This is a genomic window from Fibrella arboris (assembly GCF_041321095.1).
Classification (GTDB): Bacteria; Bacteroidota; Bacteroidia; order Cytophagales; family Spirosomataceae; genus Fibrella; species Fibrella arboris.
The window spans coordinates 1-57,094 of the sequence record NZ_JBGGWE010000013.1; the positions used below are offsets into that span (position 1 = coordinate 1).

The 57,094-nt window shown below is 54.4% G+C and carries 57 protein-coding genes (1 of these 57 cut by a window edge); 35 read left to right on the top strand and 22 right to left on the bottom strand.

Annotation, left to right across the window (positions count from 1 at the left end):
* Positions 1-127: 127 nt before the first annotated feature.
* Complete coding sequence (locus tag ACAW75_RS20410) at positions 128-1,306, bottom strand: helix-turn-helix transcriptional regulator (RefSeq protein ID WP_370730604.1); 1,179 nt, start codon at positions 1,304-1,306, stop codon at positions 128-130.
* A 237-nt stretch (positions 1,307-1,543) separates the two neighbouring features.
* Between ACAW75_RS20410 and ACAW75_RS20415 the strand changes: the two genes are divergently transcribed.
* The 10 genes from ACAW75_RS20415 to ACAW75_RS20460 all read left to right on the top strand — a co-directional run bounded on the left by ACAW75_RS20415 (position 1,544) and on the right by ACAW75_RS20460 (position 12,959).
* A complete protein-coding gene (locus ACAW75_RS20415) occupies positions 1,544-2,707 on the top strand; it encodes a PAAR domain-containing protein (RefSeq protein WP_370730605.1) in 1,164 nt (387 codons plus the stop codon).
* 54 nt (positions 2,708-2,761) lie between these two features.
* Complete coding sequence (locus ACAW75_RS20420) at positions 2,762-3,193, top strand: hypothetical protein (protein WP_370730606.1); 432 nt, start codon at positions 2,762-2,764, stop codon at positions 3,191-3,193.
* Between the two features lie 11 nt (positions 3,194-3,204).
* A complete protein-coding gene (locus ACAW75_RS20425; RefSeq protein WP_370730607.1) occupies positions 3,205-4,245 on the top strand; it encodes a hypothetical protein in 1,041 nt (346 codons plus the stop codon).
* 113 nt (positions 4,246-4,358) lie between these two features.
* Positions 4,359-5,081, top strand: coding sequence for a hypothetical protein (locus ACAW75_RS20430; protein WP_370730608.1), 723 nt, complete (start codon positions 4,359-4,361; stop codon positions 5,079-5,081).
* Entirely contained in the window at positions 5,078-7,846 is a 2,769-nt protein-coding gene (locus ACAW75_RS20435; protein WP_370730609.1) for a TonB-dependent receptor, read from the top strand. The genes ACAW75_RS20430 and ACAW75_RS20435 overlap by 4 nt, the downstream gene beginning before the upstream one ends.
* A 3-nt stretch (positions 7,847-7,849) precedes the next feature.
* On the top strand, positions 7,850-9,010 hold the full coding sequence (locus tag ACAW75_RS20440) for a DUF4249 domain-containing protein (RefSeq protein ID WP_370730610.1): 1,161 nt from the start codon (positions 7,850-7,852) through the stop codon (positions 9,008-9,010).
* 2 nt (positions 9,011-9,012) lie between these two features.
* A complete protein-coding gene (locus ACAW75_RS20445; RefSeq protein ID WP_370730611.1) occupies positions 9,013-11,400 on the top strand; it encodes a hypothetical protein in 2,388 nt (795 codons plus the stop codon).
* Positions 11,401-11,501: 101 nt separating this feature from the next.
* Positions 11,502-12,014 (top strand): hypothetical protein, encoded by a 513-nt coding sequence (locus ACAW75_RS20450; protein WP_370730612.1) that lies wholly within the window; start codon positions 11,502-11,504, stop codon positions 12,012-12,014.
* A 374-nt stretch (positions 12,015-12,388) separates the two neighbouring features.
* Positions 12,389-12,745 carry a membrane protein insertion efficiency factor YidD gene (gene yidD / locus ACAW75_RS20455; RefSeq protein ID WP_370730613.1) on the top strand — a complete coding sequence of 119 codons (357 nt, stop codon included), beginning with the start codon at positions 12,389-12,391 and terminating at the stop codon, positions 12,743-12,745.
* A 19-nt stretch (positions 12,746-12,764) separates the two neighbouring features.
* The gene (locus ACAW75_RS20460) at positions 12,765-12,959 is read left to right on the top strand and encodes a hypothetical protein (protein WP_370730614.1); all 195 of its coding nucleotides are present in this window, start codon (positions 12,765-12,767) and stop codon (positions 12,957-12,959) included.
* 166 nt (positions 12,960-13,125) lie between these two features.
* Here ACAW75_RS20460 and fumC read toward each other — a convergent pair whose 3' ends face one another.
* On the bottom strand, positions 13,126-14,526 hold the full coding sequence (fumC, locus tag ACAW75_RS20465) for a class II fumarate hydratase (RefSeq protein WP_370730615.1): 1,401 nt from the start codon (positions 14,524-14,526) through the stop codon (positions 13,126-13,128).
* Between the two features lie 187 nt (positions 14,527-14,713).
* Here fumC and ACAW75_RS20470 point away from each other — a divergent pair, with 187 nt between their 5' ends.
* Both ACAW75_RS20470 and ACAW75_RS20475 read left to right on the top strand, forming a co-directional pair.
* A complete protein-coding gene (locus ACAW75_RS20470) occupies positions 14,714-15,154 on the top strand; it encodes an Xre family toxin-antitoxin system antitoxin (RefSeq protein ID WP_370730616.1) in 441 nt (146 codons plus the stop codon).
* Between the two features lie 36 nt (positions 15,155-15,190).
* Entirely contained in the window at positions 15,191-15,679 is a 489-nt protein-coding gene (locus tag ACAW75_RS20475; RefSeq protein WP_370730617.1) for an RES family NAD+ phosphorylase, read from the top strand.
* Between the two features lie 2 nt (positions 15,680-15,681).
* Here the strand turns inward: ACAW75_RS20475 and ACAW75_RS20480 are convergent, their stop codons facing one another.
* The gene (locus ACAW75_RS20480) at positions 15,682-17,076 is read right to left on the bottom strand and encodes a M24 family metallopeptidase (protein WP_370730618.1); all 1,395 of its coding nucleotides are present in this window, start codon (positions 17,074-17,076) and stop codon (positions 15,682-15,684) included.
* Between the two features lie 236 nt (positions 17,077-17,312).
* Between ACAW75_RS20480 and ACAW75_RS20485 the strand changes: the two genes are divergently transcribed.
* A complete protein-coding gene (locus ACAW75_RS20485) occupies positions 17,313-17,939 on the top strand; it encodes a CAP domain-containing protein (protein WP_370730619.1) in 627 nt (208 codons plus the stop codon).
* A gap of 507 nt (positions 17,940-18,446) precedes the next feature.
* On the opposite strand, the gene pgl is transcribed toward ACAW75_RS20485, so the two are convergent.
* Positions 18,447-19,166: a 6-phosphogluconolactonase gene (gene pgl, locus ACAW75_RS20490; RefSeq protein WP_370730620.1), complete on the bottom strand. Its 720-nt coding sequence runs from the start codon at positions 19,164-19,166 to the stop codon at positions 18,447-18,449.
* 118 nt (positions 19,167-19,284) lie between these two features.
* On the bottom strand, positions 19,285-20,808 hold the full coding sequence (gene zwf / locus ACAW75_RS20495) for a glucose-6-phosphate dehydrogenase (protein ID WP_370730621.1): 1,524 nt from the start codon (positions 20,806-20,808) through the stop codon (positions 19,285-19,287).
* Between the two features lie 217 nt (positions 20,809-21,025).
* On the opposite strand from zwf, the gene ACAW75_RS20500 reads away from it, so the two are divergent.
* From ACAW75_RS20500 to ACAW75_RS20535, 8 genes are all read left to right on the top strand, one after another.
* A complete protein-coding gene (locus tag ACAW75_RS20500; RefSeq protein ID WP_370730622.1) occupies positions 21,026-21,976 on the top strand; it encodes a threonine ammonia-lyase in 951 nt (316 codons plus the stop codon).
* 9 nt (positions 21,977-21,985) lie between these two features.
* Positions 21,986-22,576: an RNA polymerase sigma factor gene (locus ACAW75_RS20505; RefSeq protein ID WP_370730623.1), complete on the top strand. Its 591-nt coding sequence runs from the start codon at positions 21,986-21,988 to the stop codon at positions 22,574-22,576.
* Positions 22,577-22,607: 31 nt separating this feature from the next.
* Positions 22,608-22,931: a hypothetical protein gene (locus ACAW75_RS20510; RefSeq protein ID WP_370730624.1), complete on the top strand. Its 324-nt coding sequence runs from the start codon at positions 22,608-22,610 to the stop codon at positions 22,929-22,931.
* Complete coding sequence (locus ACAW75_RS20515) at positions 22,910-23,458, top strand: periplasmic heavy metal sensor (protein ID WP_370730625.1); 549 nt, start codon at positions 22,910-22,912, stop codon at positions 23,456-23,458. Before ACAW75_RS20510 ends, ACAW75_RS20515 begins: the two co-directional genes overlap by 22 nt.
* A gap of 44 nt (positions 23,459-23,502) precedes the next feature.
* Complete coding sequence (locus tag ACAW75_RS20520) at positions 23,503-24,297, top strand: YHYH protein (RefSeq protein WP_370730626.1); 795 nt, start codon at positions 23,503-23,505, stop codon at positions 24,295-24,297.
* A complete protein-coding gene (locus ACAW75_RS20525; protein WP_370730627.1) occupies positions 24,269-24,868 on the top strand; it encodes a toxin-antitoxin system YwqK family antitoxin in 600 nt (199 codons plus the stop codon). The genes ACAW75_RS20520 and ACAW75_RS20525 overlap by 29 nt, the downstream gene beginning before the upstream one ends.
* Positions 24,837-25,508, top strand: coding sequence for an SCO family protein (locus ACAW75_RS20530; protein ID WP_370730628.1), 672 nt, complete (start codon positions 24,837-24,839; stop codon positions 25,506-25,508). The genes ACAW75_RS20525 and ACAW75_RS20530 overlap by 32 nt, the downstream gene beginning before the upstream one ends.
* A gap of 382 nt (positions 25,509-25,890) precedes the next feature.
* Positions 25,891-30,045, top strand: a complete 4,155-nt coding sequence (locus ACAW75_RS20535) for a cellulose binding domain-containing protein (protein WP_370730629.1) — start codon at positions 25,891-25,893, stop codon at positions 30,043-30,045.
* Positions 30,046-30,288: 243 nt separating this feature from the next.
* Here the strand turns inward: ACAW75_RS20535 and ACAW75_RS20540 are convergent, their stop codons facing one another.
* From ACAW75_RS20540 to ACAW75_RS20550, 3 genes are all read right to left on the bottom strand, one after another.
* On the bottom strand, positions 30,289-30,993 hold the full coding sequence (locus tag ACAW75_RS20540) for an SDR family NAD(P)-dependent oxidoreductase (protein ID WP_370730630.1): 705 nt from the start codon (positions 30,991-30,993) through the stop codon (positions 30,289-30,291).
* A 111-nt stretch (positions 30,994-31,104) separates the two neighbouring features.
* Positions 31,105-31,848 carry a GTP cyclohydrolase I FolE gene (gene folE, locus ACAW75_RS20545; protein WP_370730631.1) on the bottom strand — a complete coding sequence of 248 codons (744 nt, stop codon included), beginning with the start codon at positions 31,846-31,848 and terminating at the stop codon, positions 31,105-31,107.
* On the bottom strand, positions 31,808-32,245 hold the full coding sequence (locus ACAW75_RS20550) for a 6-pyruvoyl trahydropterin synthase family protein (RefSeq protein ID WP_370730632.1): 438 nt from the start codon (positions 32,243-32,245) through the stop codon (positions 31,808-31,810). Before ACAW75_RS20550 ends, folE begins: the two co-directional genes overlap by 41 nt.
* 473 nt (positions 32,246-32,718) lie before the next feature.
* Here ACAW75_RS20550 and ACAW75_RS20555 point away from each other — a divergent pair, with 473 nt between their 5' ends.
* From ACAW75_RS20555 to ACAW75_RS20575, 5 genes are all read left to right on the top strand, one after another.
* On the top strand, positions 32,719-33,261 hold the full coding sequence (locus ACAW75_RS20555) for a nitrogen regulation protein NR(II) (protein ID WP_370730633.1): 543 nt from the start codon (positions 32,719-32,721) through the stop codon (positions 33,259-33,261).
* A gap of 147 nt (positions 33,262-33,408) precedes the next feature.
* A complete protein-coding gene (locus ACAW75_RS20560; protein ID WP_370730634.1) occupies positions 33,409-34,320 on the top strand; it encodes a sensor histidine kinase in 912 nt (303 codons plus the stop codon).
* The gene (locus ACAW75_RS20565; protein WP_370730635.1) at positions 34,317-35,387 is read left to right on the top strand and encodes a response regulator; all 1,071 of its coding nucleotides are present in this window, start codon (positions 34,317-34,319) and stop codon (positions 35,385-35,387) included. The genes ACAW75_RS20560 and ACAW75_RS20565 overlap by 4 nt, the downstream gene beginning before the upstream one ends.
* A gap of 116 nt (positions 35,388-35,503) precedes the next feature.
* Positions 35,504-36,619, top strand: coding sequence for a fatty acid desaturase family protein (locus tag ACAW75_RS20570; protein ID WP_370730636.1), 1,116 nt, complete (start codon positions 35,504-35,506; stop codon positions 36,617-36,619).
* Between the two features lie 169 nt (positions 36,620-36,788).
* Positions 36,789-37,406 carry an SAM-dependent methyltransferase gene (locus tag ACAW75_RS20575; protein ID WP_370730637.1) on the top strand — a complete coding sequence of 206 codons (618 nt, stop codon included), beginning with the start codon at positions 36,789-36,791 and terminating at the stop codon, positions 37,404-37,406.
* A 302-nt stretch (positions 37,407-37,708) separates the two neighbouring features.
* On the opposite strand, the gene ACAW75_RS20580 is transcribed toward ACAW75_RS20575, so the two are convergent.
* From ACAW75_RS20580 to ACAW75_RS20610, 7 genes are all read right to left on the bottom strand, one after another.
* Positions 37,709-38,389, bottom strand: a complete 681-nt coding sequence (locus tag ACAW75_RS20580; RefSeq protein ID WP_370730638.1) for a cell division ATP-binding protein FtsE — start codon at positions 38,387-38,389, stop codon at positions 37,709-37,711.
* 112 nt (positions 38,390-38,501) lie between these two features.
* A complete protein-coding gene (gene fsa / locus ACAW75_RS20585) occupies positions 38,502-39,164 on the bottom strand; it encodes a fructose-6-phosphate aldolase (RefSeq protein ID WP_370730639.1) in 663 nt (220 codons plus the stop codon).
* A gap of 115 nt (positions 39,165-39,279) precedes the next feature.
* Positions 39,280-40,437 carry a galactokinase gene (gene galK, locus ACAW75_RS20590; protein WP_370730724.1) on the bottom strand — a complete coding sequence of 386 codons (1,158 nt, stop codon included), beginning with the start codon at positions 40,435-40,437 and terminating at the stop codon, positions 39,280-39,282.
* 362 nt (positions 40,438-40,799) lie between these two features.
* The gene (locus tag ACAW75_RS20595) at positions 40,800-41,435 is read right to left on the bottom strand and encodes a ribonuclease H1 domain-containing protein (RefSeq protein WP_370730640.1); all 636 of its coding nucleotides are present in this window, start codon (positions 41,433-41,435) and stop codon (positions 40,800-40,802) included.
* A gap of 11 nt (positions 41,436-41,446) precedes the next feature.
* The gene (locus ACAW75_RS20600) at positions 41,447-42,349 is read right to left on the bottom strand and encodes an SDR family oxidoreductase (protein WP_370730641.1); all 903 of its coding nucleotides are present in this window, start codon (positions 42,347-42,349) and stop codon (positions 41,447-41,449) included.
* Between the two features lie 54 nt (positions 42,350-42,403).
* Positions 42,404-43,141 carry a peptidylprolyl isomerase gene (locus ACAW75_RS20605; protein ID WP_370730642.1) on the bottom strand — a complete coding sequence of 246 codons (738 nt, stop codon included), beginning with the start codon at positions 43,139-43,141 and terminating at the stop codon, positions 42,404-42,406.
* Positions 43,138-43,764: an ATP-binding cassette domain-containing protein gene (locus tag ACAW75_RS20610; protein WP_370730643.1), complete on the bottom strand. Its 627-nt coding sequence runs from the start codon at positions 43,762-43,764 to the stop codon at positions 43,138-43,140. The genes ACAW75_RS20605 and ACAW75_RS20610 overlap by 4 nt, the downstream gene beginning before the upstream one ends.
* A 187-nt stretch (positions 43,765-43,951) precedes the next feature.
* On the opposite strand from ACAW75_RS20610, the gene purN reads away from it, so the two are divergent.
* On the top strand, positions 43,952-44,545 hold the full coding sequence (gene purN / locus ACAW75_RS20615; protein WP_370730644.1) for a phosphoribosylglycinamide formyltransferase: 594 nt from the start codon (positions 43,952-43,954) through the stop codon (positions 44,543-44,545).
* A 34-nt stretch (positions 44,546-44,579) separates the two neighbouring features.
* Positions 44,580-44,984, top strand: a complete 405-nt coding sequence (locus ACAW75_RS20620) for a hypothetical protein (protein ID WP_370730645.1) — start codon at positions 44,580-44,582, stop codon at positions 44,982-44,984.
* A gap of 96 nt (positions 44,985-45,080) precedes the next feature.
* On the opposite strand, the gene ACAW75_RS20625 is transcribed toward ACAW75_RS20620, so the two are convergent.
* The 4 genes from ACAW75_RS20625 to ACAW75_RS20640 form a co-directional block, all read right to left on the bottom strand.
* On the bottom strand, positions 45,081-46,685 hold the full coding sequence (locus tag ACAW75_RS20625; RefSeq protein WP_370730646.1) for an alpha/beta fold hydrolase: 1,605 nt from the start codon (positions 46,683-46,685) through the stop codon (positions 45,081-45,083).
* Positions 46,686-46,720: 35 nt separating this feature from the next.
* Positions 46,721-47,035, bottom strand: coding sequence for an autorepressor SdpR family transcription factor (locus ACAW75_RS20630; RefSeq protein ID WP_370730647.1), 315 nt, complete (start codon positions 47,033-47,035; stop codon positions 46,721-46,723).
* Between the two features lie 424 nt (positions 47,036-47,459).
* The gene (locus tag ACAW75_RS20635; RefSeq protein WP_370730648.1) at positions 47,460-48,542 is read right to left on the bottom strand and encodes a M20 family metallo-hydrolase; all 1,083 of its coding nucleotides are present in this window, start codon (positions 48,540-48,542) and stop codon (positions 47,460-47,462) included.
* 124 nt (positions 48,543-48,666) lie between these two features.
* The gene (locus tag ACAW75_RS20640) at positions 48,667-49,152 is read right to left on the bottom strand and encodes a Dps family protein (protein WP_207327739.1); all 486 of its coding nucleotides are present in this window, start codon (positions 49,150-49,152) and stop codon (positions 48,667-48,669) included.
* A gap of 183 nt (positions 49,153-49,335) precedes the next feature.
* Here ACAW75_RS20640 and ACAW75_RS20645 point away from each other — a divergent pair, with 183 nt between their 5' ends.
* From ACAW75_RS20645 to ACAW75_RS20660, 4 genes are all read left to right on the top strand, one after another.
* On the top strand, positions 49,336-50,799 hold the full coding sequence (locus tag ACAW75_RS20645) for an arginine deiminase family protein (RefSeq protein WP_370730649.1): 1,464 nt from the start codon (positions 49,336-49,338) through the stop codon (positions 50,797-50,799).
* Between the two features lie 73 nt (positions 50,800-50,872).
* Positions 50,873-51,232, top strand: coding sequence for a four helix bundle protein (locus tag ACAW75_RS20650; protein ID WP_370730650.1), 360 nt, complete (start codon positions 50,873-50,875; stop codon positions 51,230-51,232).
* A gap of 95 nt (positions 51,233-51,327) precedes the next feature.
* The gene (ctlX, locus tag ACAW75_RS20655) at positions 51,328-52,257 is read left to right on the top strand and encodes a citrulline utilization hydrolase CtlX (RefSeq protein ID WP_370730651.1); all 930 of its coding nucleotides are present in this window, start codon (positions 51,328-51,330) and stop codon (positions 52,255-52,257) included.
* A 38-nt stretch (positions 52,258-52,295) separates the two neighbouring features.
* On the top strand, positions 52,296-52,793 hold the full coding sequence (locus ACAW75_RS20660; protein ID WP_370730652.1) for a MarR family winged helix-turn-helix transcriptional regulator: 498 nt from the start codon (positions 52,296-52,298) through the stop codon (positions 52,791-52,793).
* 1 nt (position 52,794) lies between these two features.
* On the opposite strand, the gene ACAW75_RS20665 is transcribed toward ACAW75_RS20660, so the two are convergent.
* On the bottom strand, positions 52,795-53,337 hold the full coding sequence (locus ACAW75_RS20665; protein WP_370730653.1) for a hypothetical protein: 543 nt from the start codon (positions 53,335-53,337) through the stop codon (positions 52,795-52,797).
* Between the two features lie 95 nt (positions 53,338-53,432).
* Between ACAW75_RS20665 and ACAW75_RS20670 the strand changes: the two genes are divergently transcribed.
* Together ACAW75_RS20670 and ACAW75_RS20675 are read left to right on the top strand one after the other, a co-directional pair.
* The gene (locus ACAW75_RS20670) at positions 53,433-53,900 is read left to right on the top strand and encodes a hypothetical protein (protein ID WP_370730654.1); all 468 of its coding nucleotides are present in this window, start codon (positions 53,433-53,435) and stop codon (positions 53,898-53,900) included.
* Positions 53,901-53,914: 14 nt separating this feature from the next.
* Positions 53,915-54,400 carry an MOSC domain-containing protein gene (locus ACAW75_RS20675; RefSeq protein WP_370730655.1) on the top strand — a complete coding sequence of 162 codons (486 nt, stop codon included), beginning with the start codon at positions 53,915-53,917 and terminating at the stop codon, positions 54,398-54,400.
* A 68-nt stretch (positions 54,401-54,468) separates the two neighbouring features.
* On the opposite strand, the gene ACAW75_RS20680 is transcribed toward ACAW75_RS20675, so the two are convergent.
* Entirely contained in the window at positions 54,469-55,119 is a 651-nt protein-coding gene (locus ACAW75_RS20680; RefSeq protein WP_370730656.1) for an HAD family hydrolase, read from the bottom strand.
* Between the two features lie 87 nt (positions 55,120-55,206).
* The gene (locus tag ACAW75_RS20685; RefSeq protein WP_370730657.1) at positions 55,207-56,388 is read right to left on the bottom strand and encodes an MFS transporter; all 1,182 of its coding nucleotides are present in this window, start codon (positions 56,386-56,388) and stop codon (positions 55,207-55,209) included.
* Between the two features lie 519 nt (positions 56,389-56,907).
* Here ACAW75_RS20685 and ACAW75_RS20690 point away from each other — a divergent pair.
* Positions 56,908-57,094, top strand: the 5' portion of a protein-coding gene (locus tag ACAW75_RS20690; RefSeq protein WP_370730658.1) for an AraC family transcriptional regulator. It continues 662 nt past the right edge of the window; only the first 187 of its 849 coding nucleotides appear in the window; its start codon is at positions 56,908-56,910; its stop codon lies beyond the right edge, outside the window.

Below are 57,094 nucleotides of genomic sequence, written 5' to 3' on the forward strand. Positions count from 1 at the left end.
TTCCTCCCTTCCTCCCTTTCCTCCCTTCCTCCCTTTCCTCCTTTCCTCCCTTCCTCCCTTTCCTCCTTTCCTCCCTTCCTCCCTTCCTCCCTTCCTCCCTTCCTCCCTTCCTCCCTTCCTCCCCCCCTCACTTCAACCGTTCCACTTCGTAACGGAGCTCGTCGGCTAATTGGCGGATGCGGTCGTAGCGGGGGGCTGGCGGCGGTAACTGCTGGCTGACAAAGGCTTTCACGTCCCACACTTCCAGCACGTCTTTTAGCGCTACTTCGCGGTTGGGTACGTTCGGCTTGTCGGCGGTGAGCAGCAGCGTGCCTTTGTCTTTTATCTGGCTAAATACCCGCCGGGCCAGAATGCCCTGGTGCTGCACCAGCAACACATAGAACTGCCCGTCGGTAATCTCGAACCAGTTGCGCACAAACTGTCCGATCAGCCAGGCGCCGGGGAAGGTAAAATCACTGTCGGCTTCGAAGGCACGGTATTGCCCGACCGGTAGCATCGGCAGACGCATGGTTGGCAACCGACTCAGGTAGTCGGGCTGCTGAAAACGCTGCTGGTAATCGCCAAACTGAGCCTGATACACATAATGAATCACCTGCGCCTGATCGCTGGCGTGTGCCCGTTCGGGCATAGGAGCGGCCGGGGCCGGGGCTTTTTCAAAATGATTGTTGAAGGTCGGTAAGGGTTCGGCCCCGGCCGCAAACCCATCGGCACCGCGACTGACGGTGAACGCCGGGGTTTGAACGGGTTGCCCCGACCGGGCCCGTATTTCCTCGTACAACGGACCTGGCTGGGGCACGCTCCGCTCGGTTTCGCCCCGTTCCAGCGGGTTCGGACGCACCGGCGTGGGCGACGGCCGATCGGCGGCCGGGCGTTCCGACGGGGCTTTGTAATATTTTTCCAGCACGTTAACCAGCGGCTGGGGCTCGGGGCCGATCAGCTCCCGATCGACGGGTAATTTGGGGTCGCTGATTTGGGGGGGAGAGGTAATAAAGTCATCTTCCTCATCGTCGGTATCGCTGAAGATGGGCGGTGGAGAGGCTGCTCTGACCCCGCTACCAGGCTGACCAATCGGCAGGCTTAGGTCTGGCGTTTCACGGATCTTGCGTAAGTCCTGCTTCAGTAGCTGATCAACGGAGGTATTGAACAGTTTAGCAATCGTGATGAGGGTGTTCCAGTTCGGGTTGGCCCGCGCTTCCTCATACGCCCCCAACAGCGACCTTTTTATGCCGATACGCTGCGAAAACTGCTCCTGCGTTAAGCCATTCAACTTTCGTAAGTATTTGATGTTGTTGCTGACGAGCGTCATGGACGGAACGGGTTTGGTAAAATTTTTAGTAAAGAACGTTTTTTTTCCAGTTCATCCCTATGCCTCTACCGGTCGACTGCCTGAAAAAAGGCGTAGGCCAACGTACCTGCCCAATGCCTGGACGCTACCGGTTGGCCGCTTAAGCGAACGGCACCCTGCTTTTTGGGGGCAACATCGAATCGTTCGTGCTTATTAAGTACCTTGAAGACGGTTTTTATAGCTAACCTACCTGTAACGATGGGCAAACCAGCAGCCCGCATGCTTGATGTAGCGGGCCACGGTGGCAGCCTGGTGCTTGGCTCCACGAACGTTTTTATTGGCGGGATGCCCGCCGCCCGCAAGGGTGACCCCCTGGTTTGCCCGTTTCACGGTGTCGGCGTTATCACGCAGGGGTCGATCACCGTGCTCATCAATGGCATGCCCGCCGCCCGGATGACCGACTTGACCGGTTGCCTGACCGTCGGTATGTCGGCGATCAGTGTGCCGCTGGTGTTGGGGCCTCCGCCGGCCCCGCCCGAAGGAGCCCCACCGCTGAAAGGCGTTGCCAATGGGTCGCCGCAGTTTCAGGGCAAATCGCACGAGGATACTGACAACAAGGGTCCCGGTGTCATGGCGATCCACGCGGAAGGTCAGGTGACAGATACCGACAAAGATGGCTCGTATGATACGGTAGAAGGAGCAACCGAGGCCGTTCGGATGCGTAACCAGGCCTACGGGGATCTGGGGCCGATCGAGGGCGGGGTTACCCACAACATGGATGTATTCTACGCCAACGGCAAAGCTACTTCACGGGCTGGATATGGCTACGGTGTGGGCGGAACCGCCGAAACAGGGATGATGAAATGGGGAGCGGGCGGGTCAATTGCGCCCGCCAATTCCAGTGGCCGCAACGCCTACGCGGCTGTGGGCGGCGAAGCCAATATGTTTCGGGCCAAGGCAGAGGGTGATCTGCTGCTTGGCAACGATGGCGTGCGTTCGGGTTTGATCGTTAAAGGCGAAGCAGGTGCCGATGTGTTGCAGGGCGAAGGAGTAGGCACCGCTACAACGCCCACTATCTTTGGCATTAACATGCAGGCGAAAGGCAAAGCCAGTGCCGCGGCAGGCACTGCGGCTATTGGCGGCGGCGGGTGGCTCTACTACGATCACGCTGAGGGTCGGCTGAATATTGGTGTCAGTGGTAAGCTGGGAGCCCTTCTGCTGGGAGCCGGGCTGGAAGCCAGCCTCTCGATCGGCCGGGAATACAAAGACCCGCCCCCCCCACCACCTGCTGCCCCTGCCCCTGCTCCACCCCCGCTGTTGGCACCGCCCCAAATCGATTTCCTGAACACGCCGGGGTTTGGCGCTGCGGGTATTCCGGGAACCGTTGTTTCGGGCTGCATAAACGTATTGATTGGCGGATAGCCCAACCGGGCCGGTAACTGGCCTGGGGCTGAACCCTATAGTTAGACTGATCCTATGGAGACTTTCGGTAAACTTATTGGCTTTGCCATTTTCAGTATTGGTGTACTTGGTATCTACTTCCTGATGAGCGGACGTGGCCGCCTCGATAAGTTGGGTACGTGGTCGGCCCTGGAAAAAAGCTTTCGTATCGACGCCATGCCGGCCAGCCATACGTACACGTCTGGACTAATCGGTTTTTTTACGTTTACAGACACGCTGAAGATTGCCTTCGATGCAACGGGTATCTTCCTCGACGTACCTGATTTCTTTCGATTTGGCAGCAAACCGCTTCATATTCCCTATAGCGCCCTGACGGTCTCCACCAAAAACCCCACGCTGACATTCGGCTTTCGCACCTACACTCAATTTATCGTGGCCAACCAGAGCGTGTGCATAGAACAGGCAGAAGCACAGAAAATTCTGGCGCGGCAGGCTGTTCACCCTTAATTGTCTTTCCCATGGCGTACCCCTTTCCCATTCAATCGCCCTTCAGCGACGCACAGCTACAGCAGCAGTTTGGTATTGTCACCGATGAGCTCGACCCCGACCCGGCCCTTCACTTTAAACTGATGGTGCCCCTGAATTGGGGACAGGTCAAATTCAGCCGTCGGCAGGTGACGCCTCAGCAGCCCTTTCAACTTAGGGGCCATTTGACCTCGATGGCCGGTCCGTTGGCCGAAGCAAAAGTGTATATCGTTTATACCCCCGAAGAGCTTTCGCCCTGCGACTGGCTATCCATCTACCTGGAACACCAGCAGGAAACCGTTCTCCATGAACGCCATACAAAACAGGAAGGCGGCGCTATACCCGACGTTTTGTCAGAGGCAAACGGGCTCATTTCCCGGTGGCTGGTGCTGAAAGACTGGGCAAGATCGGGCGGGGCGCACCTGTTCGTGCTTCAACTCAGCACCGCCGCAGCGGCATACACGGCTCACCTGGCAGACGTGTTCGTTGCCTGTCTGTCGCACTTCGACCTGCTCCACAGCACGGGCTGGGCCTACGCCGAGCCGCTTCGAACGTTGGTACGGCCAGCGCCGATACCCCTCCAGACAGCCTTCCCGATCTCCTGGCAACAACTCGAGAATCCACTGGGCAACGAGCTTTTTTACCAGGTTCAGCTGACAAAGCAACTTCATGACCAGCGCATTGGCCGGATATACATTGCCACCGTTTCGCAACAGGCCGAACCAGATATGACCCGGCTACCCAGCCTCTTCAACGAACAGTATCACCGTGATGGAATCGCGTTTGACTCCCCTCACTTCAAGGCACTTCCCCCATTTGGCGGGTTGCAACGCGCCTGGTATGGGCACGTGGCACAACACCCTGCTGCCGGGAACGTACCTGCGTATGAACGGGAGATCGTGGTGGGGCAGGTGGGGCAGACCTGGTTTTATACCGAACAGCTGTCGTTTACCCGGGCCGTGTCGGCCGAGAGTTGGGCCATTGGCAAGCGGGCATTCGAAATCATCCTCGACCGGCTCGTGGTTCAGCGCTAATCCACTTCACGACGTACCGCCAACGCGATATGTCGCATTAAATAGATTATTGAATCAACGTAAGTTCATAAACTTATTTGAGCTGGATATAGATTGCAGCTTCTTTTCATGCTATGATGCGTTTCCTCTTTACACTGGTCTGGGGTAGTCTACTGTTGGTGCCCGCCCATGGGCAATCGACCAGCCGCGACAGCACCGGTCTTACCCGATCGGCCCTTGCCGTTGCACTGGCCCGGCATGATCAGGTCAGCACCACGCCCGAACACCTCTACGATGGCCCCGAATACATCAGCTACGACCGGCGACTGACCGGCCACGCCTACTACCCGAATGACACGATGCAGCAGGGGCAGATCACCTATAAAGGCACCCGCTTCGACGTACCGATGCTCTACGATATTGTGAAGGATGTGCTGATTGTGGTGCATTATAGTGGCTATCGGTTAGCGTTGCACTCAGACCAGGTGCAGACGTTTACGTATACGGGCCACACCTTTATCCGGCTCGACAGCGCCGCGCAGGGTATGCCGAGTGGGTTCTATGATGTATTGTACAATGGACCCACCCAGTTACTGGCCCGTTACAAAAAGGAGGTGCTGGTGAACCCCACCTCCTTTGGCTATGGCATCTTCAATCCGAAAACAACGTACTATCTCCGCAAAAACGGCCAGTACGTGCAGATCAGGACAAAGCGGGCCATACTCGCCCTGCTGGAAGACCGGCGGAAGCAACTGGCCACCTATAGCCGTCAACAAAAGCTCAAGTTCCGCCCCTCGCCCGTTGCGGCTTTTTTGAAACTTGCTCAACAGTATGACGCCCTGACCAACTCATTATGACCAACTTGTACCGTCTGTTTTTACTAGCTTTAGTGCTGGGTACGTTAGCGCAACGGGGCTTTGGCCAGACACCCCAGTCGATTACGATCAACAGTGTCAACTCGCTATCGTTCAGGCAGTTTGTTGAGGCTGTGGAAGCCCGCACCGCCTACCGGTTTTATTACAACCCTGCCGACGTAGACAGTGTGTCGGTACAAGGGCAGATTTCCGACAGGTCACTGATTTCGGTCTTGACCAGCGTGTTCGACGGCACACCACTACGCTTTGCCATCGATGCGCGTAACCGGGTGCTCATCACGGCCAATCAGGCCATTCGTACCACGTTACCCGCCGGTTTTTTCGACCGGGGACCAGCCAATCCGGCCGATGATACCACAAACGTTGAGTATGGAGCCGCCCGCGAAAAGGCCCGGCTGTCGCTGGAAACAAAACTATTCGAGATTGGCTCCAGAGGCAGCGGAAGCCGCACTGGCAATGCCACACTCGCCGGACGGATCCGCAGCACCACCACGGGCGAACCAGCCATCGGTGTCTACGTGCTGATCGACAAGCCGCGGATTGGCGTCACCACCGATCAGTACGGCACCTACTCGATCAGTCTGCCCCGCGGTCGGCACGAGCTGAAGATCAGGAGCATCGGCATGAAAGACACCAAACGTCAAATCCTGCTTTACGGCGACGGCAAGCTCGATATCGACATGGATGAAGAAGTTGTGCCACTGCGGGAAGTCATTGTTGGTGCTAAAAAAGACCTGAACGTGGCTGGCCTGCAGATGGGAGCCGAACGCCTCGACATCCGCACGATCAAGCAGGTACCCACGGTGCTGGGCGAAGCCGACCTGATCCGGGTGGTGTTGACGTTACCGGGGGTCAAATCGGTGGGCGAAGGAACGGTTGGCTTTAACGTACGCGGCGGTTCGGCCGGGCAAAACCTGATCCTGTTCAACGACGCCGTGATCTACAACCCATCCCATCTTTTTGGTTTCTTCTCGGCCTTCAACCCCGATGTCATTAAGTCGGTGGAGCTGTACAAAAGCGCCATTCCAGCCCGCTTTGGTGGTCGGCTCTCCTCGGTGCTGGATGTCAGTACCCGCGACGGGAACAAGAAAAAGCTCGTTGGATCGGGAGGGATCGGTCCGCTTACCGGCCGACTCACGCTGGAAGGGCCACTTCTTTCCGAAAAAACGTCATTCCTGATCGGGGTGCGCTCCACCTATTCCGACTGGCTCCTGAAACAACTGGCCAATGCCGCCTACCAGAATAGTAAGGCCTCTTTTTATGACCTGAACCTGCACCTGACCCACGAAGCCAACGAGAAAAATACCTTCTACCTGACGGCCTATACCAGCCGCGACCAGTTCAAGCTGAATAGCGATAGTCTGTATACATACCAGAATCAGGTGGCCTCACTCAAATGGAAGCATATCTTCAGCAGTAAACTTTACGGGGTCCTGACGGGTACGTACAGCCGGTATCAGTACGACGTGTCGAGCGATAAGAACCCGACCAATGCCTTCAAATTTGGCTTCGATATTAAGCAGAGCGCGCTGAAAGCCGATGTCAACTATTACCCGAACGCGCAGCACACCATCGATTTCGGGATCGGTAGCACCCTCTACAAACTCCAGCCCGGCAACCTGCAACCCAGCGGGGCCGCCTCGCTCATCGCCCCCAACGTGGTGCCCGGCGAACAGGGCGTCGAATCGGCCCTTTACATCGGCGACCGATTCGACCTGAGCCAGCGGCTGTCGCTCAATGTGGGGCTGCGTTATTCGCTCTTTATGAACCTGGGGCCCAGCCAGGTGTATGGGTACGTACCTGGCGTGACGCGCACAGAGGCCAACATCATCGACACCGTTTCCTATGGTGGCGGGCGTGTCGTGAAAACCTATCAGGGGCCCGAATACCGCGTTGGACTGCGCTACGCCATCACCGACGATCTGTCCGTAAAAGCCAGCTACAACCGGATGCGGCAGTACCTGAATATGTTATCGAACACGGTGGCCGTTTCACCGCTCGACATCTATAAGCTGAGCGACGCCTACATTCAGCCGCAGCTTGGGGATCAGTATTCGCTGGGTTTCTATAAAAATCTGCGCGCCAACACCATCGAGGTATCACTGGAAGGCTACTACCGCACGTTGACCAACCAGCTCGACTATAAAAGTGGGGCGACCCTGCTGCTCAATCATCACCTCGAAACCGACGTGGTGCGGGCTGAGGGCGTAGCCTATGGCGTTGAGCTGATGGTGAAGAAACTGACCGGCAAGCTGAACGGGTGGGTCAGCTACACGTTTGCCCGCTCCCTGCTGCGAACCGTTGATATGTATGCATCAGACGTGGTGAATAACGGTAACTGGTACCCCAGTAGTTACGACAAACCCCATGACATTACGCTGATCGGTAACTATAAGATCAACCGCCGGTTCAGCATCTCGTTCAACGCCACCTACAGCACTGGCCGCCCCATTACCCTACCCCTGGCCAAATACGTGCTGGGTGGAGCCGAACGGGTGTTTTATTCAGACCGCAACCAGTACCGTATACCCGATTATTTCCGCACCGACCTCTCGATCAACATTGAGGGGAATCATAAGGTCAAGAAGCTGGCGCACAGCTCCTGGACAGCGGGTCTGTATAACCTGACGGGCCGACACAATCCTTATTCCGTGTATTTCAATTCAGGCAATGGCGCCATCCGGGGTTACCAGCTCTCCATCTTTGGCAACCCGATACCAACACTCACGTACAATTTCAGATTCTGACGAATGACTACTTTCACCTATAAACGATGGGCCCTCTACGGGATCTTACTCCTGCTGATTGGCAGTTGCATTGACCCCTATCGGCCACCACAGATAACAGCGCCCAACCAGTACCTCGTTGTCGACGGGTTTTTGAATGGTGGACTGGGCAACAGCGTCATTAAACTCTCGCGCACCCAGAACCTGAGCGCGACGACCAAACCGGTTGTAGAAACAAAGGCGGTCATCAAAGCCGAGGGCGTTTCTGGCGAAACCTTTTCCTTCGTGGAGGGCGCTACAGGTACGTATACGCTGGCTAACACGAACCTGCCCATTGGAAAATCGTACCGGGTACGCATCAAAACAGCGGGCGGCAGCGAGTACCTCACCGACCCGATCACGATCAAGCAAACCCCCAAAATCGATAGCCTTTCCTGGGCTATCGAGAACGATGGACTCCAGATCTACGTCAACGCCCACGACGCCACGAACAAGACACGCTACTACCGTTGGGAATACGAAGACACGTACGAGATTCGCACACCCTACGAGTCGCCCTTCGATTATGTCAATAACCGGGTTGTGATGCGTACCAGTCCGCCCGTCAATCATTGCTGGAAAACGCAGGTATCAACGGCCATTCTCCTGGGCAATACGTCCCGGCTGACGCAGGATGTGCTGAATAAGGCGCCACTCTTGTTTATCCCCGGCAGTTCACCCAAGCTCTGGATCAAGTACAGCCTGATGGTGAAGCAGTATGCCCAGTCGCCGGAGGGCTACGCCTATTGGGAGAATCTGCAAAAAACGACCGAACAGCTCGGCGGCCTGTTCGACCCGCTCCCCTCCCAGATAAGCAGCAATGTTCATAGCCTGACCAACCCGACCGAACCCGTAATCGGCTTTTTGGACGGCTATACTACCGAGCAGGTACGTGTGTTTCTGACGCGCCCCCTCGATCTACCGTACAATTTGCTGCGCACAGGATACGAGCAGTGTAAACTGGATACTATTCCCATCCCGGGAGAGGCACCTCCAGTGCCACTTAGTTCCTTATTAAGCCCGGGAGGTGGCTACATTGCCATTAAAGAACTGACGCCCAACGTGCAATACCTGGCCACTGGTACGCATTGCGCCGACTGCCGGGATATCGGCACCACGACAAGACCCTCTTTCTGGCCCCAATAAGGATGAAAAACGTATTGACAGCGAGCGGTCTGCTACTGGCGGCTCACCTTACGCTGGCCCAGCAGCCGGTGCTTCCCCGGCTTCAGCAGCAACTCGACCTATACCGGAGTCAGTCGCTTCAGGAAAAGCTGTTCGTGCATACCGACCGGTCTTTCTACCTGGCTGGCGAACGGCTCTGGTTTAGTTTGTTCTGTGTCGACGGCACCACCCATCAGCCGCTCGATCTGAGCCGGATAGCCTACCTGGAAGTGCTGGATCGGGACCAGAAAGCGGTAGCGCAGGCGAAAGTAAGCCTCGACAGCAGCCGGGGAAATGGCTCGTTGTATCTGCCTACAGCCCTGGCATCCGGGCAGTATGTGGTACGGGCCTATACGCAGTGGATGAAGACCACGAATCGGGAGTTCCTTTTCGAGAAACCCATTACCATCGTCAATTCATTCCGCAGGCTGGGGATGCCGACGCCAACCGATTCGCTGACCTACGACGCCGAGTTTTTCCCCGAGGGCGGCCACCTGGTCAACGGGCTGCCTGCCCGGGTAGCCTTCAAACTGACGGACAAAAAAACGGGCCGGGGCGTCGATTGTCGGGGGGCACTCGTGGGCGCGGCCAATGATACGATTGCGCGCTTTTCGTCGCTGAAGTTCGGGCTGGGTACGTTCACGTTCACGCCCGTTCCCGCTGCCCGCTACCGGGTTGTGCTAACCGCCCGGAATGGTCGTTCGCTGAGCCGACCGCTCCCCGCCATCGACGAAGCGGGCTACACCATGCAGGCGATCAGTCAGGGCGATGGTCAGCTACGCATCATGGTGGCCTCCAATCTGCCCAATGCCACGACCGTATACCTGATTGGCCATACCCGGCAGCAGGTGAACGTAGCCAGAGCACTGCCTCTGGTCAGTGGGCAGGCGCAGTTCTCCTTGCCGGTCACTAGTTTGGGAGAAGGCATTTCACACCTCACCCTCTTCGATGCGACTGGTCAGCCTGTTTGCGAACGACTGGTTGGCCGGCGGCCGCAAACGGGCCTTTCCCTCCAGCTAACGCCTAACAAAGCCAGTTTTGCCCCCCGCGATCAGGTGCAGGTCAGCCTCACCGCGGCTACGCTGGCTGGCGCACCGGTGGCTTCAAGTGGTTCCATCTCGGTTTACCGGCTCGACTCGCTGCAAACAGACGAAGGACTAACCCTGCCGGATTACGTCTGGCTGACGTCTGATCTGCGCGGCAACGTGGAGTCGCCCAGCTTCTACCTGCGCCAAACCGGTCCCCAGGCAGACGAGGCCCTCGACAACCTGCTGCTGACCCACGGGTGGCGACGGTTCAGCTGGAACAACGTGATTCAGCCCAAACCGCTCTCATCCGATCAGGTCCCGGAACACCGTGGGCATGTTATTCTGGGTCGTGTAACCGACTCCCGAACGGGTATGCCCGCGGGCGATATCCAGACGTACCTGGCCATACCGGGTAAATCCATCCAGCTCTACAATTCGCGCAGTGATGCCAAAGGACTGGTGCGGTATGAGCTGACCGGCGTATACGGCCCCAACGACATCGTGGTACAAACCGCCAGGAACGACAGTCTGTACCGGGTTGAATTGATCAATCCGTATACGGAAACCGGCACCATGCTTCCCTTTCCTTCGGTAGAGCTGCAACCGGCGGTGAGCGAGTCATTGCAGACACGAAGCCTGGCCATGCAGGTGCAGAACAGCTATTTTACTGCGTTTGCCGCCACCGCCCTACCACCAGCTATTGACAGTACCACCTTCTACGAAAACCCCGATGAGCGGTACTACCTGGATACGTACACCCGCTTTACGGTGTTGGAAGAAGTCTTGAGCGAATACGTACCTGGCGTGCACGTGCGGCGACAGAACGGCCATTTTGAACTGCGCGTCACGAACCTGCCCTACCGGCTACCGTTCGAGGAAGATCCACTGATGCTGCTCGATGGCGTACCCATCTACGACACCGACCGGCTGATGGCATTTAGTCCGCTGAAAATCAAATCTATGGATGTCGTTACACGCCGGTACATGCTGGGCTATGCTAATTTTCCGGGGATCATCAGCTTTAAAACGTATAAAGGTGATCTGGGAGGTTTTCAGCTCGACCCGCACGCGGTTGTACTCGAATACGACGGATTACAGACACGCCGGGAGTTTAGCGCGCCAGCCTACACGACACCAACGCAGCTGGCCAGCCGCCTGCCCGATTTCCGTAATCTGCTCTATTGGAATCCGGCGGTTACCACTGGCCTACAAGGCAAAACCAACCTGACTTTCTACACCTCTGACCAGGAAGGCCGTTATCTGCTTGTTGTGCACGCCATGACGCCCGATGGTCAGTTCGCCACTACGCAGCAGACCATTTCGGTGCAGGGCGCGCTGAAATAACAGCTGCTCTCTGTAGTGTACTGCACTTGCTTTGCTTGTCAACGGTGTACGCCTAACAAACCAGCACATAGCTTCCTGTCCTGGGCTTCCTTTTATCGTCTATGCAATTGTCACTTTGGCTGGTTGGCTTTCTTTACACCCTACACTGTTCCTCGGCTAGTGCTGGTCTGGGCCAGCCCAAAAACGGATCAGCACCGGTTGGCTGGCAGTACCAGCAAACGACTGATCGGGCGACGGGGACAACTCACAAGGCCACCCTGGAGGCAACGAATCTGTTGCAACTCCCCTATCCGTATGCTGGCGGCTCGGTGGTTACCTTAACGATTCGTCATCGGGCAGGTAACACAACGGCCTATTTATCTGTCTCAAAAGGCTTGCTGGCCCCCAGTTATCAGGGTGGGAAAGCGCTCATCCGGTTCGGTACTGGTCAGGCCGTGACCTACACACTCACCGCAGCAGCCAATGGCCGGGGCAATCTGCTTTTCTTCGACGATAATCAGCGGCTCATCCGGCAACTTCGCACCGCCAAAGCAATGGCCATTCAGCTAAAAGTAGCCGGCCAAAATCTGAACGAAATCAACTTCACATCAGCCGGCTTTCGCTGGACTCATTGAGATTTCTAAAAGCCTTAGAGGCTGTTTGAGGTAGCCAACTCGTCGCGTAGCGACTTAATGTCGGTAGAAAATTGAGTTGATTGAATCTCCTTCCGTCGCATAGCGACCTGACAAAAGCAGATCAGTCAGGTCGCTATGCGACGGAAAAGCTTATAGAAAGACACATAACTACAGACATTAAGTCGCTACGCGACGAGTTGACTAACTCAAATAGCTTCTTAATCTTTTAAAAAATGTGGGTTTATCATCTATAAGGCTACGTTTAATAAAGTTGGGACTTCATAATGGTCAACCTACTAACAAGAGCTATATATTTAGCGGTGTTCTCGATTGCAGTATGATCAGAATGTAAACCCTTGTCAAAGGAGTAGACTTTGGTACATAAGCCGCATAGTATAGTCATTGAAGGACAAGAAGTCGAACTTCTTGCTGATCCTTCGCTCACACCTGGCATTCTACGTGCATTAACCGGCACAACGCCACTCGATGACCAGGTTGACAACCTCTTACCGGTCATAAGACCGCTCTGGCTCGCAGTCATTACTAAAACTCTTCGCTGGTATCGGTTTCAAATCTCACCCAAATTGGGGCAACGATGCGTTTATGAGCCAAGTTGCTCACGTTACTCAGAGTTAGCTTTTCGTAAATATGGCCTCTTTAAAGGATTCAGCCTCACGGTAAAACGGCTTAAACGTTGCAAACCAGGTATGGGTGGCACCGATATGCCTTGAACTTCAAACTATATATACTATGCAATATTTCATTGAACCAATCGGCGCCCAATTTGCGAATAAGGCTTTACCTGACCTGGCAAATAGATTTACAGCTCGCTCCAAAGAAGGCTTTGAGCTTCATTCTGTGTTTCAAGTGAGTCAGCCCGGATGTTTAGGCATTGGACAACCAACTATCACGTATTTAGCAATTTATGCCAAAAAAGCGGATTAGTATGTGGAGCCTTCTCTGGACTCCTCAATATAAACAGGACATAACCCCTTAAAACGCACAGTTGATTCGACCATGCGCTTTAAGCTCTATCATTTTTCCGGTTGTGAGCATGAATGAAAATCTTAAAACGCACAGTTGATTCGACCATGCGCTTTAAGGGGTTCTCTTACTTCACATCACCGACCATGTCGCCGGGCACGACCCACTGGTCGAACTCGTCGGGGGTGAGGTAGCCGAGCGATACGGCGGTTTCTTTCAGGGTCGAGCCATTTTTGTGGGCGGTCTGGGCAATTTCGGCGGCCTTGTAGTAGCCGATTTTTGTGTTGAGCGCCGTTACCAGCATCAGCGAATTCTGCACGTGCTTCTCGATGTTCGCTTCGATGGGACGAATGCCTTCGGCGCACTTGTCGTTGAACGACACACACACATCGCCGATCAGGCGGGCCGAGTGCAGGAAATTGAAGATCATCACCGGCTTGAACACGTTCAATTCAAAGTGGCCATTCATGCCGCCGATGTTAATCGCTACGTCGTTGCCCATCACCTGCGCCGCCACCATCGTCATGGCTTCGCACTGCGTGGGGTTCACCTTACCCGGCATGATGCTGCTGCCCGGTTCGTTGTCGGGGATAAACAGCTCGCCAATGCCCGCCCGCGGACCACTCGACAGCATGCGCACGTCGTTGCCAATCTTCATCAGGCTGGCGGCAACGGTTTTCAAGGCACCGTGGGCTTCCACAATGGCATCATGCGCGGCCAGGGCCTCAAATTTATTCTCGGCCGTCACGAAGGGCAAACCCGTCAGATTGGCAATGTGCCTGGCTACATTTTCCGAGTAGTTCGGGGGCGTGTTGATGCCGGTTCCCACGGCCGTTCCGCCCAGGGCCAGTTCGCTCAGGTGCGCCAATGAATTATTGATCGCCCGGAGGCCGTGGTCGAGTTGCGACACGTACCCGGAGAACTCCTGCCCTACTGTCAGCGGGGTAGCGTCCATGAAGTGGGTACGTCCGATCTTCACTACGTGCATAAACTCCTTCGCCTTGGCGTCGAGCGTATCACGCAGCTTTTTAATACCCGGGATCGTCACCTCGACCAGCGCCTGATAGGCCGCAATGTGCATGGCCGTCGGGAAGGTGTCGTTACTGCTTTGCGACTTGTTGACGTCGTCGTTCGGGTGAATGGCTTTCTTCTCGTCGAGCAGTGAACCGCCGTTGAGCACGTGGGCGCGGTAAGCCACCACTTCGTTGACGTTCATGTTGCTCTGCGTACCTGAACCCGTTTGCCACACCACCAGCGGAAACTGATCGGCCAGTTCACCCGCCAGGATTTCGTCGCAGACACGGGCAATCAGCTCACATTTTTCCTGTGACAATACACCGGCGTCGAGGTTCGTCAGGGCGGCGGCTTTCTTCAGCACGGCAAATGCCCGAATGATCTCGCGCGGCATGCGGTTGATGTCCTGCGCAATTTTGAAGTTTTCAATCGAGCGCTGCGTCTGCGCGCCCCAGTACACGTTGGCTGGTACCTGCACCTGGCCCATCGTGTCTTTTTCTATCCGGAACTCCATTGATTAAAGAGTGAAAGAGTGAATGAGTGAAAGAGCGGCCAGGACGATGCATTAGGATGCTGGAAGCCTTGTCAGTCTTTCACGTGTTGTACGCCGCAAAGGTACTACGCAGGCAAAAAGCGTTATAAAGAATTATTACCTTTGTCGAGGTGTTATCAAATGACAGTAGTAAAACTATCAAACTCCCATGCAGGTATCGATTCGTAAGATCATTGAAGGATTGGGTGGTGACCAGCTTATCAAACGGGCAGTTCGACATGATTTTGACCTCATGGAAATTGTGAAAGAAGGTATTCCAATGGAGTCTGCCGCTTTTTTGCAAAGTAGTTTTGGCTTTACCAATAAGCAGATGAGCCATATTCTGGCCATTTCTGAAAGTACCTACCAGCGCCGGATCCGAGCAAAAGCAAGATTGACATCGGACGAGACGGAAAAAGCAATTTCGTTATCCGAGTTGTACGCCAAAGGTGTCGACGTGTTCAGAAACCAGCCTGATTTCGAGCGTTGGCTTCAAACCAAAATACCCGCAATGAACAATCAGCGGCCTACCGACATGCTCCACTCGATGATTGGTCGCCAATACGTAATGGACGAGTTGAACCGAATTCTTCATGGCGTTTTTTCTTGATAGACCAGAAAAAGAACGAAGGCCCAAACTCTCCTTATGCTTCACAAACGCGTTATGGGGGAGGTGCTTTACTCTATGATACTGTACCGGATGGCTGATGACCGTTACGCGTCTGATTTGACTGGCACAGGTGGGTTATTTACTCCGGGGCGTTGGAATCGGCGCGGAACACCACTTGTCTATCTGGCGGATCATGTTTCACTAGCCATGATTGAAGTACTGGCTCATTCCCCCGGTTTGCCAATTGGCCGGATGCTGGCCACAGTCGAGGTGCCTGCTAAAGCGACAATAAAGCCGGTTGACGCCGCCGACTTGCCGACCGATTGGCGGAGTTGGCCTTACCTGGACCAGTTGGCCGACCTAACGGAACAGTGGCTTGCCGAACGAACACATTGGATCATGCGCGTTCCTTCGGCCATAGCGCCCAGTGAGTTTATCTACCTGCTCAATCCACTACACCCTGACCATCAGACGCTCAAGCTGGTCAGCATTGAACCCCATTTGTTCGATCCCCGATTGAAATAAGCCTACCGAACGTACCCAAGGGTTCGGGGGATGGTATAGATCTCGGTCTGGCGGCCGTCGATGTAGCGGAATTTTTGCCCGTCGAAAAAGCCGTCTTCTTCCAGCATGATACGCACTATTTTCTTCCATTCCGGGATCTCAACGGCGGCGTTCAGTTCGATAGAATAGGCGGTGTTGGCCTGCAACGGGTAATCGCCGGGACCGGGAACGCCTTTCTGCTGATCCCAGAGACCGATGGTGGGTCCGGCGGCGTGGCCGTGCACACCAATCGGGTGTGAATAAATGGTGCCTTTGATGCCTTCCTTCGCTGCCTGGTCCAGCGCCGACAGCAACAGTTGATTGCCCGTTTTACCCGCCACAAACTGCTCAGTCAGAATATCCTGTAGCCGATTCCCTTTCTGAAAGGCCGTTCGGATGCTTTCCGGCACGCTGGTTTCGCCGGGGCGCAGTACGTACGCGTGCTGCTGCTGATCAGTGTTGAGCCGCAGGTACGTTATGCCAAAGTCGACATGCAGCAGATCGCCCGCCTGAATCACTTCTTTGTCCGGGCGTTTCGAGAAGGTCCGCAGGTGATTGAACTCATTCGAGTCGGCGCGCTGCACATCAACGGTCGGATGAAACCAGGTAGCCAGGCCCAGGTTGGTAATGCGCTGACGGAACCACCACACCACATCGTCGGTCGTGGTCACACCCGGCTGAATCACCTGCTCCGATAGCCCTTCCTGAATAATCTGGTGCGACAGTCGGCAGATCATCGGGTAGAGCGCCATCTCTTTCCGGGTACGCGTCTCCAGCCAGCCAACGGCCAGTTTCTCGGCCGAAACAATGCGTTTCTGGTACTCAGCGGGCAATTTCTCCAGGAATTCCGTCTGCTCAGTGGCTGTCAACCCATCAGCGTGGGCGTAGTTGGTCGAGCGGTTCAGCCCAATCTTCTTTGGTTTGCGTTCGGCAATAATGGCCGCCAGCGCATCCCACTGATTGGGCCGCACATCGATATCCCACGCTCCTTTCAGTAACGTACCTACGTCGTAGCGGGCAATGGCCAGTTTCTCAACCGCATCGGCGGGGGTACGGCCATCCGACCGTCCCTCTTTCTCGCCCCGATCGAAAAATACCATGATCGTTCGCCGCCGGGCTGAGAGCCAGGTCGAAGGTAGCATCGTTTTCAGCACGGGATCTTCGTTGTATTCGCGCGAGATGATCACCCACATGTCGATGCCTTCACGCCGCATCAGTTGGGGCAGCAGGTTCGTAAATCGATCTTCCAGTACATCGTCGATCTGTTTGGCCCGGTCGCGCTCCGACAAAACCAGCGACGGGGCCGTTGTACCGACTGATTGTGCGTACAGCGACGGAAGGGTGAACAGGGCAATGAGAAGCAGTACAGTGGAGCGCATACGAGTGGGGAAAATACGGGAGGCAATATAACGATGGGCCGCGGCTCCACCATACCGTAAGGAGGTCCACTTAGCTAGAACCTGAAACTTCCCTCTGAAATTTAATACGCCTGTAGCTAACTCGTAACCAGAGCGATACCGGTCCAATCGGATAACCTACTCCAGCGACCAGTATTCAGCCAGATACCAGCCATCCTTGTTGACCGTTCTACAATCGAACACATAAACATCTATACATGAAAAAGTCGTATGGTTTAGGGGTATTGATCGCCCTGTTCGGCATGGCCGCCTGCCAATCAGATAACGTGCCGGATCCTGCTCAGCATCAGGTTCCGGTGGCTACGTCATCGACGAGTATTGCCAGCGAAGGGGCATCGGCCAGCTCATCGGGCCTAGTAACGGGGTCGATCGAGGTAAAGCCGTCTGGCGCCCGCGCAGCATCGGCGGCCATGCAACAGGAAATTCTAACGTACCTGAACGCCGCCCGCTCCAGGTCGTGTCTGTGCGGAAGTACCACCTACGCGCCCGCCCCGGCGCTGGCCCTGAACACGAAGCTGAATACGGCCTCTGATAAGTTTGCGCTCGATCTGGCTACCTACAATTACTTCAGCCACACCGGCCGCGACGGGTCACAGCCCTGGGACCGGATGACGCGCGAAGGGTACAGCTGGCGTACAGCCGGTGAAAACATCGCCGCCGGTTACACCACCGCCCGCACCGTAGTAGATGGCTGGCTGAAATCGCCCGGCCACTGCGCCAACATCATGAATCCGGCGTTTAAAGAAGTGGGCGTTGGTTACGCCTACAGCGCCACGAGTACGTACAAATATTACTGGGTCAACGACTTCGGCACCCAGCGGTAGGAAGGATTTCATCACAGAGCAGTACGACGTCTCGGCATGGAGGGTCACAGAGAACACAGAGGTCAAGAGCTAGAGCAGGCCAACAGGTACAACCCCGTCAGGAGTGATGTGTTAATAACGTGAGTTATGGATGGGGTCTGGATAGTATCGCTTCGCGAGTCGTGCCCTTTGACTCGAGAAGCAACTACTTAACTACCGGATAGTTAACGATGGCCTTATCCATAACTCACGTTAATAGAAAAATTGCTTTCTCATCAACGATCTAGCCCCGTCAGGGGCGACATGTTTAAGGAGTCTTTGCCACATGTCGCCCCTGACGGGGCTAGATCTGTATCGGGTCTGCTTAGCGCTATGGACATGACACCCCTGCCGGGGTTGCGAGGCATAAAATTATAGGTAGAGCAATAACTTCTTACGGGCCAACTAATGCCAACTAAATGGCAAAGCACCGCTGCGCACTCCGTGGCCATTACCGCCGAAACGTCGGACCGGTCTGTGGTAAAATCCTTACAGTTTCGCGGCAGCGGCTTTATCTATAAACCAGATCAGCTCACCGTTTTCTGGTTTAATCCGTTGTGCTGGGTACGTATCGGGTTGGTACGTGCCGTGCAACACCTCCTCAAGCGCATCGGCTTTGTTGGCCCCGGCCACCAGGAACAGCACCGCTGCGGCCTTGTTCACGACTGGCGCGGTCAGTGTCAGGCGGAACATATCCTGCTGGGTGAGAAAGAAGGCTTTCGTCCAGGCCTGGTCTTCATTCACGACTTCGGTTCCGGGAAATAGCGAGAGCGTGTGCCCGTCATCGCCCATGCCAAGTAGCACCAGATCGAAGGTGTGGGCGTGGCCGTCGAAATACGTATGCAGCAGTTTATCGTACTCAGCCATCGACGCCGCGGGTGGCACGTCTGTTTGCATCACGTGGATATGATCGTGAGGTACCGGTACGTGGTCCAGCAACGTATCGAAGGCCATACGGGCGTTGTTCTTCTCGTCGGTCAGCGGCACGAACCGTTCGTCGCCCCAGAACACATGCACCCGGCTCCAGTCGATCCGGTCGCGGAGGGGTGGTTTGGCCAGTAGTTCGTGGAGCGCTTTGGGCGTACTGCCACCCGATAACGCGATTGTGAATCGGTCGCGCTGCTCCAGCATACGCTCGGCGTAATCGGTGATCCACTCGGCCGCTTTCTGAGCCAGATCAGCGGGATTGTCGGTGAGGGTGATGGTCATAGCGCGTTGTAAGTCAAAAAAGGCAATAGTCGTATGTCGATAGTCACCCTGCTTTGAAACACATCGCGCTATAGCTGCGCGACCATCGACGTGCGACTATTGCCTTCTTCCGACTTCTTTATTCATTCATCCAGCTAAATCCGTTTTTCTCGATCATGGCGGTCGACTGGTCGGGGCCCCACGAGCCAGGCTCATAAATTGGCATGGCGGCAGGGTCGGTTTGGGCCGCCCACTGGTCGAGGATCGGCATGACGATCTGCCAGGCTTCATCGACCTGATCGGCGCGCATAAACAAGGTGGCATCGCCCGCCATGACGTCGAGCAGCAGTGTTTCGTAGGCCTCAGGCTGTTGCTCGGTGAACGAGGTGTTGTAGTTGAATTCCATCTCGACCGGATCGAGCGCGAGCGTTTGGCCCGGCCGTTTCGCCTGGAACCGCAGGCGGATGTTCATATCCGGCTGAATACTGATGATCAGGCAGTTATGCTGCCACGATTTGGCGGCTTCTCCCGGAAACGCGTAATGCGGAGCGGGACGGAACTGCACCGTGATGACCGATGATTTTTCGGCCAGGTGTTTGCCCGTCCGCACGTAGAAGGGGGTTCCCTCCCACCGCCAGTTATCGCAGAAAAACGTAACGGCGGCAAACGTTTCGGTCATCGAATCGGGTTGTACGCCTTCTTCATCGCGATACGCGGGTGTGGGCTTTCGGGACGCCGAACCGCCGTCCTTTTGACCCGCACCATACTGGGCACGAACGGCAACCTGATCGACCTGATCGGGCGCAATGCGGCGTATAGCGTGCAGCACGTCTACTTTTTTGTTTCGGATCTCGTCGGCTTCAAACGAGGTAGGTGGCTCCATGGCTACCATGCACAGCAATTGCAGCAGGTGGTTCTGGATCATATCGCGCAGGGCCCCCGACTGTTCGTAATAGCCACCCCGCCCTTCGAGGCCCACCGTTTCGGCGGCCGTCAGCTGCACGTATTCGACATAGTTGTGATTCCAGAGCGGCTCGAACAGGGTGTTGGCGAACCGAAGCGCCAGCAGGTTCTGCACAGTTTCCTTGCCGAGATAATGGTCGATCCGGTAAATCTGCTCTTCGGCAAAATGGCTCAGCAGCAGGGCATTCAGCTCACGGGCGCTTTTCAGGTCGTGCCCAAACGGTTTTTCAACCACGATACGTACCCGATTCGTATCACCGCAGAAATCAAGCTGGCTCAGGTTCGTGGCAATGCCCGGTACCAGTTGCGGTGCCACCGACATATAGAAGATGATGTTGGCTGGTCCACCCCAATCGGCTTCGCGGGCTTTGACCCGGTCGCCGATCAGGTGATACGCCGCGGCATCGCCGCCGTCCATTTGCAGGTAGCCAACCCGGGGCGAGAACGTAGCCCACTGGTTTTCCGGCCCATTCTTCCGGCGGGAAAACTCGTCGATCCCTTCCAGCAGCCGTTCGCGGTAGCTATCGTCGGTATAGGCCGTCCGACCAATACCGACGACCTCGAACTGCTCGGGCATGTAGCCGTCGAGGAAAAGATTATAGAGGGCGGGCGTGAGCTTGCGGAAGTTGAGATCGCCGCTTCCGCCGAAGATAAACAGTAACGTGGCGGGTGGCCGCGTAGGAGTTACATTAGATGTCATGGTTGTATAGTAAAGCGGCGTTTGAGCTGACCAGGAAATTTTTACAAGATGAACAGGATTTTGAGGCTACAGTTCCGTTCTGCCACCCTGCTTGCCTGGCGAAACAGGTCAGACAATAGGCCGTCTGTGCTTAGAATACTGGTCAATACGTACAGCTAAAACGCCAACCGGGGGGCAATTTGTTAGATTTGGGCCGGAAACACAACCTATTCTCCCGATGCTTACCCTGCAAACCCTGCGCGACGCCCACGATCGTATTCGTCCATACATTCACCGCACCCCTTGCCTCACCAATCAAACCATTGACCAGATGGTCGGCGCGTCGATCGTTTTCAAGTGCGAAAATTTCCAGAAAATTGGCGCCTTCAAAGCGCGTGGCGGCATGAATGCAGCGCTGCAACTTCCTGATAAGGAGCGGCTAAACGGCATAGCTACCCACTCATCGGGCAATCACGGGCAGGCCGTAGCGTTTGCGGCCCGGCAACTAGGCCTACCCGCCTATGTGGTGATGCCCCGTACAGCTCCACAGGTGAAAAAGGACGCCGTTCGCGGGTATGGAGCGGATGTGATTGAATGTGAACCTACACTCGCGGCCCGCGAAGCCACGGTAGCCGACGTCATTGCCCGCACAGGGGCCACGCTGATTCACCCCTACGATGACGACCAGGTCATTGCCGGCCAAAGCACCGCCACCATTGAGCTCATTGAGGATAATCCCACTGGTAAACCATTCGACGTGATCCTGGCCCCCGTTGGTGGTGGCGGGCTCATCAGTGGAACGGCCCTGGCTACGCAGTTGCTCTCGCCCACAACGCACGTAACTGGTGCCGAACCTGAAGGGGCCGCCGATGCGATTCTGTCGCTGCAAAGTGGGCAGGTTGAAAAAGCGCCGTATATCCAGACAATTGCCGACGGCCTGATGGCGACGCTTAGCGAACGCACCCTGGGCTACATTCGCCAGTATGTGCATGAGATCAAGCTCGCCAGCGATGCTGAGATCAGGGCGGCACAACGGCTAGTATGGGAACGCATGAAGATCATCATCGAACCCTCGTGCGCAGTACCGCTAGCCGTCGTACTTAAGTATAAAAATGATTTTTCCGGTCAGCATATCGGTATTATTCTGACCGGTGGTAACGTAGATTTGGGCACGTATTTCACTGAGTAGCCTAGCCACATGCCCGACCCGTCCGATCTGCTGCACTTACTGACTGCTATCGGACAGGGTGACGACACTGCTTTCAGAACGTTATATGACCTTACCAAAGGGCGCGTATACAACACCGCCCTGGGGTACGTTCGTAACCGGGAAGATGCCGAAGAAATCACCCAGGATGTGTATGTAGAGGCGTTTCGGTCGCTGGGTACGTTCCATCGTGAAGCGGGCGTAACGACCTGGCTGTATCGGATCACCGTGAACAAATCGCTCGACTTTTTGAAACACCGGCAGCGGCAGAAACGGTTTGCCTTCCTCACAAACCTGTTCCATCCACAGACTGGTGCTATTGTCCACGACCCCGCCGACGAGGTGCATCCGGGCGTTGCGCTTGAGCAGCAGGAAAACGCCCGGATGCTCTTCCAGGCCATTGATAAACTGGCCGACAAGCAAAAAACCGCCTACATCCTGACCCGCATTGAGGGACTGAGCAATGGGGAAGCGGCCGCCGTACTGGCTATTTCCGTGGGCGCTGTTGAATCGCTGTTGCAGCGCGCTAACGCCACCTTAAAAAAACAACTGGCCGACTGGTATAAATCGAACAACCCGTAGGAATACGGAACGCCCGTCGTCTAACCCCCATATGGAGCCTGAAAAAGATAACTGGATTACCAATGTACTGGGCAGCCTCGACGGATTGAAACGGTCGGAGCCCAGCCCTTTTCTGTTTGCCAGGATCCAGACCCGCCTGTCGGTCAGCGCATCAGGTGCTGTGGTTCCCAGGCGGCTTGTCTGGTTGGCAGCGGCTTCATTTGCCGGGCTGGCCCTGCTCAACTGGCAGCTCGTCACGGACAGGCGCGAACCGGCACAAACCGGTAAGAGCAATCTGAACGTGGTCATTACCGACATGAACCTATCTCCTGCGAACAATCAACTTTATGACGTATGGAGCGGACAAAACTACTGACCATCGCTGTCGTCGGCTTACTTCTGCTCAACCTGGTGACCCTTTGTGTTCTGGTCGTCCGACCTGAGAATCGCCCTTTCCTGAACCGCCCGCCCGATCGTCCTGAACCGGAAGGCCCGGCTCGCATCATTGTCGAGCGACTCCATCTCGATCCGCAACAGCAGCAACAGTATCAGGAACTGGTGCAGGCTCACCGGAAACAGATGCGGGGGCTAACCGCAGAGTCGGTAACTTTGGTGCAGGCCTATTATCAGTTATTGGAAGCTGACCAACCCAATAGATTACTGGCCGATTCGCTTAACCAGCAGATTGCGCGGAATCAGCGGGGACAGGCACAACTGAATTTTGCCCATTTCAGGGCTATAAAAGCCCTGTGCAGACCCGATCAGCGGGCAGACTTCAAGCAGTTGATTGGCGACCTGAGCCAGCTGTTTGGCCGTCAGCCACAGGCGCCTGACCGAAACAGCCCACCAGGGCCCGGCAGGCCACCGGAAGGTCGGGCCGGAAATTTTCCGCCCCGCCCGTAGGAATGATTGCCTGATGCCGTCTAAGGTAAAAACGGACTACCACCATGAATCAATTCCAGCAAGTAATGCGTTCAGGCGCGCTCACAGTAACGGTTGGGCTCCTGCTTAGTGCGGCCTGCAAGCAACCAACTGATACCACCGTAGCGCCCACAGGCACAACCAGCACGTCAATTGCTGTTGGTACCGATGTTCCTGCTGTCTACAAAAAGATCTATGGCGCCACCGACATCTATGTAGAAGGAACCACTATCGTGATCAAGACCAAAGGCCGACCCGATCACAAGAGCCCTTATTACCAGGGCACGCAGTGGGAAAGCACCCTGTATGAAGCCTACAACGGAACGAATGCGAAATACGCCACCAACCCGAATCGGATCAGTGAGTTTAACCTGACGTTCAAGATTCCGATGAACCCCGCCGTCGATGCGGCCCATGCCGAAACGCCCCTGGGGCCCATTGGCGTTTCACTGAATGGCGTTCCGTTCTTCAACCAGTATGCGGCCCAACGGGCAGTGCTCACCAATGAGATAAACGGGTTCGACCAGTACGCTGGCCATCCCCAGCAGCAGGGACAGTATCATTACCACGTTGAACCAACGTACCTGACGAAGGCAAAAGGAAAAGACGCCCTGCTCGGCTTTCTGCTCGACGGTTTTCCGGTGTATGGTCCATCGGAAAATGGCAAGACCATTACCAATGCCGATCTGGACAAATACCACGGCCACACCAGCGCTACGGCCGATTATCCAACCGGTATCTATCATTACCACATCACCGCCGAAGACCCTTACCTGAATGGCAGCGGATTTTATGGCAAAGCTGGCACCATTACGCAGTAGCTTCCGCTATTGGCTGCTTCTGGCCTTACTGCCTGGCTGTCAAGGCAATAGGCAGAAACTCATAGCTATACCAGCCAGGTACGTATCGACCGACGTACCTGGCTGGCAACAACGCGCCGGTACCTTGTGGCTAAACGATTCCTTGTTCAGCGGCTGGCAGTTTCAGACAAGCCCCACCGGCGACACCTTATTTTGCGGCAGTTTTCTGAACGGTAAAGCGGAAGGTGTGCATCGCCAGTGGTATGCGTCAGGGCAGCTGAAGGAGGAACGCCGGTATCGTACTGGCTGGCAGGAAGGCGAACAGCGCGGCTGGCACGAGTCGGGAAAGCGGGCCTTCATTTGTCAGTTCAAAAACGATGTCTACGAAGGAACTCGAACCGAATGGTATGCCAATGGTAAACCAGCGCTGGCAGGCCACTACCACGAAGGTCAGGAGACCGGCCTGCAACGGCAATGGTTCGATACTGGTACGCTGAAAGTCAATTACGAAGTCAGGAATGGCCGGCATTATGGCTTTACCGGCGTTAAAAACTGTGTCAATGTCTGGGATTCGATCACTGTTACGCATTAGTGTCGCCGGTGCGCTGGCCGTAGGAGCAATTGCCTGCCGCGAATACACAGGTACGTCGGCAGACGAGTCGGTACCGTATTACAACTCGCCGGATTTTACACCACTGTGGCCCGCTACTTCATCGGAAGTCGCTCAGAAAATCACGCACCGCATTGCCGATTTTTCGTTCAGGAATCAGGCGAATCAGCTCGTAACGCAGGAAACGGTAGCGGGGAAAATTCACGTCGCCAGTTTCTTTTTCACGTCCTGCCCAACGGTCTGCCCCAAAATGACCGCGCTGCTTAAAGCCGTTCAGGATACGTTTCAGACAGAGCCAAAGGTAGCGCTCCTTTCATTCAGCGTCACGCCCTGGATCGATTCGGTGCCACGCCTCCAACGATATGCAACGAGTAAGGGCGTAGTTCCTGGTAAATGGCACCTGCTGACCGGAAACCGCAGTCAGATTTATGCCCTCGCCCGTCAGTCTTATTTTGCCGAAGAGGCCATTGGCTTCACCAAAGATTCCACCGAGTTCCTCCATACCGAGCACCTGCTTCTGGTAGATCAGCATCGCCGTATCCGCGGGGTCTATAACGGTACTCAGCCGCTCGACATTGACAAACTGATTGCTGACATCAGGGCGCTTTTATCGGTTGAGTAGGCAACGCACCTGAGTCAGGGCTTTGTCTAGTGTTAAAAACTGCTTCGCGCTTGTGGCCCTGAGCCTGTCGGGGATCGCAACGGCGCACCGGCCTAGTCGGGGACGCCTAGTCGAAGGGCCACAAGCGCGAAGCAATTTTGACACGACAACTTAGTATGTTCCCGTTGTGAAAGCTTCTGGCTTCTGAGCCCGGCAATCACTTTCCGTTACCTTATCCTGAATACAGTCAGAAAGAGGGAAGAATCATCAGAAGATAACAATCTGCTAATACCATATAGATTATGGATATAGTAGCTTTGTCACTGAAAAACTTATACCAACTTTCATGACTTCATCTCTACAGCGAGCTATTTACGCTTGGCTCGGGCTGCTTATGCTTTGCATGGCACCAACTTGGGTAAGGGCACAAGCGCCTACCGACCTGTTCTTCTCCGAATACATTGAGGGCACCAGCAATAACAAAGCCCTTGAAATTTACAACGGCACCAGTGCGCCGGTAAACCTGGCTACCGGACAGTACATCATCCGGGTATATTACAACGGGGCCACCACCAGCACGAATATCACCTTAACGGGGACTATCGCGGCCGGGGGCACGTTCGTGATCGCCAACCCATCGGCAGTCGCAAGCGTTACGGCAGTGTCGCAGCAGCGGAGCGCCACCATCAACTTCAATGGCAACGACGCCATTGAACTGCGGAAAGGCGGAGCGACAGGCACACTCCTCGACGTCATCGGGCAGGTAGGCACAGACCCGGGCACCCGCTGGGGAACCAGCCCCACCTCAACGCTGGATAACACCCTGCGCCGGAAAGCTGCCTTTTGTTCGGGCGACATCAACCCGGCCGATGCCTTTAACCCGGCGACAGAATGGGACGGTTTTGCCACGGATACCTTCAACGGACTCGGTACACACGCTGTCAGTTGTGGTGGGGGCACGCCAACGCTGCCTTCGGTATCCATCGTAGCCACTGATGCCAACGGCGCAGAAGCAGGGGCCGATCCGATCGTGTTCACCTTGTCCCGGTCAGGCAGCACAACGGCAGATTTGACGGTTAACTATTCCATTGGCGGCACCGCCACCAACGGCACCGATTATACCCCTGCGTTGAGCGGTGTAGCAACGATTCCAGCCGGACAGCCGTCGATCACGATTACCCTCACGCCGGTAGACGACGCGGTCATTGATGCCAGCGAAACGGTCATCCTGACCATTACGGCCAATGCAGCGTACAGCATCGGTTCGGCAACAGCCACGGGCCTTATCGCTGATGATGAGATTACGCCCAGCCAGCGCATCCATGACATTCAGGGGGCGGCGCATATCTCTCCGCTACTGGGCCAAACGGTTAACAACGTACCTGGCATCGTGACGGGCCTGCGCACCAACGGTTTCTACATGCAGGACCCGAACCCCGACGCCGACGACCGCACCTCGGAAGGTATTTTCGTGTTCACCAGCACGGCTCCCACGGTTGCCGTAGGTACGTCGGTGCTGGTTAGCGGCACCATTGCCGAGTTCCGCTCGGGTGGTAGCGCGGGCACAAACAACCTAACCGTCACCCAGATTCAGACCCCAACGGTTGTTACCATTTCAACGGGGAATACCCTGCCAGCAGCTACGCTCCTGGGCAATGGTGGCCGCACGATTCCAAACACGATCATCGAAGACCAGACGGGCAACGTAGAAACAGGCGGCCTGGCGTTTGATCCGGCTACGGACGGCATCGATTTTTACGAGAGCCTGGAAGCCATGCTGGTGCAGATCAATAACCCATTGGCGGTTAGTCCAACGGCGCAGTCGGGCGCGGCGGCTGGTGAGCTTTGGGTCGTAGCTGACAACGGAGCCAACGCCACGATCAAGTCGGCGCGCGGTGGTGTTATCGTCAGTGCCAACGATTTCAATCCCGAGCGTATTCAACTCGACGATACGGTTCTGAACCCGCCAAGCAACGGTTTCCTGACCCCATCGGTGAACGTTGGCGCTCAGTTAGGTACGGCGACGGGCATTGTAAACTGGGTGGCTGATAATTTTGAAGTGTTACTCACGTCGGTGCCAACGGTAATCTCGAACGGACTGACTAAAGAAGTGACCTCACTGGGTGCTACGGCTACGCAGTTAACGGTGTCGACCTTCAACGTGGAGAACCTGGCCCCGAGCGACCCCAGCGCCAAGTTCACCAACCTGGCCAACCGCATTGTCACCAACCTGAAAACGCCCGACATTTTATTGCTGGAAGAAATTCAGGATAACAACGGCGCCACCAACGACGCCGTTGTGGATGCCAACGTGACGTTTGGTCTGCTCATCAACGCCATTACCAGCGCGGGTGGCCCAACGTATCAGTACCGCCAGATCAACCCGGTCGATGATCAGGATGGTGGCCAGGCGGGCGGTAACATTCGGGTGGGCTTCCTGTTCAATCCGAACCGGGTCTCGTTCGTTGATCGCCCCGGTGGCACATCGACGGCCGCCACAACCGTCAGCAACGTGAATGGCGCGCCGCAGTTGTCGTTCAACCCTGGCCGAGTTGATCCAACCAACCCCGCTTTTGCCAATAACGACGGGTCAGGACCAGCCAGCAACAGCCGCAAGCCACTGGCAGGTGAGTTTATGTTCAATGGCCAGAAGGTGTTTGTCATCGGCAATCACTTCAGCTCAAAAATTCCGGACGACATCCTGTTCGGCGTCAACCAGCCGGCTACACTCTTCAGCGAACCGCAACGTCGCGATCAGGCTACGGTCGTTCGCAACTTCGTGCAGAGCATCCTGGCTATCGATCCGAACGCAAACGTTGTTGTCCTGGGCGACCTCAACGACTTCGAGTTCTCGGCGCCAGTGAACATTCTGAAAGGCGCGCCGCTGAACGCACTGATCGAAACGCTGCCTGCCAACGAGCGCTACACCTATAACTTCGAAGGCAACTCGCAGACAATTGACCACATCCTGGTCAGCAACAACCTGCTGGGCAAGCTGGATCAGTACGATGTCGTGCATATCAACGCTGAATTCGTTGATCCGGACAGCGACCATGACCCAAGCGTGGCCCGTTTCACACTGGCTACCCCTTTGGTTATTTCGGCCTATGCCACCCCTTCGCAACTGCTGACCACGGGTACCACGACGTTATCAGCTACAGTATCTGGGGGCACCACGCCGTACAGCTATACCTTTACCGGGCCGGGTACGATCACGCCCAATGGCAATACAGCTACGGTTTCAGGCATTCCAGCCGGTGTGCAAACCTTCACCGTTGCGGCAAGTGACGCCACAATGCCACGCAGTCAAACCATCTCGACTACGGTTAGCGTAACGGTAACCGCCATCCAGCTTCAGGTGCTACACCGCGACGTTGACAATTACGCCAATAACAACGCCATTCAGCCCGTCATCCAGCTCATTAATCAGGGCACAACGGCCTTATCGCTGGCTCCGCTGACGTTACGCTACTACCTGACCTTTGAAAACCTGACCCAACAGCCAAACCTGTCGGTCACCTATGCGCAACTGGGTTCGTCAAACGTTCGCGTGCGTTACGTACCACTAGCCCAGCCTCGTCAGGGCGCTTTTGGCTACGTGGAATACAGCTTTACGCAGGGGGCAGGCAGTCTGGCACCAGGCGCTAACTCAGGGGCTATTCAGGGTTATTTCACAAAAGCTGATTATTCGGGCCTGAATGAACTGGACGACTACTCATACGCCACCGTGCGCGACCAGCTAGTTGCCAATCCACGCATCACTGCCTACTACGATGGCGTGCTGATCGCTGGTCAGGAGCCGGGAACGGTAACGCCTGTTCGGCAGATTCGGGCGCTCACCGAAAGCAAGAACGGCCCCTCGGCCACGCAGATCAACACGTACCTGCAATTACAGAACGAGGGTAACCTGCCAGTGAACTACAGCGACCTGAAAGTTCGCTACTACTTCACCGCCGACGGCCCTCAGCCATTGAACGTCGAACTAGACTACGCCGCGCTGGGTACGTCGAACGTGCGGACGCAGATCGTCCGCCTGAATACACCGTTGGCCAACGCGGATACGTACCTGGAATTGAGCTTTGCCAACCTGGGGCAGTTCGCCCCGCTGAGCAACACAGGCCTTATCCGGTATCGCATCAGCAAGACCGATGGTCGCTTCAATCAGGCCAACGATTATTCGTACCAGGAACGTCCCGAGAATTTGACGCAGAACGTCCGCGTGGTAGTGTATGTAGGGCAGGAGATCGTGTGGGGGCAAGAGCCGGGGGCTAATGGCCGTCGGTCTGTCGAAGCCGAACCAATGCCTGAGCTGACCGTCCGCCTGCTGGGCAATCCGGTTCAGGGCGACGCTCAGGTAGAAGTCACAGGAGCACTGGGGCAACCGCTTCAGTACGTATTGACCGATCTGAGCGGCCGCACCATCGTAGAGCGTCAGGTTGAACAGGCGAGTGCCGTAGACAACCAGAAGTTTAAACTGGGTAACCAGCCAGCCGGTCTGTTACTACTCCGCGTGAACACACCGACGCAAGCGAAAACCGTGAAGATCATTCAACACTAGATTAAATTGATCGATAACAAAAGAGGGGCCACTGGATATCCAGTGGCCCCTCTTTTGTTGTAATGTTTTATTTCGCGCTGGTGCGGATTGCCGACGCCTAGTCGAAGGGCCACAAGCGCGAAGCGCTTACCGTTGTCGCTTGCCTGTGGCAAGCGACAACGGTAAGCCTCTCGAAGGGACCGGGACGCGGAGCCTACCTCGCGAAGCAACACAGCACACAGCGAAACATCAACTATTATCCAGCTACTTCAAACTACCCATCCCCCCATCGATGCCGATGACCTGACCGGTGATCCAGGTGGCGTGATCGCCGAGGAGGTAGGCGGCCATGCTGGCAATATCATCGGGTGTACCAACCCGGTTCAGGGGGTGGCGCTTGTCAGCCGCTTCCCGTTTTTCGGGCGTACCCAGTAACCCTTTCGACTCAGCCAGCGGCGTGTCGGTCAGCGAAGGCGCTACGGCGTTGACACGAATGGCCAACGGTGCAAATTCAGCTGCCAGCGATTTGGTCAGTCCTTCAACGGCCGATTTAGCCACCGACACCGATGAGTGAAGGCCCATGCCCAGCTTCGCTGCCACCGTACTGAACAGCACGATACTCGATCCTTTCGGCTTTTTCAACGCCGGTAAAGCCGCATGGATAGCTGAAATCGCTCCCAACACATTTATTTGCAAATCAGCCTGGTAATCAGCAGGCTGCAGGCGTTGAAACGGCTTCAGGTTGATCGTCCCCGGCGCATACACCAGCCCGTGAAGCGCTTCGGGCAGTTGGTTCAGCGCATCGATAGCGGGTTCGTTTACGTCCCAGTGCATATGGGTCGACGTGATACCTTCCGGTTGCCGACGGCCAGCTGTAAATAAGGTAGCTCCCTGCTCCTGAAGCGAAAGAGCCAGTGCGTGGCCGATGCCCGAACTGGCTCCAATGATGAGAATATTCTTGCCTTGCATGTAAAGAAAGTTTACAGTTTTCTGTTTACGGTTTGCTGTTGCGCTGCTACTTAGTGGATACATGTCTTAACAGCGCAACAGCAAACCGTAAACAGAAAACTGTAGACTCTATTACATTGTTGGCTTCATACCCACATACTTCAGGAATTCCTGGCGGGTCGCTTCTTCGTCGAACTTGCCACTGTAAGCGGCTGTCAGGGTAGTACTGGCCGTATCGTTCACGCCGCGGGTGGAAACGCACAGGTGAGCCGCATCGATAATCACCGCCACGTCCTCTGTTTGAAGAGCGCGTTTCAGTTCGTCGGCAATCTGCATGGTCAGCCGCTCCTGTACTTGCGGGCGTTTGGCAAAATGCTGCACAATCCGGTTCAGCTTCGAGAGGCCAATAACCTTCCCACTCGATATGTACGCCACGTGCGCTTTTCCGATGATGGGCACGAAGTGATGTTCGCAGTACGATTGAACCGTGATATCGCGCTCAACCAGCATCTGGTTGTACTGATACTTGTTCTCGAACAGCGTCGTGCTGGGCTTGTTCGCCGGATTCAGGCCCTTGAACGTCTCATTGACGTACATTTTAGCCACCCGGCGGGGCGTCCCTTTCAGGCTATCGTCGGTCAGATCGAGGCCCAGAATGGTCATTATCTCGCGGAAATGTTCCTCAATCAAATCAATTTTCAAGTCGTCGTCCAGCGCGAACGCATCGTCACGCAAGGGCGTATCGAGGTTCGCACTAGCGTGGCTGTCACCCATATCATCCACCAGTTCATCCGTAAGGCCATGGTTATGGCCGTTACTGTGTAGGTGAATGCCATTAGTTGACGGGATATTCAACGAAGTTCCGTTCGGTTTCATAGAGACGAATTTTCAGATCGAGCGTTGGCTCTAGTTGGGTTCTGAGAATGTTGTAGATGGTGATGGCAATGTTTTCGGCCGATGGATTCAGGTCCCGGAACTCGTCGGTGTCGAGATTCAGGTTTTTATGATCGAACCGGTCAGTGACGTGCGTCTTGATCAGGTCACCGAGGTACTTCATATCGATAACGTACCCAGTTTCAGGATCGATCGGACCGTTCACCTGCACAATCAGATCATAATTGTGGCCGTGAAAGTGCGGATTATTGCATTTTCCGTAAACGCGGGCATTTTTTTCGTCCGACCAATTTGGGTTATTCAGCCGATGAGCTGCGTTGAAATGTTCTTTACGGAACACAGCTACGCGAGGGGTGTCTGCCCCGTTGGTTTCCGTCATGTGTAGTTCTGAATCAAATCAATGATCCAACCTGTCGTTACAAAGTATGTGTACAACACAGGCAGACCTGAGGGCATTGGTAATCAGCGAATTAACGCCAAGCCCGGAGGAGTGCTATGGTTACTAAACTAACCGTAGAGACAACAGTTTTGTTCAACTTTTAACCGAAAAGCTTAAACAAAACCCGCCATCTTTTCCAGTTAGTAAACGGAGACATACCCCTGTTTGTTCCCCGTCAACGGGAAGGCTTTCCCACGGCCATCTTTTTCAACGTACCTGGAAAATCGCCTGATCGGCCAACGCGGGGAACCGTACAGTTGGATTCTCTCTTTTTTTGGGCGGCCAGATCCACCTTCGCTTCAAATTCTTGCGATTATTTCCTTACTTACTTTGGTTGTTAGCGGGACCCCTACCCTCCGCTATACTGTCTAATCTAGTAATCTGACGCCCATTTAGTCTGGTCAGGTAGCCTCATGCACCCATTTTCTCAGGAACATTCCGGTCACTCACAAGCTGCCCTATTCTCACAAACGTGGCTCGCAACCGACCCCATAGCTACCATTATTGGCACGGCACCAACGGGTGTTGCCCTGTTAAAAGCCGTTCGTAACGACGCTCACCGGATTTCAGATTTTATCTATCTGTTCGCCAACTCAATGCAAAAAGCCTTGACAGGTCATCCGGAAGAAGACCTGTTAAGCCAGCCACTGACTATTCTCGCGCCAGACGTGATCCAGTCCGGTATGTTCGACCGGCTGACGCACGTGGTTTATACAGGTCAACCGTCGCAGTACATTGAGGAATACCACCTGGACGGGCTACTTGGCCGTTATAACCAGTTGTACCTCAAGTCGGATGACGGTGTGCTGGTACTGGCACAGGATGTAACCCACCACCCTTTGTCGCCCCGTGAGCAGGTACAGCAAACCGCCCTGCTGGAAGCCATTGAATCGAATAGGCCAGTGGCGGGAATCAGAGAGATGCTGATCGCGCTGATCAGTGGGCAGGCCCAGTGATCGCTGCCTGCTTCCTCCCGTTCACTAACTATCATGTGGCATGTTGATACCCATCATAGCCTCAATGATTTCGAACGCAGACCTTTGTTCACGTACTAGTCGTCTGTAGCCCAATTGCTGGAGGCAGCCTGACGATAAACGGCTCAAATGAACGATACCAATGCCGATCTCACAGGCAACGCAGACCACGCTGCCAATTCACTTACTCAATTGGAGCAAGCTAACCGGGAGTTGACCCAACAGTTGGCCGATTGTCATGCCGAGATACAGCAACTTCGTGCCGCTCTCCGCGAGGCCGAACGCAGGTCTGTTCAGGAGCGCTATAACGACGCTGAACGTACCCAGCTACTGACCCGCGAGCGTGAGCTGCACGATCTGAAATCGAATTTTGTCACCCTGGCGTCGCACGAATTCCGAACGCCCATGATGACGATCCTGTCGTCCGCCTCGTTGATTGGCCGCTATAACAGCCAGACTGAAGAGGACAAACGAGAACGCCATGTACAGCGGATTAAGGCAGCCGTAAACAGCCTGACGCGTATTCTGAACGACTTCCTGTCAATCAGCCAGATGGATCAGGCTACGATTGGCAACCATCCGTTCCAGCTCGATCTGGCCGAATTTTGCCGGGATGTGATCAACGATGCCAAAGCGATTGCCCGACCCAGCCAGCGGTTCCATTATGACCATACTGCGGGCCCCTCTGAGGTCAACATCGATGGCCAACTGCTCAAGAATATCCTGCTCAACCTGCTCACCAACGCCAGTAAATACTCCGGCGATGATACCGATATTCAGCTAACCAGCGCTGTTCTCGACAACCAGTTGGTCATTGCGGTGAAAGACCACGGCATCGGTATTCCAGACGTCGATAAGGACAAGCTGTTCACCAATTTTTTCCGGGCCCGAAACGCCATCCACATCCAGGGAACGGGCCTGGGCCTTTACCTCGTCAAACGATATGTCGATCTGCTGGAAGGCAGCATACAGTTTACCAGCCAACTGAATGAAGGCACCGTATTCACGATTCACCTGCCTTTAACGGCTGTAGCGACATGAAAACCATCCTGGTCATCGAAGACAACCCAGAGGTACGCGAGAACATTGCCGAGATCCTTGCCCTTGCCCAATACCGGGTGGTGCAGGCCGCTGATGGTAAACAAGGTGTTGAACTTGCCCGCTCCGTAGCCCCAAACCTGATTCTATGCGACATCATGATGCCTGAGCTCGACGGGTACGGCGTCTTGCATATCATCAGTAAAGACCCCGCTACGGCCAGCATTCCCTTTATTTTTCTGACGGCCAAAGCCAACGTAGCCGATTTCCGATCGGGCATGAACCTGGGGGCCGACGATTACCTGACCAAACCGTTCGACGATATTGCGTTGCTCAATGCGGTGGAGTTGCGCCTTCGAAAGGGCGAACAAACACGACTACAGCAGAACGTCGACGGGCTGGCGATGCTATTGGGGTCTGTCATGGCACCCACCAGTGCCCAGTCCCCCACAATCGACACGTACCCATCTGTTCACTTCAGGAAAAAGCAGTTACTCTACGCGGAAGGCAATTTTCCGGCGGCCATCTACTTTATTCGAAAAGGTCAGGTCAAACGCTTTCAGACCGATACCGCTGGTAACCAATACATCACTGCCTTGTCTGGACCAGGCGATTTTGTCGGTTATCTGGCCCTGCTTCAACAGAAAGCCCATCGTGAGTCGGCCGAAATACTGGAAGATGCCGAAGTGGTTGCCGTGCCAAAATCAGAATTCTTTACCCTGATCGATCATAATCCCGACGTGGCCAGCTACTTCATCCGGTTGCTGGCCGATGATGTGGCCGAACGCGAGAAACGATTGGTAAAACTGGCTTATCAGTCTGTTCGTCAACGCGTTGCCGAGGCACTACTCATGGTCCAGCAAAAGTTTTATCCGTTGCCTCCTGCCTCAACGGCCAGCCGTTCGCCAGCCATGAGCCTATCACGTGAAAACTGGTCAGACCTTGTTGGGGCGTCGACCGAAACCGTTATCCGAACACTCAGCGACCTGCGGACCGAGGGACTGATTGATCTATCGGGCGGTCAGATTATCCTGCTGAATATGGAAAAGCTGGCGCGGCTCAGGCGCTAAAAACTGCGTGTCATCAGGGGGCCCCATGATAACCGTCACCTGCGTGCGTGATCGCTATCTGCGTTCCTGCCCATTCTATCATAAGCCCGGCAGTGCCCGTTTGCCAACTTTGTAGTATGGTAAACACAATGAACAAAGGGGCAGTGAGCCTCAAATTTACCCCGCTTAACCGAACCGAATTTTTTGCTACCGTTCGTCGCCGTGTCGATGCGTACTTCAGCGAACGAAAGCTGTCGACCCATGCCAATGGGGCTATGTGGCAAAAGGCTGTCTTTTTTCTGGTCACCTACGCTGCCCTCTACGGTCTGATTCTATCAAATCAGTTTAGCGGCTGGGTTACACTCGGACTGGCCACTGCATTAGGGCTGTTTGCTGCTTTCATTGGCTTCAACGTGTCGCACGATGCGCTGCATGACGCTTTTTCTGCCAAAAGCCGCATCAACCGGATGCTTGGCCGAAGTTTCTGCCTGGTTGGCGCCAGCCCATACCTTTGGCGCATTATGCACAATGTAGTGCATCATACGTACACCAATATTCCGGGGCATGACGAAGACATCGAAGTGGCGCCCGGCCTCGTCCGCCTCGACGCCGACGAGCCTCATAAGCCCTGGCAGCGGTTTCAGCATCTCTATGCTTTCCCACTCTACGGGCTGGCCTCCCTGTCGTGGGTGCTCCGCAAAGACTATATCAAATTTTTCAAAAAGAAAATTGGGCAACACGACAACAGCCAGCATCCACGCCGGGAATACGTCAACTTATTCCTGTACAAAGCGGCGTATTATGTGGCCTTCCTTGTGCTGCCTTTACTGCTCCTCGACTTCAGCTGGTGGCAGATTCTTCTTGGCTTTGTGATCATGCACATAGCCGAAGGCCTGATGATCGGCTTAATCTTTCAACTGGCTCACGTTGTTGAAGGCACTTCCTTTCCGGTGCCTACGCCATCGGGCACGATTGAAGAGGCATGGGCTGTGCATCAGCTACAGACAACGGCCAATTTTGCCCCGAAGAGCAGACTTGCCACTTTTTTCTGTGGTGGCCTGAACCGGCAGATCGAGCACCATTTGTTTCCCAAGATCTGCCATATTCATTATCCGGCCATCTCGGTCATTGTGAAACAGACAGCGCACGAGTTCAAGCTCCCCTACCTGGAGAACCCCACGTTCTTCTCGGCGCTCGGTTCTCATTATCGCATGCTCAAGAAAATGGGGCAGGCCCATGCTTATTCTGCTTGATAACAGACGTATCTCCTTTCTGTAACTAATTGGCAGTTAGCACATTGCTTTCGCTGGGCCCTTCGCCTAGGCCGGTTCGCCGCTGCGATCCCCGCCTAGTCGAAGGGCCCAGCGAAAGCAATGTGCTAACAATCAACTAGTCAACCGATTAACCAATCAACCCTCTCCCATGGCAACGCAGCAGGACCTGGATTTCACCTACTCCACTATCGACCGAATTTTTCGCCTGAGCGTAGGCGAGACCGGCGATTACAGCGGGGCCATGTACAACGGCGATTTTTCACTTACGCTGGAAGAAGCCCAGCGGCAAAAACATACGTTCATTGCAGACAGCCTGCGTATTGGTCCAGGTACGTCGGTGCTGGATATGGGCTGCGGCTGGGGGCCATTTTTGACGTATATCAAGGGAAGAGGCGCCGTTGCCCGGGGCGTAACCCTATCGACAGGGCAGGCGCAGGCTTGCAGGCAGAATGGCCTGACGGTCGACGTGAAAGACTGCCGCACCCTTACTCCCGCCGACTACGGTACGTTCGATGCTGTCAGCTGCATTGGTGGGCTGGAGCATTTTTGCTCCATCGAACAGTGGCAGGCTGGCCAGCAAGATGCTGTGTATACCGATTTTTTTCATCGGCTGAATGACCTGCTACCCGTTGGTGGCCGTTTTTACATGCAGACGATGGTTTTTGGCAGAAACATGCCTCCTTTCGAAGCAGTTAGTCTGGATGCCGACCAGGATTCTGACGCGTATCATCTGGCACTGATGATCGCGCAGTTTCCCGGCTCCTAGCTGCCTTATGGCCCCGAGCAGGTTATTCGGAATGCGGCACCGCATTTTAAACTTGTCTCTCAAAGCAGCGGCCGCCTCGATTACATCGAAACAATCGGTCAATGGCGGAAACGTTTCAGGGAATTTAAGCTGGCGAAGTACGCGCTCTATGCCTCACTCCTCCCCCGCTTACTAATGAACCCGTCGTTCAGAGGGCTGATCGATGTGTTCCGAAAAAGTCCCAACCGCGTTTGTTTCGAGCGGGAAATCATGGACCACTACCGGCTGGTCTTCGAGAAACTATAAGCAGTTGAGTGGCCCGATCAGCCGTGTAGCTCAATCACCTGACCATCCTGGCAACGCAGGGTGCGTCCCGGAAATTTGTGGATCAGGTCGTAGTTGTGGGTGGCCATCAGAATGGCCGTGCCTGCATTGTTGATCTGGGTGAAAACGCCCATAATCTGATCAGCTACGCCGGGATCGAGGTTACCCGTTGGTTCATCGGCAATCAGGATCAGTGGCTCGTTCAGCATGGCACGGGCAATGACGATCCGCTGCTGCTCACCGCCCGACAGCTGGTGGGGCATCCGTTTCTGGTGTGTACCCATGCCAACCTGCATGAGTACCTCCGAGATGCGGTTACTCATTTTGGCTTTGTCGGTCCAGCCCGTCGCTTTCAGTACAAACTTCAGGTTCTCTTCTACATTCCGGTCAAAAAAGAGTTGAAAATCCTGGAAGACAATACCGATTTTACGCCGTAAGAAAGGCACATCGGCGGGCTTCATCTTATCCAGTGCAAACCCGGCTACCTTCCCCCTCCCCTGCTGTAGCCACAAATCGGCGTACAGGGTTTTGAGCAGCGACGACTTGCCACTACCCGTCCGCCCGATCAGGTAGACAAACTCACCCTTGAAAATATCAAATGATACATCGCCGAGCACCAGCTTAGTACCTTGATAAATATCAGCCTGATGAAGCGAAAGGACAGGATCGGAGTTGAACATAGTAGAAGAGGGTTTACAGTTTTCTGGCTGCTGTTTTCAGCTGCTGCGCTGTAATACCTTTCGTCAATATCGCATAGCAACTGAAAACAGCAGCCAGAAAACTGTAAACTTTTTATTTCGCCGTTCCTGCCTTTTTATGGTCAGCGAGGAATTTGGCCAAACCAATGTCGGTCAAGGGGTGGTTCAGCAACGCAGTCATCACGCTTAGCGGGCCAGTCATTACATCGGCTCCGATCTCGGCGCATTGAATCACGTGCATGGGGTGCCGAATCGACGCGGCCAGCACTTCTGTAGTGTAGCCGTAGTTCCGGTAAATGGTCACGATCTGCTCGATCAGTTCAACGCCATCAGTCGAGATGTCATCCAGGCGACCAACAAACGGCGAGACATACGAGGCCCCCGCTTTGGCGGCCAATAGCGCTTGTCCAGCGGAAAAGATCAGTGTGCAGTTCGTACGAATGCCTTTCTCCGAGAAATATTTCAGCGCTTTCACGCCGTCGCGGGTCATCGGAATTTTCACAACGATATTATCGTCGAGTTCGGCCAGTTCTTCGCCTTCGCTCACCATTTCGTCGAACGTAGTGCCGATCACTTCAGCGCTGACGTCCCCCTCCACAATTTCACAGATCTGTTTGTAGTGGCGCATCACGTTGTCTTTACCCGTGATGCCTTCTTTAGCCATTAGCGAAGGGTTAGTGGTCACCCCATCCAGGATGCCCATATCCTGTGCTTCACGAATATCTGCGAGATTGGCGGTATCAATGAAAAATTTCATGTGTGTAGTATATGTAGAGTTATATCGTCCTGCAAAAGTAAGTCAGTTTGCTAGTATCTAACTGCAGTATTCTGACAGATTACTTGGTTTAAACGACCTCCTAAAATGCAGTCGACTAGTTAATTACGTGGGTGCCTTCTTCGATGCGGCATTCGTGCAGCAGCGTTTGCTTACCGGTGCGCTCGGCGTATTTTTGTTTCATAACCTGCTCAAAATCAGCAAGTGCCTCTTCACGAACAAGGTTGATCGTGCAACCACCAAAGCCGCCACCCATCATGCGGGCACCAATTACCCCCGGGTGAGCCCGGGCAATATCTTCGAGTATGTCCAGTTCAGGGCAGCTTACTTCGTACCAGTTGCTTAATCCCTCATGCGATTCATACATGCGCTGCCCGAATGCTTCGATATGTCCCGCTTCCAGGTCAGCCACCCCATTTAACAACCGCTGATTTTCGAGCACAACATAGGCACAACGCTTGTACAGCAGCGGTTCCTGATCCCGTACGTGCTGATTCAGCATATCGATGGTGACATCGCGCAGGGAACGTACCTGATCGCCATAAAAAGGCTTCAGCATCGCCACTCCAGCTTCACACTCTTCGCGACGGGTATTGTATTCCGTCGAGGCCAGCGAATGTTTCACTCTGGAATCGCAAAGCACAATCCGAAAACCATCCATGGCCAATGGTGCGTACGCGTACTCCAGCGAACGGCAGTCGAGTTTGATTACGTGTCCGTCGCGCCCCATCATCGACGCAAACTGATCCATGATGCCACACTGCACACCAACGAACTGGTTCTCGGCCCGTTGCGACAGTAAGGCCATCGGGACCCGTTCCATACCGAGTTTGTAAAGATGGTTCAGCGCTACTGCCACGCCATTTTCGAGCGCCGCCGACGAAGAAAGCCCCGAGCCGATGGGAATAGTACCGCCAAACACCACATTTAGCCCACCTGGGAGTGCCGTTTCTTTCTGCACCTGCTCGATTACCCCCAACAAATAGTTGGCCCAGCCTTTCGAGCTGCGCTTAATATCGGTCAGACTCCCCTGAAAGGTGCTGTTTAAATCGGCAGATACGAAATGCAGCTTCTGGTCTGTACGCGCACTAACGGCCAGATAAATCGCCTTGTCGATCGCAGCGGGTAATACAAAGCCTTCGTTGTAATCTGTGTGTTCGCCGATGAGATTAACGCGACCGGGCGACTGAACCAGCGTAGGTGTTTCGCCAAACGTGCGTGTGAACGTCGAGGTGAGGGTATCGAGTACCTGCATGGGTTGAGGAAAGGGCAAAAAAAAAGGCAAATCGAATGTCTCACCGCTACGACCACCTACCCTTGCTTCCGTCAGGACCTGGGGGATTCAGCAGGAGCTGGTAGCACCGATTTGCCACTGCAAACGTAGGGCTTTATTACGGATTTGTAAAGGCCCGCTGGCTAATTTCACCAAGATAATACTGGCAAGCAAAGCCGAAGCCATGATAAACAGGCCGTTAGACGATTTCAAAAGGGTACTGATTGGATCGCCAGTCCTGCCCTCAGCGCCTATTCCTACGGTTACTCCTGCAATTGGATCGCGAAAAAGAAAATTTACGGGAATAAGTCAACCATCAGCCGACCTGGATTCACTTAGCCTGCTTACTTCCGGCCAAAATCGGCGGGGTTTTCACCCCATTCAGTAGTCTCCCACTTTAGGATCTGATTGGCGAAGCGGTGTGTCTTCAGCCATGTTTCAGCGCGTTCGATGAGCTCAAACAGCTCAGCATTTCGGGAAGTGGGGTCCAGCTTGGTGTTGGCTTTTTGTTTTTTCACCCAGCTGATGGCCGTACGCGAATCTGAATAAACAGGCAGGTTGCTCTGTCGCTGATCAAGCAGGGCGAGTGCGTGCACGATGGCCAGAAACTCGCCGATGTTGTTGGTCCCGTCGTGATAGGGGCCACGGTGGAAAATCTTCTCGCGGGTAGGCAGGTAAATCCCCTGATACTCCATGTCGCCGGTAGCCGTATTCCAGGCGGCGTCGACCACCACACTCGCTTCGATGGGCGGACGGTGCAGATCCGACAGCTTTAGTTGCGGGGCCGTTTTAGGCTTGTTTCCAACGTACCTGCGCGGGTTGTCGGTATAGGCTTTCAAGGCTTCATGCTTACTATCGAACGATTTAAACAGGGCTTTATCAAAGCCTTCGACCTGTTTTTTACAGACCTCCCAGCTATCAAAGACGCCCGTTTCCCGGCCCTGCCAGACTACGTAATATTTCGGTTTGTTCTTCGCCATGCACTCCGCTCCTACCGGCTTGCTATCTGGTTGGCCAATAAGGCAATGCCTTCACCAAAACTGTGTGGCTTATAGCCCAGTTCTGTACGGGCTTTGTCGATGATGAACCCTGTTCGCGGTGGCCGACGCGCCGTTTGGGTAAACGTGGCGGCGGTTGCTTCGGTAATCAACGACTTATCAAGGCCAAAATAATCAGCCGTCTGGATTGCCATCTCATGCGGGGTCAATACTTCTTTACCCGAAATATTGAAAATCCCGGTTGCCTGTTTCTGGGCAATCAGGGCGCAACCTGCGGCCAGGTCTTCTGCCAGCGTCGGACTCCGGAACTGATCGGTTACTACCTTGATCGTTTTCCCTTCTTCGAGCGACTTCTTCACCCAGAGAATGATGTTGCTGCGGCTCATGTCATGGGCAATACCGTAAACGAGCACCGTCCGGGCAATGGCCCAGTCCAGGCCGGAGTTGATCACTACTTTTTCGGCGGCGTATTTGCTCCAGCCGTAAAAGCTGATCGGGTTCCCTTCTGCCGCTTCGGTATAAGGTCCAGCCGACCCATCGAAAATAAAATCGGTGGAGACGTGGCAGAGAAACGCATTAACGGCCCGACAAGCCTCGACGATGTGTTCCACTGCCGTCACGTTCTGTGCCCAGCAACCGTCTTTATCCAGCTCGCACTTATCGACATCGGTCATGGCTGCCCCGTGGATTACCGCGTCGGGACGTACCTGGGCAATCACATCGAGCACTTGCTGGCGATCGGTTATATCCATCGCCAGGTACGTATAGCCAGTAGCCGTAGGCAGGCGGTTGGTGCCACGGGCAGTAGCAACCAGCTCAACATCTGACTGATTGGCCAATAAGCCAACCAATTTCTGTCCCAACAATCCATTTGCACCCGTAATGAGAATCTTCATAAAAATCTGTGTGGTAGCAATGTACGTGTTTACTTGCTGACTATGCTTGCCTGGTTACGGATAGGCATATCCATACTTTTTGGTGATCTTCTTTTTCTTCATCCACTCGCCTTTCATCGTCATTCTAATGTCGGCGAGTGGACGGTCTTTAGGGTTGCGGGGCTGTTTGGCAATACTGTCGATAACGGCTAATCCGTCGATAACCTGCCCGAAAACAGTATAGTTACCATCCAGATGCGGCGTGCCACCAATCGTTTTGTAAGCCTGTCTCTGTTCATCGGTGAGGGTGCGGTCCGAGCCTCGGGCACGCCCCCGATCAATTTGTTTCTGTAGCTCTTCTTCATTCCAGACACGCCCCTGCACCATGTAGAACTGCACCGCACTCGACGCTCTGTCGGGCCGGTCGTTGCGCGCGGCGCCAATAGCCCCGCGTTTGTGATACAGGGAGGGAGTCAGCTCGGCAGGCACCAGATAACCAATGTCGCCATTACCGAGCGGCTGCCCTGCCACAGCCGTCCGTGAGTCAGGGTCACCGCCCTGGATCATGAACCTCTCGATGATCCGGTGGAAAAGTAGCCCATCATAATAGGAGCTATCGACCAAACGGATAAAGTTGGCTTTATGCTTTGGTGTGTCATCATGCAGGATAAAGTGCATCAACCCAAAACTGGTTGTGAGCGTAACGAGGTAGTCTTTTTTCTTTTTCGGGCCGAATGCGGCCTCAGCACCTTTGCGGTTTTGCGCCAGGCTGAATAACGGCAACAACAACACGAATAGCAGGATTTTTCTCACAGGTTTACCCGATTAGTGAAAGCATCTTTCAAGCGCTGGTCGTGGGTGACCACAATCAGGCTGGCCCCGATTTGCTGCGCCTGCTCACGCAGGAGTGCAATCACCCGATTGGCGTTGTCATCATCGAGACTCGAGGTTGGCTCATCGGCCAGAATTACGGCGGGCTGGTTCATCATAGCACGGGCAATGCTCACACGCTGCTGCTCTCCCTGACTCATCTGGTTCGTTTTCTTGCCCAGATGCTCGGAGAAGCCCAGCTGGGCTGCCAGTTCATGAGCCCGGGCTTTCGCCTGTGTTTTTCCAGCCAGGTAATTCGCCAGTAAGAGATTATCCAGCACCGACAAGGAGCTAACGAAATGGGGCTTCTGGTAAACGATTCCTACGTTGGCCGCCCTGAACGCCGCCGTCTGGGCAGCAGAGAGCGTTGTCAGGTCTGTCTTATTAATGATCACCGAGCCTGATTCAGGCGTCAGCAAGAGCGCCAACAAATGCAGAAACGTGGTTTTCCCAGTCCCCGACTGACCCAGGATCAACAGGGCATCGCTATCGGCACAATGCACATCAGGAAACGTAAAGGACTTAGTCGGTGCGTACGAAAAGGTCAGTCGTTGGGTTGTGAGCATGGAAAGTCGCTAAAGACAGTGCAAAAGTAGAGAGGGTGGCGTGAACCGCAACGACAGCCGTAGCGAAAATTGCCGAAACACAAGCAACGGAGCCAGTACGGGCGCAGGGTTAACAATTTTTGACGGCGATCAATGACGCCAGCCTTTTACCTTTACGCCGCATACCCATTAACTTATTTCCTGCTCATTGAAACGCATCGCCATTTTCGCTTCCGGTTCAGGCAGTAATGCCGAAGAAATTACCCGCTATTTTTCGGCTCAGACCGATGTATCGATCGTACTGATCCTGACGAACAATCCACAGGCAGGGGTCATCGACCGGTCGCGGCGAGGGTTCGGCTGTGGACAGCATGTACCTGTTGTCGTGTTTGACCGGGCTGCGTTTCGAGACAGCGATCGGGTCGTGCACCTGTTGACAGACCAGCACATTGATTTGATTGTGCTGGCCGGGTTCATGTGGCTGGTTCCGACCACGTTGGTGCAGGCCTTTCCTGGGCGTATCATCAATATTCACCCTGCTCTATTGCCGAAATTCGGAGGGAAAGGCATGTACGGTCATCATGTGCATGAGGCTGTTGTAGGGGCGGGCGAAACCGAATCAGGCATTACCATCCATTTCGTCAACGAACGCTACGATGAAGGACAGATCATTTTTCAGGCCGTTTGCCCTGTTTCCCCGGCCGACTCGCCCGACGATGTAGCCACGAAAGTACATGCCCTCGAGTATGCCCATTACCCGCGTGTCGTCAGTGAGGTCCTGGCAACTTTACCCGACCGCTAGCCGTTGAGAACGTACCTGAACCAATCGTTTCGCTATGCTTCGCCGATCTATTTTTAGCTGCCTTTTGCTGCTGCCTTTCCTGCTATCGGGTTGTTTTCGCCCCGCCATTCCGATTTCAACGGGTCCCAAATACCCGGTTGACCTGTTTTACGCAGATCAGCAGCCCGGCCGATCGTACGATGAGCTAAAGTTTCTGTCGATTAGCGACGAGGTGCCCCTTCAGGCAAACCAGCGCATCAGAGGGGGGCGTATGTTAAGCCGGGGCAACACCATGCTCGACAAAGATGTCCTGATGGGGAAGCTCACCCTACAGGCCAAACGCCTGGGGGCCGATGCGCTGATCAATGTCCGCTATCAATATTTCACCACCGCAACGGCCAACGGCTACTCACTGGAAGGGCTAGCCGTGAAATACAAACAGGAACGGGAAGTGAATTAGGTAACTGGCTGGCGCACAATGGCGGCTGGGCGCCTCCCAGTTACGTTAATCGGTTAAGTGCCTGGTATCTCCATTCCCCATTGCCCCAATCGTCAGCTACCTTCTCTTCACAAAATCGGCGATGGTATCAGCCACGGTCGGCAGAATCGTGAGTTTGGGGTCATTGTAGGTAGCCATATTCGCCGATCGCTCAACGGGGGCTTCTTTCAGAATATGGCTCATCGTGTCGAAGAAGACCAGTTTTGCATCGGGGCGAGCGGCTTTCAGGCGTTCTGCCTCACCCACGGCCACCTGAATATCCCGTTTTCCCTGTATCAGCATTACCGGCCCTTCAAACGCCTTGATTTCGACCGACGGGTCATACTTCATCCAGGAAATAAGGTACGGTTGCACGCCAGGTGAAAAGAACGACAGCAGCAACACGGGCGGTTGCCGAACAAACTGCCCGGCTTTCAGTGAATCGAGGTCGCTCATAGCCGTTGACAGCATCTCGCCCCGCACACCACCGTTAGCAAACTGCCCCTTCACAATCTCAGCGATGTTCTGACCGGCGCCCGCGATAGAGATAAACCGATGTGCTTTCGCCTGCGTTGCCGCCAGTAAACCGACCAGCGATCCTTCACTATGCCCGGCCACGGTTACCGACGAAAAGCGTTTGTCGGCCTGTAGCTGCCGGATAAAACCGATGGCGTCGGCCACACCATCATTAAAATCGGGTTTGGTTTTACTCATTCGGATAGCGTACAGCATTGCATTGGTGCCGCTTCCCCGTTTGTCGTAGCGCAACACGGCTACCCCACGTTTGGTCAGGCTGTCGGCCAACTGCCGAAGCATGTTCATCTGCTGATAGCCAGGCAGATTGCTGTTCCCATTGCGGTCAGTGGGGCCGGAACCGGCAACTAACAAAACGACCGGCACCGCTTTCTTCAGGTTTGCAGGCAGTGTCAGCGTGCCTTCCAGCGTTATACTGACCCCGGCAGGTTGAGTGATGGCATACTGGACCGTCTCTTCAGTTTGCGCATACAGCGACGTACCTATCAGCATAAACAGCACGACCAATCCATGTTTGAACAGCTGATACGAATACACGTAAGGCACCACCGCCAGTACAACAACTACCCCGATGGTCAAGACCGATTTGGCGGCCGGTGGCAAAAAAAGACTCAGCACAAAGGCGATCAGCCCGCCAAACACCCACAGCTTTCCGGCCATCCTGTGTGTTCGGCGCCAGTTTTCTTTACTGGCCAAGGCCCAGGGCGTTTTGATACCAACAAAATAGTTCTGCGGTACAGTCAACATCACATTACCCATCGCCGCCAGTAGTAAGAACACAGCCGACACGATCAAATCAGACACAATCGAGCCGGTTTTACCACTTTGAATGATGTACAGGATCAGGATGGCGAGGCCCGACAGGAAGAGGGTCAACGTGAACCGGATACGTGCATAACTCGCCGAGTTCAGGCGTTTGTTAGGATCGATCGATGGTAAAATACGAAGCAGACCATACATAAGGCCCGAATAGATGAGCAGGCCAATGCCCAGCGCGGTCTTGCCGTTGTACTGGTTCGGATGGCCCTCGGCATCGAAATGGGTGGGTATTTCAACGGGTAAAGCAGGCCAGATAAAGGCCAGATACACTAAAGGTAAAAGCGTCAGGAACACAATAAGCCATTCCGAAGTACGCGATAATTTTTCCATGACAAGAAGCAGTAGAAATAGTCAACTAGAGACAGTTATAGAGATTCGTTAGTCGGATGGCGCTCTGAATCAGGCGGTGAGGTGTTATGCAATGATGAGCCAGTGAAGTTCATCAGCCAGGCCAGCAGTTCATCCAGCACCGTGGTGTTGAGTGTATAGGTTACGAATTGCCCGTTTTTTGTCGAGTCAACCAGCCCAGCCTGCCGTAGCAAATCGAGGTGATGAGAGATACTGGGCTTGCTGATCTGAAACTGATCGGCAATTTCGCCCGCCGTTAAGTCACCCCTTCGCAGCAGGTCAAGCATCTGGCGACGGGTCGGATCATTCAGGGCTTTGAAAAGCGCGTTCATTGGCCACCATTTAAATAGTTAGACAAATGTCTAATTACCTGAATAGCCCGTCCCCTTATTTAGACAAACGGCTAAATAATGGGATGGGTGGTCGCGACTCTGAAACTCGTTATTTCGTTGAATCCCGCTTCGGCCGACGACGGAGCGTATCGGGCCGTATTGGTATCACTCTAAGTTCCTGCCGCGACAGGTAACGCGGGCCAGGCATGGGCATAGCAGTCCCCCGCCCCTTTCTGACAGGCATATGATCGTAGACTTTTGACCCTGGTACTGGCTTTACGACCATCGCGGAGTCTTGCGAACAGGCGGGGATTGCTGCCATCAGCAGCATAATGAGTGAGATAGATCGTGAAGCGTTCATGCGCAAAGGAGTCTGTTTTAGCCGAAACCGTTGCAATTGCTGGTAAGGGATGGCGCCTATAAGCTAGCGTAACACCAGCCCTTCGAGCATGGCCACGTACCCGGCCATACCTTCTTCTATTTCCCGGATATAAATAAACTCATCGGCGGTGTGTGACCGTTCGGAATGGCCAGGACCACACTTCAGCGAAGGCATGGGCAGCAACGCCTGATCCGACAGCGTCGGCGAACCGTACGTGCTGCGCCCCAGCGCCAGCCCGGCCTGCACCAGGGGATGATCGACGGCAATACCTGACGGCCGCAACCGCACCGAACGCGGCACCACGTCGGCCCGAACGTTGGCCCTGACAATGTCGAGCACTTCTTCGAGCGTGTATTGTTCGGTTACCCGCACATCGACGGTAAACGTACACGTATCGGGCACCACATTGTGCTGCGTACCCGACTGGATGATCGTGACGGACTGCTTCACCGGTCCCAGTAAAGGCGAGACTTTGGGGTATTGGTAGGTCTGAAACCAATGCAGATCGGGCATGGCTTTCGTGATGGCATTCTCGCCTTCGTCGCGGGCGGCATGACCAGCCTTGCCCTGAACCGTACAATCCAGCACCATCAGTCCTTTTTCGGCAATAGCGAGTTGCATCTGCGTGGGTTCGCCTACCAGCGCCACGTCGATTGGCGGCAGGTGCGGCAGGAGTAGCTCGATGCCGCCCCGCCCTGAGATTTCTTCTTCGGCACTGGCAGCGATGACCAGATTATACGCCAGATCAGTGCGTTCATAAAAATGCACGAACGTACCCAGCAAACTTACCAGACAACCACCAGCATCATTACTTCCCAAACCATACAGTTTACCATTCTCGACAGTTGGCCTGAACGGGTCGCGGGTATACGAGGCGTTGGGTTTTACCGTGTCATGATGTGAGTTCAGCAGCAACGTTGGCTTTTGGGCATCGAAGTGGCGATTTTTTGCCCATACGTTATTGCTTACCCGCTGGCTGTCAATACCATATTCACGCAGGTAGGTTTCAATCAATTCCGCCGTTGCCCCTTCTTCCCGGCTCATCGACGGGGTAGCAATCAGGTTTTTGAGCAACAGTAGTGCCTTATCGGTCAGATGGGGCAGCGGGTGGGGCCATACGTTCATGGTACAAAGAAACGATGCCGGCGGCATTGTGACCCGATGCCCACCAGATGAGCCAGCAAAAAAGGCTGCCTGATTGCTACCAGACAGCCTTTCAGACCGTATTACGTTGAACTGGCTACGGCGCTTACCCCCGCTCGTCAGATAGGTATTTACGGAGCATCCAGGCCATTTTTTCGTGTGCCTCCATCAGCCCGGTCAGGAAATCGGCAGTACCGGCATCTTCGAGTTCCTCGTCTGTTGTTTTCACATCATCACGCAGTTCCCGAATAACCTGTTCGTGGTCGGCCAGCAGGCGTTTAAACATTTCCTGCGTTTTGATATGGCCATCATGGTCTTCTTTGAGGCTCGATGTCTTAATGAAGTCAGCCATAGTAGCCAGCGGCCGCCCGCCCAGCTGCCGAATACGTTCGGCCACCAGATCGATCTCTTCTTCAAGCTCCTTGTATTGCTCTTCGAAGAACTCGTGGTATTCTTTGAAACTTGGACCGCTGACGTCCCAGTGGAACTTGCGCGTTTTGATATATAATACGTGTAAGTCAGCTAGAAACGCATTGAGTAGCTCGTTATCCTGCTTCAGTACGTCCTTTTCAAGGCCAATGTTGGGTTGCATAATCGTGTTTGAGTGGTTCGAAATCTGAAAAGAAACTTAGACTCGCTCCCGCAGGAGCATCTACCTACCTAACCAATAACAACCCGGTTTGTTAAGACCACTGGCTCACTTGCGGCTGGCGCCCGACCGTCATCTGGTTACGGCGCAATCCTGTACCTTGCGGCTAATCTGACTCACGTTCGTATGCTACCCCAAACCCCACCCGCCCCCGCTGATTTTATTCGTGTCTCCTCTGAAATCGGCACGCTCCGGCGGTTGCTGATCCATAGCCCCGATCGTGGTCTGGGTAAGGTGGTTCCCTCAAAAGCGCAGGACTGGCTGTTTGAAGACATCGTCAACCTGGATATGATGCGGCGCGATGAGTACGATTTCTACGTGAAATTGCTGCTCTACTTTCTGGATCCCGACAAAATAAAGGGCCGCGTAGCCCAGCTAGCCCCCGGTACCGACCGTGGTTTCTTTAAGCCTGATCACCCCGATTATTTTGCCTCCGATAAAGTAATCGACATTCAGTGTCTGCTCTCCGATATCCTTACCGATGACGTGATTCGGATGAAGCTCATCGCGGCCATCTGTGGTATTGAACGTACTTCGTTCAAAACGCAGCAACAACTGGTCAACGTAGACGCTGTTGAACTGGCCAAAATTCTGATCTCCGGTTCGCTACCCGACCGAACAATGCTGTTTGCGCCGCTGCCGAATTTCATCTTTACACGCGATATCGGTATCATCATCAATGACCACATCCTGTTGAACAAGCCAGCCAAACAGGCACGTACCCGCGAAGCCTTGCTGGCCCAGTACATCTTTTTCAACCATTCGCTTTTCGCCGATTACCAGGACAAGATCATTGAGATTCCCGACAATGAACACGCCTTCCTCCTGCCCGATTCCGACACCTCGCGTGACCTGAGCCGGTCGACCCTGGAAGGCGGCGATGTGATGATGATCGCCCCTCGCCACCTGCTCATCGGTTGCAGCGAACGAACGACCCTGTACGCAGCCCAGCAAGTCATGCAACTGGTTTTTGCGAAAGAGCTGGTCGACACGGTAACCATCGTGAAGATCCCCAAGAAGCGCGATTACATGCACATCGATACCATTTTCACCCAGGTAAAACGCAATGTCTGGGTGCTGCTGGGTACGTTGGCCCGCACCGGCGATGAAGCCAAAAAGCGCGACGTCATGCACTTTTTTGCCCCGAAAGATTTGTCGGAAGACCTTAAAATCCGTCAGTTCAGCCGGGGGCAGGAACATAAACCCATTCAGATCGACAACCTGGAAGACCTGCTTACGAAAATTAGCGTCGATGATTTGGGCGCTGCTGAACCGGTGCGGTTCATCTACTCCGGCAACAACGAATTTCCTTTTGGTGCCCGCGAGCAGTGGACCGACTCCTGTAATCTGCTGGCGTTGAAAGACGGCGTCGTAGTTGGCTACGACCGCAATGATTACACAGCAGAAGCGTTCAGGCAGGCGGGGTTCGACGTGCTGACGGCGGCAGCCATCCTCGACCGCTTCGAGCAGGGAGTGTCCTCGCCGGAAACCATCGAAAATACGTTCATCATGCTGCCATCTGCCGAGCTCAGCCGTGCCCGTGGCGGGAGTCACTGCATGAGTTTACCCTTACTGCGGGATAAGTCGTAAGTGGCTGTCGCGGGAGTAGGGTGTTCAGACTTTTTGATAAATTGTCGGAGTACTCCCTAACTGCTACCATAAAATGCGCGTAACTCGATTTGACGGTTTAGTAGTTTGGCAAAAAGCTCAGGATCTGGCAGTTGTTATCTACATGACCTTTCGTGAGAGCAAAGATTTCGGCTTTAAAGATCAAATCTGTCGGGCGGCTGTTTCTATTTCAAACAACATGTCTGAAGGGTTCGATAGAGGCTCCGGCGCTGAGCTTATTCGTTTTCTCAGTAGTTCCAGGGCTGCTGGAAACGAAGTAAAATCAATGAGCTATTTAGCGCTGCGAATTGGCTATATAACTCAATATCAACAAGATAGCCTGATCATTCGTTCTGAAGAGCTATCGCGAATGATTAATGGATTAATCCGTTCATTGAGCAAACAGGCTGCGTAGAGTATCTTGCATTACTATCCAGCGAAGCTAACCCGATAGGGTTTTAATAAAGCGAAGCACTTACGACTTACGAATCAGCCACTTATGACTAAATTATGCAATCACAAACTACGTCGCGCCTGTTAATGATCCGTCCGGTTCGGTTTGGCTTCAACGAGCAAACAGCCGATTCCAATGCCTTTCAGGACCCTTCCCTGGCTAACCAGCCGTTTGAGCGGGCACAGGCCGACGCCCAGCGCGAATTTGATGAGATGGTTCGGCAGCTACGGGCTAGTGGCGTAGACGTGATGGTCTATAACGATACCCCTGAACCCCACACCCCGGATTCGATTTTTCCGAACAACTGGGTATCCTTTCACTTCAGCGGTACGGTCGTGCTATATCCCATGCAGGCCGAAAACAGACGGGCCGAACGTCGGCAGGATATCATCGATGAACTGGCGCAACGGTTTCATGTGGCCAAACTAGTTGATCTGACGGCTTTTGAAAACGAAGGCAAGTACCTGGAAGGCACCGGTAGCCTGGTGCTCGACCGGATGAGCCGCGTTGCCTTTGCCTGCCTTTCCCCCCGTACGCACCCGGATGTGCTGGCTGAGTTTAGCCGTCAAACGGGCTACCGCACTGTTTTCTTCAACGCGGTTGATCAGGCCGGGCAGGCGGTGTACCATACCAACGTGCTGATGAGCATTGGCGACTCGTTTGCAGTAGTCTGTTTGCAGGCTATTCAGAACCTCGACGACCGGTTGATGGTCAGGCAGGAATTGGAGCGGCTGGGAAAACGGGTGATCGAAATTACCCTTGAGCAAATGAATGCCTTTGCTGGTAACATACTGCTGGTTCAAACGACCCGTGGCCAAAAGCTGCTCATCATGTCGAAACAGGCGCACCAGTCGCTCACTGACAAGCAAATCGACGTGCTGGATGATTATGCCACCATACAAACGTTCGACCTGGCCACGATAGAAGCCAATGGTGGCGGTTCGGCCCGGTGCATGATGGCGGAGGTGCACCTGCCCTCAAAGTAGCCGGTAAACGGATTCTTCAGACAGATTGTTAGTGTAGCATGGAAACAGTTGCCCCACATACAGATTTGCCGGGATCAGGCCCAAAGGCAGCGGCGGTGCCCCCCACCCGTTTTGGTGCCTGTCTGCTGTTTGCAGCCAATGCACTTGCGCGGTCTGTGACGGCTATTGGCGACGGTGAATTTGCCAAGATGGGGCTTTCTTACTCCCATGCCTATCTGCTGAGTGAGATTGCGTTACATCCGGGGAAAACACCGACGTACCTGAGCGAAACGCTTTTTCTCTCGCCTTCGACAATTACCCGGCTAATTGAAAAACTGGAAAGTAAGGGGCTGGCCCGTCGGGAAACAATGGGTAAAAACACGAAGGTCTTCGCTACTGAGTCAGGGGCAGAACTGGCTCCGGCAGTGACCGACGCCTGGCAGGCAAACTGGGAAAAATTCACCGATAAGCTGGGTGAGGTCGAAGCCATTGCGCTAACCCGGCAGATTTTTGCCGCTGCCGAACGATTAAATACCGACGCTGGCACAACTCACTAGTTTATTGAGCCGCCGGATTGTCAACGTGCATGTCGGTCACATTCCAGCAGGTCAGGCCCGGCGAGTCTTTGCATTCAAAGAGGGCAAACTCGTCGATTCCGGGTCTGAGCCGTTCAAAGTACAGGACGAATTTAGCTTTCGTACCGGCCTGCACATCAATATGATCGGGCGACAGCCGGATGCCTTCTGCTTTCACAAACGCAAACGTTTCGTTCCCATCAGCTGATACCAGTTTCGACTTGGGATCAATGGAAATCTGGCTCGTTGATGCGCTTCCATATTGCCCTTTAGTATGGTCGAATGTTAGGTAAAGGACTGTATATTTGGCTGTTAACCGAATATCGGTCACACTGAGTTGCGCGTCGGTACTGTGCCCTAAGCCACCGATCGGATCGGGCAGAATACGTCGGTTCAGTTCCTCCATTGGTGAACTCTGTACATAGTATTCCGTTTCATCGGCGGGTTGATGACCTGGCGTTGGCCGGGTCGTGGTGCAGGCGACTGAAAATCCGCACAAGGCAGTGATGAGAAGGAGCCGTTTCATCTTGACAATGTGTTGAGAAGCGATAGTATACGTGAAACCTCTATTCTGTTCGTTCAGTTAGTAAAGTAGCAAAAAATCCCGTCAGCCGCCATTTTATGATCCGTTATCGACTTCTCGCTAAATCACTGCTTGTTCTGGGTCTACTCACCGTTGCGGAAACGGGCCTGGTCTCCTGCAAAAAAGACGATGTGAGCCAGACCATCGCCGCTCGTGCCGACCTGCTCGTCGCCAACGACTGGCGACTCACCCGGATCACCGATACCAACGGCACCATCATAGCCGTAAACCGGCTGGGCGTAGGTGCACTGGCCCTGAATTTTGCCGACATTCAGTTTACGGATAAAAATGTGGCCCGCGCCATCGACCGGAGCACGAAGCAGATCATCAACGGTGGCACCTGGTATCTGGTACAGAACAACGAAGCACTCGACGTCAACGTGACGGGCTTTGCAGGCATTTTCCCCATCATCGCCCTGTCACGTACCCAGCTGATCATTCGCCAGAATACAACCGTCGACGGGCAAAAAACCGATGTGAACCTGGAGTTTGCTCCGTCGGTATAAGCCCCTTAGCCCCTATGCCTGCCAATATAAAAGAGCTTTTCACCACTGTCGCCCACCCCGGCCGTGTTGACTGGATCAGCCTTCGCCCCCAGCGGAACGTACCGGTGACGCCTGTTATGGAGGTGACCGTTTCGGAGAAACAAGGCCTACTGGGTGACCATTATTCAGGGCAGAATGGCAAACGCCACATCACCCTTATTCAGGCCGAACACCTGCCAGCCATTGCCGCGTTTGTGGGCGAACCGGCTATTGACCCGGCGCTACTACGCCGCAACATCATGGTGTCAGGCCTGAATCTGCTGGCGCTAAAAGGACAGCAATTCAGACTGGGTGACGAGGTAATTCTGGAGTATACGGGTGAGTGTTATCCCTGTTCTAAAATGGAGACCGCCCTCGGTGAAGGCGGCTACAACGCCCTGCGCGGCCACGGTGGCATCACCGCCCGCGTCATCCAGGGCGGCCAGGTACGTGTTGGGGATCAGGTGAGGTTGGTTAAATAAGCGTCAGGTTTCAAGGGCTTCGCTAATCCATCACATCGTAGATTAGCGAAGCCCTTGAAACCTGACGCTTATTTAACCAATCGTTCCCAGGTCATTTCCGTGAAGTCGGTGATCACGTCGTTGGTCACGTCGGTCAGCTCATCGATCGTGTGCGTGGTAGCTACGCCGACAACGCGGGCACCCGCTGCCCGACCCGCTTTCACACCCGTCATCGAATCTTCAAACACGATCGATTCTTCGGGCGATACGCCCAGCATTGCCATTGCTTTCAGATAAATCTCTGGGTCAGGCTTGGGCCGCGTGACCAGTTTTTCGTGCAGCAATTCATCGAAGTACGGGCGTAGCGCCAGCGCATCCATCACGAAATCAAGGTTTTCCACGGGTGCTGAAGTGGCAACGGCTGTTTTAATACCGTGTTCCTTCAATACTTGTAGAAAAGAAACAAGCCCCGGAACAGCGACAATATCAGGCGCATAGATTTCGCGGAACAAGGCTTCTTTTTCGTCGGCAAGCCGATCGAAATCAGCCACATCAACAGCCTGATCCGGGAAGAGATGCCCTAGAATAGCCCGGTTATGCTTGCCCGATACGTATTCCACGAATTCGGCATCAGAGAGAGTCCGACCGTGTTGTTCGTAGTATTTCCGCCAGGCAATCTGATGGTGCGGGTTGGTATCGGCAATAACGCCGTCCATATCGAAGATGACTGCTTTGAGCATAGAGGAAGGGAGTCGTTGGGAAGTCGATCGTTGCGCTGCTGCCTTACCTGGTCAAGGTGAGCGGAGCGCTATTAACTGACGACCTGTTTAAAATAAGGTAACAAACCGGCTGACGAGTGCTGAGCCGAGTAGCATAAAGGCAACGAAGAGCAGGCCCCAGTTCAGGCCAAACCCCTCGGCGATGAAGCCGATTAGCGGTGGACCAGCCAGAAAGCCAATAAAGCTAAAGGTAGCGAAGGTAGCCAGTCCGGCAGCGGGTGGAATATTCGGAATGCGTAAGGCAGCTGAGTACAGGATCGGTGCTCCAAGCGAACTACCAGCCCCCAGCAGCGCAAAGCCAAGCAGCGCTGCGGCAGGCACGGGAACCACGACAGCCAGTACCAGACCAGCCGCACCGATCAGACCGCCGAGCAACAACCAGCGTTTGGCCCCGATACGGGGAATAATGGCATCGCCCATGAACCGGCCCAACGTCATTGTCAGCGAAAAGGCCCCAAAGCCCAGTGCCGCCACCTGGCTGGTCGTTTTCAGCGAATCGCGCAGATAGACGGCGCTCCAGTCGAAGGCCAGCCCCTCGCCCATCGCTACGGCCAGGCCAATAAAAATCATCAGCAGCAAATCAATGTTGGGCCGCACAAACGAAGCCGACTTTTCGGGCGGCACCACCGGAATCGATAGCAACGTAGGACGAACAAGGAAGGTGACGAGCAACACGGCGATGGCGATACCGGCCACATGCAGCCCCGGTGGCACATGACTGGCAAGGGCAATACCGGCGATGAGCGAACTCAGAATTCCCCCTACGCTCCACATCCCGTGGCACGACGACATAATGACGATCTTGTTCGCTTTTTCAACGTCTGTTGCCAGTGTGTTCATCGCTACGTTGATCAGCGCACTACACAGCCCGACCATGTATAAACCAAACGCCAGCATAGGTACGTTGGTGGCGTTGACGGGTATGAGCAGGCTACAGCATAAGGCAATGGCCGCCCAAAAGCAGGCGTTGGCACTCCCCAGCCTTCCCACGATCCAGGCCGTGAGCGGATTCATGGTGATCAGGCCGGCCGGCATCGCGAAAAGAGTCATGCCCAGTTGGGCATCAGACAGTGATAAGGCCTCCTTTACATGCGGAATGTGGGCCACCCAGCTTCCAAAGACCAGGCTCTCGGACGCAAACACCAAACCAACAGCACGGGCCTGTACGTCAGTAAAAAAGGCAGAGAGATGCCGGGTAAACGCCTGAATCGGTTGAGCAGATGAATTCATGACACAAAGATAGAGCCTTCTGCCCGCTGACGATATGCTTTCATTTACGCCTTATAATGCTATATTGACATTTTAGTAGCCAGTATGGATCAGAATTGACTATAAGTACGTTAATTCAGCACTATATGATTTACTCCAGGTACGTTGCATCCACATGGTTTCTTTCAGCAGGTATGTATTGCTTTTTGCTCCAGGTTCCGCGCCCTTCGAGTACGCGTCCCGGACAGGCGCCCACACCGTTGTCGCTTGCCTGTGGCGAGTGACCCTTAACTGTAGGGCCTCTGGCCCGGTGGTAGCTGAGAAACGAATGTTTTAGTTAACCCAGGTAAACGTAACCACCGGGCCAGAGGCCCTACAGTTAAGGGTCACTCGCCACAGGCAAGCGACAACGGCGGGCAAGCGACAACGGTGTGGGCGCCTATCGAGGACGTCTAGTCGAAGGGCGCGGAGCCTGGAGCAAAAAGCAATACATACCTGCTTAGCACAAACAACTTTACTAATTCATCACCTTCCCAAGCCATGCGTTTACAGTTCGAGAAAATAGAGCCGGAGCCAGATAGTTCGTTTAAAGTGGTGCATCTCACCACCCCGCAAACATGCTGGGTATACTGGCATTATCACCCTGAATACGAGATTGTTTACATCCCTGAAGGCAACGGGCGACGGCACGTTGGCCAGCATGTCTCGAACTATGAGGAGGGCGAGT

Coding starts and splice junctions, on each gene's coding strand:
- ACAW75_RS20410 (WP_370730604.1), bottom strand. CDS start 1,306: ATGACGCTCGTCAGCAACAACATCAAATACTTACGAAAGTTGAATGGC.
- ACAW75_RS20415 (WP_370730605.1), top strand. CDS start 1,544: ATGGGCAAACCAGCAGCCCGCATGCTTGATGTAGCGGGCCACGGTGGC.
- ACAW75_RS20420 (WP_370730606.1), top strand. CDS start 2,762: ATGGAGACTTTCGGTAAACTTATTGGCTTTGCCATTTTCAGTATTGGT.
- ACAW75_RS20425 (WP_370730607.1), top strand. CDS start 3,205: ATGGCGTACCCCTTTCCCATTCAATCGCCCTTCAGCGACGCACAGCTA.
- ACAW75_RS20430 (WP_370730608.1), top strand. CDS start 4,359: ATGATGCGTTTCCTCTTTACACTGGTCTGGGGTAGTCTACTGTTGGTG.
- ACAW75_RS20435 (WP_370730609.1), top strand. CDS start 5,078: ATGACCAACTTGTACCGTCTGTTTTTACTAGCTTTAGTGCTGGGTACG.
- ACAW75_RS20440 (WP_370730610.1), top strand. CDS start 7,850: ATGACTACTTTCACCTATAAACGATGGGCCCTCTACGGGATCTTACTC.
- ACAW75_RS20445 (WP_370730611.1), top strand. CDS start 9,013: ATGAAAAACGTATTGACAGCGAGCGGTCTGCTACTGGCGGCTCACCTT.
- ACAW75_RS20450 (WP_370730612.1), top strand. CDS start 11,502: ATGCAATTGTCACTTTGGCTGGTTGGCTTTCTTTACACCCTACACTGT.
- ACAW75_RS20460 (WP_370730614.1), top strand. CDS start 12,765: ATGCAATATTTCATTGAACCAATCGGCGCCCAATTTGCGAATAAGGCT.
- fumC (WP_370730615.1), bottom strand. CDS start 14,526: ATGGAGTTCCGGATAGAAAAAGACACGATGGGCCAGGTGCAGGTACCA.
- ACAW75_RS20470 (WP_370730616.1), top strand. CDS start 14,714: ATGCAGGTATCGATTCGTAAGATCATTGAAGGATTGGGTGGTGACCAG.
- ACAW75_RS20475 (WP_370730617.1), top strand. CDS start 15,191: ATGCTTCACAAACGCGTTATGGGGGAGGTGCTTTACTCTATGATACTG.
- ACAW75_RS20480 (WP_370730618.1), bottom strand. CDS start 17,076: ATGCGCTCCACTGTACTGCTTCTCATTGCCCTGTTCACCCTTCCGTCG.
- ACAW75_RS20485 (WP_370730619.1), top strand. CDS start 17,313: ATGAAAAAGTCGTATGGTTTAGGGGTATTGATCGCCCTGTTCGGCATG.
- pgl (WP_370730620.1), bottom strand. CDS start 19,166: ATGACCATCACCCTCACCGACAATCCCGCTGATCTGGCTCAGAAAGCG.
- zwf (WP_370730621.1), bottom strand. CDS start 20,808: ATGACATCTAATGTAACTCCTACGCGGCCACCCGCCACGTTACTGTTT.
- ACAW75_RS20500 (WP_370730622.1), top strand. CDS start 21,026: ATGCTTACCCTGCAAACCCTGCGCGACGCCCACGATCGTATTCGTCCA.
- ACAW75_RS20505 (WP_370730623.1), top strand. CDS start 21,986: ATGCCCGACCCGTCCGATCTGCTGCACTTACTGACTGCTATCGGACAG.
- ACAW75_RS20510 (WP_370730624.1), top strand. CDS start 22,608: ATGGAGCCTGAAAAAGATAACTGGATTACCAATGTACTGGGCAGCCTC.
- ACAW75_RS20515 (WP_370730625.1), top strand. CDS start 22,910: ATGGAGCGGACAAAACTACTGACCATCGCTGTCGTCGGCTTACTTCTG.
- ACAW75_RS20520 (WP_370730626.1), top strand. CDS start 23,503: ATGAATCAATTCCAGCAAGTAATGCGTTCAGGCGCGCTCACAGTAACG.
- ACAW75_RS20525 (WP_370730627.1), top strand. CDS start 24,269: ATGGCAAAGCTGGCACCATTACGCAGTAGCTTCCGCTATTGGCTGCTT.
- ACAW75_RS20530 (WP_370730628.1), top strand. CDS start 24,837: ATGTCTGGGATTCGATCACTGTTACGCATTAGTGTCGCCGGTGCGCTG.
- ACAW75_RS20535 (WP_370730629.1), top strand. CDS start 25,891: ATGGCACCAACTTGGGTAAGGGCACAAGCGCCTACCGACCTGTTCTTC.
- ACAW75_RS20540 (WP_370730630.1), bottom strand. CDS start 30,993: ATGCAAGGCAAGAATATTCTCATCATTGGAGCCAGTTCGGGCATCGGC.
- folE (WP_370730631.1), bottom strand. CDS start 31,848: ATGAAACCGAACGGAACTTCGTTGAATATCCCGTCAACTAATGGCATT.
- ACAW75_RS20550 (WP_370730632.1), bottom strand. CDS start 32,245: ATGACGGAAACCAACGGGGCAGACACCCCTCGCGTAGCTGTGTTCCGT.
- ACAW75_RS20555 (WP_370730633.1), top strand. CDS start 32,719: ATGCACCCATTTTCTCAGGAACATTCCGGTCACTCACAAGCTGCCCTA.
- ACAW75_RS20560 (WP_370730634.1), top strand. CDS start 33,409: ATGAACGATACCAATGCCGATCTCACAGGCAACGCAGACCACGCTGCC.
- ACAW75_RS20565 (WP_370730635.1), top strand. CDS start 34,317: ATGAAAACCATCCTGGTCATCGAAGACAACCCAGAGGTACGCGAGAAC.
- ACAW75_RS20570 (WP_370730636.1), top strand. CDS start 35,504: ATGGTAAACACAATGAACAAAGGGGCAGTGAGCCTCAAATTTACCCCG.
- ACAW75_RS20575 (WP_370730637.1), top strand. CDS start 36,789: ATGGCAACGCAGCAGGACCTGGATTTCACCTACTCCACTATCGACCGA.
- ACAW75_RS20580 (WP_370730638.1), bottom strand. CDS start 38,389: ATGTTCAACTCCGATCCTGTCCTTTCGCTTCATCAGGCTGATATTTAT.
- fsa (WP_370730639.1), bottom strand. CDS start 39,164: ATGAAATTTTTCATTGATACCGCCAATCTCGCAGATATTCGTGAAGCA.
- galK (WP_370730724.1), bottom strand. CDS start 40,437: ATGCAGGTACTCGATACCCTCACCTCGACGTTCACACGCACGTTTGGC.
- ACAW75_RS20595 (WP_370730640.1), bottom strand. CDS start 41,435: ATGGCGAAGAACAAACCGAAATATTACGTAGTCTGGCAGGGCCGGGAA.
- ACAW75_RS20600 (WP_370730641.1), bottom strand. CDS start 42,349: ATGAAGATTCTCATTACGGGTGCAAATGGATTGTTGGGACAGAAATTG.
- ACAW75_RS20610 (WP_370730643.1), bottom strand. CDS start 43,764: ATGCTCACAACCCAACGACTGACCTTTTCGTACGCACCGACTAAGTCC.
- ACAW75_RS20620 (WP_370730645.1), top strand. CDS start 44,580: ATGCTTCGCCGATCTATTTTTAGCTGCCTTTTGCTGCTGCCTTTCCTG.
- ACAW75_RS20625 (WP_370730646.1), bottom strand. CDS start 46,685: ATGGAAAAATTATCGCGTACTTCGGAATGGCTTATTGTGTTCCTGACG.
- ACAW75_RS20630 (WP_370730647.1), bottom strand. CDS start 47,035: ATGAACGCGCTTTTCAAAGCCCTGAATGATCCGACCCGTCGCCAGATG.
- ACAW75_RS20635 (WP_370730648.1), bottom strand. CDS start 48,542: ATGAACGTATGGCCCCACCCGCTGCCCCATCTGACCGATAAGGCACTA.
- ACAW75_RS20640 (WP_207327739.1), bottom strand. CDS start 49,152: ATGCAACCCAACATTGGCCTTGAAAAGGACGTACTGAAGCAGGATAAC.
- ACAW75_RS20645 (WP_370730649.1), top strand. CDS start 49,336: ATGCTACCCCAAACCCCACCCGCCCCCGCTGATTTTATTCGTGTCTCC.
- ACAW75_RS20650 (WP_370730650.1), top strand. CDS start 50,873: ATGCGCGTAACTCGATTTGACGGTTTAGTAGTTTGGCAAAAAGCTCAG.
- ctlX (WP_370730651.1), top strand. CDS start 51,328: ATGCAATCACAAACTACGTCGCGCCTGTTAATGATCCGTCCGGTTCGG.
- ACAW75_RS20660 (WP_370730652.1), top strand. CDS start 52,296: ATGGAAACAGTTGCCCCACATACAGATTTGCCGGGATCAGGCCCAAAG.
- ACAW75_RS20665 (WP_370730653.1), bottom strand. CDS start 53,337: ATGAAACGGCTCCTTCTCATCACTGCCTTGTGCGGATTTTCAGTCGCC.
- ACAW75_RS20670 (WP_370730654.1), top strand. CDS start 53,433: ATGATCCGTTATCGACTTCTCGCTAAATCACTGCTTGTTCTGGGTCTA.
- ACAW75_RS20675 (WP_370730655.1), top strand. CDS start 53,915: ATGCCTGCCAATATAAAAGAGCTTTTCACCACTGTCGCCCACCCCGGC.
- ACAW75_RS20680 (WP_370730656.1), bottom strand. CDS start 55,119: ATGCTCAAAGCAGTCATCTTCGATATGGACGGCGTTATTGCCGATACC.
- ACAW75_RS20685 (WP_370730657.1), bottom strand. CDS start 56,388: ATGAATTCATCTGCTCAACCGATTCAGGCGTTTACCCGGCATCTCTCT.